The organism is Flavobacterium reichenbachii (assembly GCF_002217435.1).
GTDB classification, from domain to species: domain Bacteria; phylum Bacteroidota; class Bacteroidia; order Flavobacteriales; family Flavobacteriaceae; genus Flavobacterium; species Flavobacterium reichenbachii.
This window is the reverse complement of record NZ_MUHF01000006.1, coordinates 1-57,671: the sequence shown is the minus strand read 5'-3', so window position 1 is coordinate 57,671 and position 57,671 is coordinate 1. Positions and strand designations below refer to the sequence as shown.

The 57,671-nt window shown below is 33.6% G+C and carries 52 protein-coding genes (1 of these 52 running past the window's edge); 29 read left to right on the top strand and 23 right to left on the bottom strand.

Annotated features, from left to right (window positions below; translation table 11 throughout):
• The 5 genes from B0A68_RS06385 to B0A68_RS06365 all read right to left on the bottom strand — a co-directional run.
• Nucleotides 1–4, bottom strand: partial view of a glycoside hydrolase family 88/105 protein gene (locus B0A68_RS06385; RefSeq protein ID WP_035689472.1) — the beginning only. Its footprint begins 1,202 nt before the window's first position; the window shows 4 of its 1,206 coding nt (coding positions 1–4); its start codon is at nucleotides 2–4; its stop codon lies beyond the left edge, outside the window.
• Nucleotides 5–39: 35 nt separating this feature from the next.
• Nucleotides 40–975 (bottom strand): alpha/beta hydrolase, encoded by a 936-nt coding sequence (locus B0A68_RS06380; protein ID WP_035688944.1) that lies wholly within the window; start codon nucleotides 973–975, stop codon nucleotides 40–42.
• 99 nt (nucleotides 976–1,074) lie between these two features.
• Complete coding sequence (locus B0A68_RS06375; RefSeq protein WP_035688941.1) at nucleotides 1,075–2,748, bottom strand: RagB/SusD family nutrient uptake outer membrane protein; 1,674 nt, start codon at nucleotides 2,746–2,748, stop codon at nucleotides 1,075–1,077.
• Between the two features lie 12 nt (nucleotides 2,749–2,760).
• Nucleotides 2,761–5,892, bottom strand: coding sequence for a SusC/RagA family TonB-linked outer membrane protein (locus B0A68_RS06370; RefSeq protein WP_035688932.1), 3,132 nt, complete (start codon nucleotides 5,890–5,892; stop codon nucleotides 2,761–2,763).
• 34 nt (nucleotides 5,893–5,926) lie between these two features.
• On the bottom strand, nucleotides 5,927–7,366 hold the full coding sequence (locus B0A68_RS06365) for a glycoside hydrolase family 28 protein (protein ID WP_035688931.1): 1,440 nt from the start codon (nucleotides 7,364–7,366) through the stop codon (nucleotides 5,927–5,929).
• Nucleotides 7,367–7,654: 288 nt separating this feature from the next.
• On the opposite strand from B0A68_RS06365, the gene B0A68_RS06360 reads away from it, so the two are divergent.
• Nucleotides 7,655–8,683, top strand: coding sequence for a LacI family DNA-binding transcriptional regulator (locus B0A68_RS06360; protein WP_035688924.1), 1,029 nt, complete (start codon nucleotides 7,655–7,657; stop codon nucleotides 8,681–8,683).
• A gap of 91 nt (nucleotides 8,684–8,774) precedes the next feature.
• Here the strand turns inward: B0A68_RS06360 and B0A68_RS06355 are convergent, their stop codons facing one another.
• The 9 genes from B0A68_RS06355 to B0A68_RS06315 all read right to left on the bottom strand — a co-directional run bounded on the left by B0A68_RS06355 (nucleotide 8,775) and on the right by B0A68_RS06315 (nucleotide 19,928).
• On the bottom strand, nucleotides 8,775–10,397 hold the full coding sequence (locus B0A68_RS06355) for a UxaA family hydrolase (protein ID WP_035688915.1): 1,623 nt from the start codon (nucleotides 10,395–10,397) through the stop codon (nucleotides 8,775–8,777).
• 40 nt (nucleotides 10,398–10,437) lie between these two features.
• Entirely contained in the window at nucleotides 10,438–11,883 is a 1,446-nt protein-coding gene (locus B0A68_RS06350; protein WP_035688912.1) for a tagaturonate reductase, read from the bottom strand.
• A gap of 218 nt (nucleotides 11,884–12,101) precedes the next feature.
• Complete coding sequence (locus tag B0A68_RS06345) at nucleotides 12,102–12,770, bottom strand: bifunctional 4-hydroxy-2-oxoglutarate aldolase/2-dehydro-3-deoxy-phosphogluconate aldolase (protein WP_035688909.1); 669 nt, start codon at nucleotides 12,768–12,770, stop codon at nucleotides 12,102–12,104.
• Between the two features lie 11 nt (nucleotides 12,771–12,781).
• Nucleotides 12,782–13,804, bottom strand: a complete 1,023-nt coding sequence (locus B0A68_RS06340; protein ID WP_035688906.1) for a sugar kinase — start codon at nucleotides 13,802–13,804, stop codon at nucleotides 12,782–12,784.
• A 10-nt stretch (nucleotides 13,805–13,814) separates the two neighbouring features.
• The gene (gene uxaC, locus B0A68_RS06335; RefSeq protein WP_035688902.1) at nucleotides 13,815–15,221 is read right to left on the bottom strand and encodes a glucuronate isomerase; all 1,407 of its coding nucleotides are present in this window, start codon (nucleotides 15,219–15,221) and stop codon (nucleotides 13,815–13,817) included.
• Between the two features lie 25 nt (nucleotides 15,222–15,246).
• Nucleotides 15,247–16,038, bottom strand: a complete 792-nt coding sequence (locus B0A68_RS06330; RefSeq protein WP_035688899.1) for a gluconate 5-dehydrogenase — start codon at nucleotides 16,036–16,038, stop codon at nucleotides 15,247–15,249.
• A gap of 5 nt (nucleotides 16,039–16,043) precedes the next feature.
• A complete protein-coding gene (gene kduI, locus B0A68_RS06325; RefSeq protein WP_084679169.1) occupies nucleotides 16,044–16,883 on the bottom strand; it encodes a 5-dehydro-4-deoxy-D-glucuronate isomerase in 840 nt (279 codons plus the stop codon).
• A gap of 89 nt (nucleotides 16,884–16,972) precedes the next feature.
• Complete coding sequence (locus B0A68_RS06320; RefSeq protein ID WP_035688892.1) at nucleotides 16,973–18,289, bottom strand: MFS transporter; 1,317 nt, start codon at nucleotides 18,287–18,289, stop codon at nucleotides 16,973–16,975.
• A 46-nt stretch (nucleotides 18,290–18,335) separates the two neighbouring features.
• Nucleotides 18,336–19,928 (bottom strand): MFS transporter, encoded by a 1,593-nt coding sequence (locus B0A68_RS06315; protein ID WP_035689469.1) that lies wholly within the window; start codon nucleotides 19,926–19,928, stop codon nucleotides 18,336–18,338.
• Between the two features lie 459 nt (nucleotides 19,929–20,387).
• Here B0A68_RS06315 and B0A68_RS06310 point away from each other — a divergent pair, with 459 nt between their 5' ends.
• The 6 genes from B0A68_RS06310 to B0A68_RS06285 all read left to right on the top strand — a co-directional run bounded on the left by B0A68_RS06310 (nucleotide 20,388) and on the right by B0A68_RS06285 (nucleotide 25,986).
• On the top strand, nucleotides 20,388–21,293 hold the full coding sequence (locus tag B0A68_RS06310; RefSeq protein WP_035689466.1) for an alpha/beta hydrolase: 906 nt from the start codon (nucleotides 20,388–20,390) through the stop codon (nucleotides 21,291–21,293).
• 565 nt (nucleotides 21,294–21,858) lie between these two features.
• Nucleotides 21,859–22,173, top strand: a complete 315-nt coding sequence (locus tag B0A68_RS06305; protein ID WP_035688889.1) for a hypothetical protein — start codon at nucleotides 21,859–21,861, stop codon at nucleotides 22,171–22,173.
• 30 nt (nucleotides 22,174–22,203) lie between these two features.
• Nucleotides 22,204–22,767 carry a 2'-5' RNA ligase family protein gene (locus B0A68_RS06300; RefSeq protein WP_035688887.1) on the top strand — a complete coding sequence of 188 codons (564 nt, stop codon included), beginning with the start codon at nucleotides 22,204–22,206 and terminating at the stop codon, nucleotides 22,765–22,767.
• Between the two features lie 206 nt (nucleotides 22,768–22,973).
• Nucleotides 22,974–23,897 (top strand): helix-turn-helix domain-containing protein, encoded by a 924-nt coding sequence (locus B0A68_RS06295; protein WP_035688884.1) that lies wholly within the window; start codon nucleotides 22,974–22,976, stop codon nucleotides 23,895–23,897.
• A 253-nt stretch (nucleotides 23,898–24,150) separates the two neighbouring features.
• Nucleotides 24,151–24,876 carry an SDR family oxidoreductase gene (locus B0A68_RS06290; protein ID WP_035688881.1) on the top strand — a complete coding sequence of 242 codons (726 nt, stop codon included), beginning with the start codon at nucleotides 24,151–24,153 and terminating at the stop codon, nucleotides 24,874–24,876.
• A gap of 345 nt (nucleotides 24,877–25,221) precedes the next feature.
• Nucleotides 25,222–25,986, top strand: coding sequence for an SDR family oxidoreductase (locus B0A68_RS06285; RefSeq protein ID WP_035689465.1), 765 nt, complete (start codon nucleotides 25,222–25,224; stop codon nucleotides 25,984–25,986).
• Between the two features lie 69 nt (nucleotides 25,987–26,055).
• Here B0A68_RS06285 and B0A68_RS06280 read toward each other — a convergent pair whose 3' ends face one another.
• Together B0A68_RS06280 and B0A68_RS06275 are read right to left on the bottom strand one after the other, a co-directional pair.
• On the bottom strand, nucleotides 26,056–26,514 hold the full coding sequence (locus B0A68_RS06280; RefSeq protein WP_035688878.1) for a hypothetical protein: 459 nt from the start codon (nucleotides 26,512–26,514) through the stop codon (nucleotides 26,056–26,058).
• A 147-nt stretch (nucleotides 26,515–26,661) separates the two neighbouring features.
• Entirely contained in the window at nucleotides 26,662–27,135 is a 474-nt protein-coding gene (locus B0A68_RS06275) for a hypothetical protein (RefSeq protein ID WP_035688875.1), read from the bottom strand.
• Between the two features lie 149 nt (nucleotides 27,136–27,284).
• Between B0A68_RS06275 and B0A68_RS06270 the strand changes: the two genes are divergently transcribed.
• Nucleotides 27,285–28,001, top strand: coding sequence for a DUF4386 domain-containing protein (locus B0A68_RS06270; RefSeq protein WP_035688872.1), 717 nt, complete (start codon nucleotides 27,285–27,287; stop codon nucleotides 27,999–28,001).
• Nucleotides 28,002–28,092: 91 nt separating this feature from the next.
• Here B0A68_RS06270 and B0A68_RS06265 read toward each other — a convergent pair whose 3' ends face one another.
• Together B0A68_RS06265 and B0A68_RS06260 are read right to left on the bottom strand one after the other, a co-directional pair.
• A complete protein-coding gene (locus tag B0A68_RS06265) occupies nucleotides 28,093–28,791 on the bottom strand; it encodes a LytR/AlgR family response regulator transcription factor (protein ID WP_035688869.1) in 699 nt (232 codons plus the stop codon).
• Nucleotides 28,788–29,828, bottom strand: a complete 1,041-nt coding sequence (locus tag B0A68_RS06260) for a sensor histidine kinase (RefSeq protein ID WP_035688867.1) — start codon at nucleotides 29,826–29,828, stop codon at nucleotides 28,788–28,790. Before B0A68_RS06260 ends, B0A68_RS06265 begins: the two co-directional genes overlap by 4 nt.
• A 163-nt stretch (nucleotides 29,829–29,991) precedes the next feature.
• Between B0A68_RS06260 and B0A68_RS06255 the strand changes: the two genes are divergently transcribed.
• From B0A68_RS06255 to B0A68_RS06245, 3 genes are all read left to right on the top strand, one after another.
• Nucleotides 29,992–31,377 carry a TolC family protein gene (locus B0A68_RS06255; RefSeq protein ID WP_035688865.1) on the top strand — a complete coding sequence of 462 codons (1,386 nt, stop codon included), beginning with the start codon at nucleotides 29,992–29,994 and terminating at the stop codon, nucleotides 31,375–31,377.
• Between the two features lie 10 nt (nucleotides 31,378–31,387).
• Nucleotides 31,388–34,678 carry an efflux RND transporter permease subunit gene (locus B0A68_RS06250; RefSeq protein WP_035688862.1) on the top strand — a complete coding sequence of 1,097 codons (3,291 nt, stop codon included), beginning with the start codon at nucleotides 31,388–31,390 and terminating at the stop codon, nucleotides 34,676–34,678.
• Nucleotides 34,679–34,942: 264 nt separating this feature from the next.
• On the top strand, nucleotides 34,943–36,028 hold the full coding sequence (locus B0A68_RS06245; RefSeq protein WP_035688860.1) for an efflux RND transporter periplasmic adaptor subunit: 1,086 nt from the start codon (nucleotides 34,943–34,945) through the stop codon (nucleotides 36,026–36,028).
• A 286-nt stretch (nucleotides 36,029–36,314) separates the two neighbouring features.
• Here B0A68_RS06245 and B0A68_RS06240 read toward each other — a convergent pair whose 3' ends face one another.
• On the bottom strand, nucleotides 36,315–36,758 hold the full coding sequence (locus B0A68_RS06240; protein WP_035688857.1) for a hypothetical protein: 444 nt from the start codon (nucleotides 36,756–36,758) through the stop codon (nucleotides 36,315–36,317).
• A 385-nt stretch (nucleotides 36,759–37,143) separates the two neighbouring features.
• On the opposite strand from B0A68_RS06240, the gene B0A68_RS06235 reads away from it, so the two are divergent.
• Together B0A68_RS06235 and B0A68_RS06230 are read left to right on the top strand one after the other, a co-directional pair.
• The gene (locus B0A68_RS06235; RefSeq protein WP_035688854.1) at nucleotides 37,144–39,084 is read left to right on the top strand and encodes an AAA family ATPase; all 1,941 of its coding nucleotides are present in this window, start codon (nucleotides 37,144–37,146) and stop codon (nucleotides 39,082–39,084) included.
• Nucleotides 39,081–40,082, top strand: coding sequence for a hypothetical protein (locus B0A68_RS06230; RefSeq protein WP_035688852.1), 1,002 nt, complete (start codon nucleotides 39,081–39,083; stop codon nucleotides 40,080–40,082). Before B0A68_RS06235 ends, B0A68_RS06230 begins: the two co-directional genes overlap by 4 nt.
• A gap of 58 nt (nucleotides 40,083–40,140) precedes the next feature.
• On the opposite strand, the gene B0A68_RS06225 is transcribed toward B0A68_RS06230, so the two are convergent.
• Nucleotides 40,141–40,374, bottom strand: a complete 234-nt coding sequence (locus B0A68_RS06225) for a hypothetical protein (RefSeq protein WP_035688849.1) — start codon at nucleotides 40,372–40,374, stop codon at nucleotides 40,141–40,143.
• A gap of 464 nt (nucleotides 40,375–40,838) precedes the next feature.
• Nucleotides 40,839–41,387, bottom strand: a complete 549-nt coding sequence (locus tag B0A68_RS06215; protein ID WP_035688842.1) for a type 1 glutamine amidotransferase domain-containing protein — start codon at nucleotides 41,385–41,387, stop codon at nucleotides 40,839–40,841.
• Nucleotides 41,388–41,820: 433 nt separating this feature from the next.
• On the opposite strand from B0A68_RS06215, the gene B0A68_RS06210 reads away from it, so the two are divergent.
• The 3 genes from B0A68_RS06210 to B0A68_RS06200 all read left to right on the top strand — a co-directional run bounded on the left by B0A68_RS06210 (nucleotide 41,821) and on the right by B0A68_RS06200 (nucleotide 43,392).
• Nucleotides 41,821–42,240, top strand: a complete 420-nt coding sequence (locus tag B0A68_RS06210; protein WP_051892847.1) for a lysozyme inhibitor LprI family protein — start codon at nucleotides 41,821–41,823, stop codon at nucleotides 42,238–42,240.
• Nucleotides 42,241–42,406: 166 nt separating this feature from the next.
• Complete coding sequence (locus B0A68_RS06205) at nucleotides 42,407–42,640, top strand: hypothetical protein (protein ID WP_123947483.1); 234 nt, start codon at nucleotides 42,407–42,409, stop codon at nucleotides 42,638–42,640.
• 152 nt (nucleotides 42,641–42,792) lie between these two features.
• Nucleotides 42,793–43,392: a hypothetical protein gene (locus B0A68_RS06200; protein WP_035688837.1), complete on the top strand. Its 600-nt coding sequence runs from the start codon at nucleotides 42,793–42,795 to the stop codon at nucleotides 43,390–43,392.
• A 139-nt stretch (nucleotides 43,393–43,531) separates the two neighbouring features.
• Here B0A68_RS06200 and B0A68_RS06195 read toward each other — a convergent pair whose 3' ends face one another.
• Entirely contained in the window at nucleotides 43,532–44,494 is a 963-nt protein-coding gene (locus B0A68_RS06195; RefSeq protein ID WP_035688834.1) for a 3-keto-disaccharide hydrolase, read from the bottom strand.
• Nucleotides 44,495–44,663: 169 nt separating this feature from the next.
• On the opposite strand from B0A68_RS06195, the gene B0A68_RS06190 reads away from it, so the two are divergent.
• Nucleotides 44,664–45,089, top strand: coding sequence for a response regulator (locus B0A68_RS06190; protein ID WP_035688831.1), 426 nt, complete (start codon nucleotides 44,664–44,666; stop codon nucleotides 45,087–45,089).
• A gap of 10 nt (nucleotides 45,090–45,099) precedes the next feature.
• Here the strand turns inward: B0A68_RS06190 and B0A68_RS06185 are convergent, their stop codons facing one another.
• Nucleotides 45,100–45,543 (bottom strand): cupin domain-containing protein, encoded by a 444-nt coding sequence (locus B0A68_RS06185; protein ID WP_035688828.1) that lies wholly within the window; start codon nucleotides 45,541–45,543, stop codon nucleotides 45,100–45,102.
• Between the two features lie 126 nt (nucleotides 45,544–45,669).
• Between B0A68_RS06185 and B0A68_RS06180 the strand changes: the two genes are divergently transcribed.
• The 12 genes from B0A68_RS06180 to B0A68_RS06125 all read left to right on the top strand — a co-directional run bounded on the left by B0A68_RS06180 (nucleotide 45,670) and on the right by B0A68_RS06125 (nucleotide 57,643).
• A complete protein-coding gene (locus B0A68_RS06180; protein ID WP_035688825.1) occupies nucleotides 45,670–45,897 on the top strand; it encodes a DUF2683 family protein in 228 nt (75 codons plus the stop codon).
• Nucleotides 45,887–46,135: a plasmid stabilization protein gene (locus tag B0A68_RS06175; protein WP_035688822.1), complete on the top strand. Its 249-nt coding sequence runs from the start codon at nucleotides 45,887–45,889 to the stop codon at nucleotides 46,133–46,135. The genes B0A68_RS06180 and B0A68_RS06175 overlap by 11 nt, the downstream gene beginning before the upstream one ends.
• A 608-nt stretch (nucleotides 46,136–46,743) precedes the next feature.
• On the top strand, nucleotides 46,744–47,337 hold the full coding sequence (locus B0A68_RS06170) for a TetR/AcrR family transcriptional regulator (protein WP_035688819.1): 594 nt from the start codon (nucleotides 46,744–46,746) through the stop codon (nucleotides 47,335–47,337).
• Nucleotides 47,338–47,583: 246 nt separating this feature from the next.
• Nucleotides 47,584–48,798, top strand: coding sequence for an efflux RND transporter periplasmic adaptor subunit (locus B0A68_RS06165; RefSeq protein WP_035689462.1), 1,215 nt, complete (start codon nucleotides 47,584–47,586; stop codon nucleotides 48,796–48,798).
• 11 nt (nucleotides 48,799–48,809) lie between these two features.
• Entirely contained in the window at nucleotides 48,810–51,980 is a 3,171-nt protein-coding gene (locus B0A68_RS06160; RefSeq protein ID WP_035688816.1) for an efflux RND transporter permease subunit, read from the top strand.
• 327 nt (nucleotides 51,981–52,307) lie between these two features.
• Nucleotides 52,308–53,726 (top strand): TolC family protein, encoded by a 1,419-nt coding sequence (locus tag B0A68_RS06155; RefSeq protein WP_035688814.1) that lies wholly within the window; start codon nucleotides 52,308–52,310, stop codon nucleotides 53,724–53,726.
• Between the two features lie 286 nt (nucleotides 53,727–54,012).
• Nucleotides 54,013–54,831 (top strand): hypothetical protein, encoded by an 819-nt coding sequence (locus B0A68_RS24660; protein WP_240475313.1) that lies wholly within the window; start codon nucleotides 54,013–54,015, stop codon nucleotides 54,829–54,831.
• Between the two features lie 120 nt (nucleotides 54,832–54,951).
• Nucleotides 54,952–55,557 carry a Crp/Fnr family transcriptional regulator gene (locus B0A68_RS06145; protein ID WP_035688812.1) on the top strand — a complete coding sequence of 202 codons (606 nt, stop codon included), beginning with the start codon at nucleotides 54,952–54,954 and terminating at the stop codon, nucleotides 55,555–55,557.
• A gap of 73 nt (nucleotides 55,558–55,630) precedes the next feature.
• Complete coding sequence (locus B0A68_RS06140) at nucleotides 55,631–56,371, top strand: GNAT family N-acetyltransferase (protein WP_035688810.1); 741 nt, start codon at nucleotides 55,631–55,633, stop codon at nucleotides 56,369–56,371.
• A gap of 110 nt (nucleotides 56,372–56,481) precedes the next feature.
• Nucleotides 56,482–56,862 carry a DoxX family protein gene (locus B0A68_RS06135; protein ID WP_035688808.1) on the top strand — a complete coding sequence of 127 codons (381 nt, stop codon included), beginning with the start codon at nucleotides 56,482–56,484 and terminating at the stop codon, nucleotides 56,860–56,862.
• A 10-nt stretch (nucleotides 56,863–56,872) separates the two neighbouring features.
• Complete coding sequence (locus B0A68_RS06130; RefSeq protein ID WP_035688805.1) at nucleotides 56,873–57,082, top strand: hypothetical protein; 210 nt, start codon at nucleotides 56,873–56,875, stop codon at nucleotides 57,080–57,082.
• An 84-nt stretch (nucleotides 57,083–57,166) separates the two neighbouring features.
• Entirely contained in the window at nucleotides 57,167–57,643 is a 477-nt protein-coding gene (locus tag B0A68_RS06125; RefSeq protein WP_035688802.1) for a hypothetical protein, read from the top strand.
• The last annotated feature ends 28 nt before the right edge of the window (nucleotides 57,644–57,671 follow it).

Sequence of the window (57,671 nt, the reverse complement as noted above, 5' to 3'; positions counted from 1 at the left end):
TCATGGAAACAAAATTTTGCATATGCTTATTTATATTGATTATTTAAAAATTTTATCTAAAAATCGTGTGGTGTAAAGCGCTGTTTCGCTGAACCATGGTTCAAAAAACCAAAATGAATGCGGCGAATCTTTTATGGTCTGAACTTCGCTGTAAATTTTGTATTCATTTAAAATCGAAATCATATCATCTCTTCCTGCATGAAATCTGTCAATGCTGCTGCAGATGAATAATATTGGGGGCGTATTTTTATTAGTATGGCTTAAAGCCGATGCGTTTTTCCAGTTTTCTGGTTTTTCATCTGATTTTCCGCCCAGCCAAAAAGCCGCCATATCTCCTTCTGATGATTCCTTATGTTTAAAAGCTAAAACGCCGTCTATATCAATAATTGCCTGTACTTTTGAAGTAGATTTACTTTTATTTAATTGATCTTCAAAAGCTTTATCTTCATTTGTTGTACCAATCAAAGCTGCCATTTGACCTCCCGAAGAACATCCTAAAACCGCAATTTTGTCTGGATCTACATTGAATTTCTTAGCATTATCTTTTATAAATTTTATCGCATTTTTTACATCATAAATCCCTTCCGGATATTTTGCTTCGAGCGATAATCTGTATTCTATTGCAAAACAAGAATATCCTTTTGAAGCTATTTCCTGCCCTAAAGCCTGCATGCTGTTTTTATTTCCCGATCTCCAACCGCCGCCATGAATCATGATTACTGCGGGATTTCGTTTCTTATTTTTGTTGATGAAAGCATCTAAATGTAAAATTCTTCCTTTTTGCTGCTGATACACTATATCATTCTGCTGCTCGACAGCTGCAGTATTTTGTCTCTCGGCAACAGTTATAAAGGGATATTTTTTTACCAGTTTGGCATAAGTACTTTTAATTGTGTAGGATGTATCTACAGCATATTGGCTTTGAACCATTAGACTTTGAAAAAACAATACTAAAATTAACAGCCCTTTCTGCATTTTTTACTTTTTAATTTTTAGTTAAGAAAGGAGTCTGACAAATGCCCGACTCCTTTTTAACTTCTTCAAAAAACAATCTCTCAAAAAAATTGAAAATTACTAATAACCAGGATTTTGAGGAAAATCTTTATTTTGATTTAAATCTAAAGCTGTTTGTGGAATTGGTCTTAAAATTTTAAGCTTACCGTCTACTCCAACAAAATTAGCCTGTTTAATTTTATAGTTATATGCTGAAGCTCTTGCAACAAGTGTTCCAGTACGTTTCAAATCAAACCAACGGTGGTATTCTCCCAATAACTCTCTACCTCTTTCGTCTAGTATATAATCGATATTAAATTGGGCAAGAGTTGCATTTGCTACGCCTGCTCTTCTTCTTACTTCGTTTAAACGATCTAAACCAGTTGTTGGTACTCCTGCTTTTAAATACGCTTCTGCTGCTACAAGATAAGTTTCTCCAAGACGCGATAAAATAATATCTCTTGTGCTTACAGCTCCTGTGCTTGATGGCGTTGTTGGATCTGGATCATCAAATTTCTTTACCGGAATTGTATAACAGTCTAAGTTTTTGATAAGCGTATGTTCTGCAGAATATTCTCCCCATGGGTGATAAACAAATGTCGAAGATAATCTAGATGCATTTGCAGCCAGCCAAGTAGTTTTATCTGCTGGTGTAAACCATTTTGGCTCATAAAAATGTCTTACTTTTAAGGAACTTGGATTTGAACTTCTGTAATAAGGATAGTATAAAATTGTTTTAGTAACTCCGTTTGTGGTTTCAGGACCTTCCAGAATTTCTGTCATAAAAGTAGCTTCCCATCTTTTATCTCCTTTTTCATATAAACCTAAGGCATAACCTGTTGGACATAAATTATAACTTCTTAAAGGTGCTCCAGTTTCAGCTCCTCCTAAATAAGAACTAAAATAGTAAAACTGATTATTACCAAGTTTTGTAGGATCTGTACTTGTAGAGGCTTTATCGTACTGAACAGAAAAGATTGTTTCTACATTCAAATCGTTTCCTGGTTTGAATAACTGATCAAAAGCTACATTTAAAGCTTGTCCTGCGATAGCGGCATCTGCATAAGCTGCGGCTTTAGAAAAATCATCACTTTTACCAAAAGTTTCGTATCCTCTTGTTAAGTAAACTTTTGCCAATAAATCGTTTACGGCTCTTTTGTTTACTCTTCCTGCTGTTGCATAGGCAGTTGTACCAACACTTGCTAAAGCAGCATCAAGATCTGAAATGATTTGTGTATAAACTTCCTCAGCAGTATTTCTTGTAAATGATAAAGCAGGTGTGGTAATATTGTCTAAAACAATTGGAACTCCTCCATAAGTCTGCACTAATAAGAAATATGCATTTGCTCTTAAAAATTTTGACTCCCCTACTTGTGCATTTAAACTTGTAGTCTGTTCTGTAAGTCCTGCATAATATACTGCTTTATTTACAGATTGAATCTCCTGATAACATGAACTGTATAATTCTTCTACGTTTGATGAAGATGGAATTAATAAGGTGTATTGGCTTAAACCTGCAGGTTCCGGCGTTCTTCCTTCTGCATACATATCTGTACCGGAGCAGAACAACCACGGATTTCCTCCGTAGATTTTTTTAAGCCACGCATAGTTTGTATTTATTAATAACTGATATCCAGATGCTGTTTTGTATGTTGCGTCAGCAGGAACATTAGATAGACTTTCTTCTTCGATATAATTACTGCAAGAACTTAAAGCAGTAACAACGATTCCTAAAATTAATATTATTTTTTTCATTTGATATCTTTATTAAAATTTAACACTTAATCCCAATTGCGTTGTAACAGATGCCGGACGGTTAATACCAAACTTGGCATTTGCCCATTCAGGATCATATCCATCGAAATTTGTAAATACAAAAGGGTCTAACACATTTACAAAAATTCTGAAATTACTAATTTTTAGTTTTTTCAGTAAATCTGAATTTAAAGTATAACCTAAAGATATATTTTTGATTTTTACATAAGAAACATCTCTGTAATAAGCAAAATTAGAGGTCCAATAAGCACCGGCACCTGTAGCTACAGGACCTGGTCTCGGGTTGGTATTATTAGCATTTGCTTCGATACCAGTTCCGTTTGTTGGGATAAAGTAATCTATTGCCAATTTTTGACGGCCTCTGTCACTTACGTCTGCAAAGTTTTGGTGAAAAGTACTCAACACTGTTTGACCTTGGCTTGTAAGAACTGAAAAATTAAAATCAAACTGTCCTACATTCAATTTAGAATAAAAACTTCCCTGCCATTCCGGATTCGGATTACCAATTACTGTTCTGTCATCTGTATTAAATTTACCATCGCCGTTTAGATCTTTTGGTTTTGCCTGACCTGGCGCCATTCCATAAGAAGCCGCTTGTGCTGCCTGGCTTTCCTGCCAAACTCCATCATAAACATAATTATAATTTACATTTAAAGGAGATCCAAGAATTAATCCGTTTCCTATATCACTTACTTTATCCTGATTGTAAATTGACTCTAATTTGTTAACGTTTTTAGTAAATGTAAACGTCGTTTCCCACGTTATGTTTTTAGTTTTAATATTTTTAGTTGTCAATAAAACCTCAATACCTTTGTTACTAACAGATCCAACATTTGAGAATGTATTTTTCCAGCCTGTCTCAAGCGGTAATTGCTGTTTGTAAATTAACTTATCTGATAATCTGTCGTAAACGTCTACAGATCCTGTAATTCTGTTATTTAAAAAACCATAATCAAGACCTAAATTTATCTCTCTTGTTTTTTCCCAAGTTAAATCTTGATTGGCTAAATTTTCAGACTGCCATCCTGAAACTACATTTGCTCCATTTGCATAAAAAGTCTGCTGGTTTAATAAAGCCTGAGAAGTGTAAGGAGCCACGTTATCATTTCCTGTATATCCTAAACTCGCTCTTAATTTTAAGTCAGAAACTACAGAACTTCCTGCTAAGAAAGATTCTTTGCTGATTTTCCATCCTAAAGCAACAGAAGGGAAACTCTGCCATTTATTCTCTTTTGACAATACAGATGAACCATCCCATCTGTTAGAAGCAGTCAATAAATATTTATCTTTAAAGGTATAGTTTAAACGAACAGCATAAGAGCTCAACGAATTTTTTAGATACCCTGAATTAATATTATAACTTGTCTGAACTCCTGAACCCAAATTATTAGATCCTACATCAAAAGGCTGATTATTAGAATATAAATAAGACGTCTCATCTGTATTTGAATACAAACTTTGCAGCAATAAAAGACTAAAATCATGCACCTCGCTAAAAGTGTGTTTTAAATCTACCTGATTGTCCCACGTATAATTAAAATTATTATAATTTTTAATCGATGCAGAATTTTTTCCGTTTAAAGTAACACCCGCATTAGATTGTGCCCCATAAGCTGTACTTGTAACTGTATTTTCTATTCCGGCTGCAAATGTTGTTTTAAAAGTCATCCATTTAAGAGGCTGATATTGAAAATAAACATTTCCAACTGTCTGCCATGTTTTTTCTGTCTGAGAAGAATTTGCAATTTCCATTAACGGATTCACAGCACTTGTTTTATTAATTGCCCAAGAACCATCAGGATAAGTCAGTTTTCCAGGAAGGAAAAATAGCGTGCCAACTTTTTCGTTTCCAGCTGCATCAACAGCCCAAGGCGACATAAGCGGACTTAATCTAAAAGCATCCTGCATAGCTAAATCACTTCCTAATTCGGTGTCAATTCTTGCTACTGTGATGTTTACACCTGTAGAAAATTTATCATTAATTTTATGATTTAATCCTAGTTTAAAAGAGTATTTATCTGTTCCGTCTTTATCTATAAGTCCCTCGTCACTCTGCATTCCGATTCCTAAGTTATAGCTTAAACCAGAATCTGAACGTCCTGAAAGGTTTAAATAATTATTCTGAGTCATTCCCGGCTTAATAACAGCATCTGCCCAGTCAAAATTATAACCGCTGTTGGCTCTTGATACTAATAACGGACTTTGATTTCCTGCTAAAGCTGCAAGCTGTGCAGGAGTTTGTGTAGCTGGTGTAGCGCTCATATAAGCTACCTGATGAAATTTCCACCATTCTGCACCATTCATCATTTTAGGCATTCTTACTGCTTCTTTTGTTCCGTACGAAGAATCAAAAGTAACGTTGAATCCTGCTTTTGCACTTGTACCGCTTTTTGTTGTTACGATAATAACCCCGTTAGATCCTCTTGATCCATAAATAGCAGCAGAAGAGGCATCTTTTAAAACATCCATTCTTGCGATATCCTGCGGATTCAAAAAGTCAATACCGTCCATTGGCACACCGTCTACAACATATAATGGACTAGAACCTACTTTTGTTGCATCATTAGAATCTGCTACCAATGAGTTATTACCTCTAATAACCACTTTAAAACCGTCGCCTGCACGTCCTGAGCTAGATGAAATCTGAACCCCAGGAGTATTTCCCTGAATGGCTTCTAACGCACTGGTAGTATTTCTTTCTGTAATTGCAGCGGCACTAATAGTACTTACAGAACCCGTAAGGTCTGTCTTTTTTACAGAACCGTATCCTACAACTACAACTTCGTTTAAAGCATTAGACTGTTCTGCAAGACTTACATTTATTTTATTTTTTCCTGCAATACTAACTTCTTGTGTTTGAAAACCCAAATAGCTAATTATTAAAATAGCTTTATTATTGGTAACATTTATTTTAAAACTTCCTTCAAAATCTGTCGAAGTTCCGTTTTTAGTCCCTTTTTCCTGGATATTTACACCTGGCAGTGATAATCCGGAGGCGTCCGTGATTTTTCCTTCTATCGTATTAGACTGGGCGTTCATTGTGGTAATCGCCAGAAAATTTAGGAAAAATAAAAATACAAGATTGTATTTTATTTTTTTCGTAACTAATTGTTGAATAATCATAAGTGGTTTAATTGTTTGGTTAATTGATAGTTGTTTAATTTTTAATTGATTCTACTTTTTTGTCATTGATGTACGTATTTATAAAGTTTATGTTTTTTACGTTTTTTAATAAATAGATAGAATCTACTTTTTGAATTTTTACGTTTTTCAAAGTAATATTTTCAACTGGCGATTCTTTGTATCCCTCTGCCCAAACACTGTATTTACCACCGTTTTTGACAGTTACATTCTCTAAGCTTATATTTCTGATTGTAGGTATAAAATTTCCGGTCTGAGAGCCGTATACATTATAAAACATGTTGAGTTTCAAAACACATTCTTTTACTGTTCCAACTTCCAGGTTTCTAACGAATACATCTTCAATAATACCACCTCGTTTTGAATTCGTTTTAATACGAATGGCACGATCAAGATTCGGACTGTCCATTATGCAATTCTCTACATAAACATTGTTTACTCCCGCAGAAATTTCGCTTCCGATCACAACACCGCCGTGACCGTCGATCATTTTACAATTCTGCACAATAATATTTTTACTCGGGATTGCCACTCTTCTGCCGTCGGCATCACGTCCCGCTTTAATTGCAATACAATCGTCCCCAGTATTAAAAGTGCAGTTTCTGATTAGTATATTTTGAGAATATTCCGGATCGCAGCCGTCATTATTAGGACCGTGGCTGTTTACTGTAACTCCGTCAATAATCATATTATTTGTTTTTAATGGATGAAGAATCCAAAAAGGAGAATTTATGATTGTAACATCTTTTATTAAAACAGTATTACATTCAAAAAACTCAATAAAATTTGGACGTAAGTAACGGCCTTCTCCAAAAACTCTTTCAGATACAGGAGTTCCTTTTTCTGCCATTTCTACCAAAACTTCACGATTCTGCGGATCATTTTGAGATGGAATTCCTTTTTTCCAGCCATAGTCTTTACCTCCAGACCAAATCCACCAATTGGTTTTATCAGCCTGACCGTTAAGAATACCTTTTCCTGTTACAGCAACATTGGTTTTGTTTTTTGCATATATAAGAGGTGAGTAATTCATCACTTCTGTACCTTCCCATGAAGTATGCACTATTGGATAATCTTTTGGATTTAAACTAAAAAGAATTTCAGCGTTATCTTCAAGGTGTAGATTTACATTACTTTCTAAATGAATTGGTCCGGTCAGGTATTTCCCGTTTGGAACCAAAACTTTTCCGCCTCCATTTGCAGCACATTCCTTAATTGCTTTTTCAAAAGCATTTGTATTTAAAGTTTTGCCATCGGCAACAGCACCAAAATCATTGATATTATATGTTTTGTTTATAAAGTGCGTTTCAGGAATACTTTTTATAACTAATTCCATTCTTTTCCATGGATCTGTTTCAGAAACAACAGTCGTTTGTTTTGCACAGGACAAAATCATAAGGCTAATTGCAATAAAACAAACAGCCGATTTAAGCGATATAACTTTATCTATAATCATTTGTGCAGTATATTCAGATTTATAAACGAAAAAATCAATTAAGATGTAATCGATTACACGAAAATAGATAAATTGTTCTAATGCACCAAATTTATTTAGAAAAAAAATGTATATTTAATTTTTATTACAATTTATAATTACATTTAATGCAAAAAAAGACATAATTTATTATCATTGTAGAACTGAAAACGTTTTAGTTACAGTTATTGGTAATCGATAACATTTTATATTTGATATATAAAAAAAATGTATTTTTGTCTAGAATTAATCCGAAAACCTATTTTTTAAATGAGCGAAAAAATAACCATTTATGATATTGCCGAAAAACTAAATATCACCGCTGCAACTGTTTCTAGGGCGTTAAACAACAATCCTAAGATTAAAGAAAGTACACGCGAGCTGGTTATCAAAACTGCTGCCGCCATGAATTACAAGCAGAATAAATTGGCTTTAGCTCTTAAAAGCGGACGCAGTAATAATATCGGAGTAATTGTTCCTCGTATAGACAGCAACTTTTTTGCTTCTGTAATTAGAGGCATAGAAGAAGAACTTCATCCTCATGGTTATCAAGTAATTATCTGCCAGACACACGAGAGTCCTAAAAGAGAAAATGAAAATCTGCACACTTTAATAGACGCTCAGGTAGACGGTATTATGATGTCTGTAACCGATGTTACCGACGAAAATAATAGTGCTTTTCAATATGTGTTAAACAAAAATGTACCGCTTATATTTTTTGACAGAAGTAAACATATTGAAGGGGTCAGCTCCGTTACAATCAACGATTTTAAAGGCGGCTATATAGCAACAAAACATTTAATAGACGAAGGATGTAAATCTATTGCGCACTTTTCGGGAGATCAGTCCTTAGAAATTTTTAAAAATAGATTTTTAGGTTACAAGCAGGCTTTGCTGGATAACGGAATGACATTTAAAGAAGAATATGTTATTCGCACCAGAAGTAGTGTAGATGCAGGAAAAGAAGCAATAAATATTTTATTAAGACTTGAAACACCGCCGGATGCGATATTTTCATCTAGCGATTTTGCTGCCTTAGGAGCGATTCAGGAGTTGAAGGACAAAAACATAAACATCCCGAAAGAGTTTTGCGTAGCAGGTTTTAGTAACGAACCTTTTACTAAATTCATGGAATTATCGATTACTTCTGTAGATCAGTCTCCGCTTGAAATGGGAAAAATGTCTGCACGTGTGTTCTTAGAGCAAGTTGATAAAACTGAAACTATCAAAATCGAAAAAAAGGTAGTTCTCGCGCCAGAATTACACATTCGTAAATCATCTTCAAGAACTACCTTTTAATTTTTATAACCATATAAGTGATTTAAGTTCATCTTAGCTTTGTGCTTTATATCAAAACTTAGTATAACTTATATGGTAAAATCTTATTTTTTTATAGAGATACTCCTCTTTTCCAAGGAATAAAATCATTTTGATTTAAGATTGCTGCTTTGGTCTTAATAGTACCGCTGGCAACATCAATGATAAACTCTAACATTTCGTCTGCCATCTCGTTAATTGATTTTTCTCCAGTAATAATTCCACCAGTATCAATATCAATAATATCAGACATTTTATTTGCTAATTGAGTGTTTGATGAAATTTTTACAACTGGCGCAATAGGATTTCCTGTCGGAGTTCCCAAACCTGTTGTAAACAATACCATATTCGCTCCGGAACCCACCATTGCAGTAGTACATTCTACGTCATTTCCTGGCGTACATAACAATGTAAAGCCTGGTTCATTAATATATTCTCCATAATCGAAAACACCTGTAATTGGTGAAGTCCCTCCTTTTTTAGCAGCACCAGCCGATTTCATTGCATCTGTAATCAAACCGTCTTTAATGTTACCTGGAGAAGGATTCATATCAAATCCTGAACCTGCATCTACAACTGTTTTTTCGTACCATTGCATTAAGTCTAAGAAACGTTTTCCATCCTTATCATCTACACAACGATTTACTAATTCCTGTTCTACTCCGCATAATTCAGGAAATTCAGAAAGAATCGTAGTTCCTCCCAAAGCAACTAAATGATCAGATAACACTCCTAATGTTGGGTTTGCAGAAATTCCAGAGAAACCATCAGAACCACCGCATTCTAATCCAATTCTTAGTTTAGATAATGGCGCCGGAGTTCTTTTAATTTCGTTTGCTTTTTTGATAGCATCAAAAGTATCTTTTACAACACTGCTAAGCATTGTTTCTATTGTTCCAATAGCCTGCTGGTCGTAAATCAAAACAGGTTTTTTACTGTTTGGATTTATAGCGTCTAATGCATCTTTAAAGATCTGAATCTGCAGGTTCTGACATCCTAAACTCAAAACTGTAGCTCCAGCCACGTTTGGATTATTTACATAACCAGCCAATAACTTAGCCAAACTGTGAGAATCCTGACGAATTCCGCCGCAACCGCCTTGGTGTGTAATAAATTTAACTTCGATATTATTAAATAAATTAGCATCATTATGAGCTGCTTCATTACCAGTACCTCCAGTTTCAGTTTTCACCAAAGAACGCAGCAATAATTGATAATCGTTTTCTTTAGGTTTCATCAATTCTTTCTCAAAAATATCTTTTAAGATTTCGATGTTTCTGTTTTCACAAAAAACTAAAGGAAAAAACAACCAAACATTCTCTGTTCCTACTTGCCCGTCTTCTCTGTGATAGCCCTGCCACGTTCTGTCTTTCCATTTATCTACATTTGGGGCATTCCAGCCAATAGTTTCTGTTTTACCAGTAACTTTATCACTTTCGTGTTTTACGTTCAAAGTAGAAAGCAATCCTCCTTTTTCGATTCTTGCACTTGCTTTTCCCACCAAAACACCATACATAATGATTCTGTCTCCTACATTAAAAGGAACCATTGCAATCTTATGTTTCATTTTTACATCAGACTCAACGGTAATTGATTCTCCTTCAAAATCAATTACTTCGCCTGCTGTAAGATTTACCAAAGCTACCGCTACATTATCAGTAGGATGAACTTTTATTAATTTTTTCTGCGTTGCCATAATTAACCTTTGTTCTTTGTTCTTTTTATGTGTTTTTTTTTTATTTTATTCTTTCTTGAAACTTAGCAAAGCCAGCTTCAATACCATTTGCATCAATTTCTTCTAATGCAATTGTAATTGCTTTTGTCAATCCAGGGATTTCTGTTAAATCTTCATCCCAGAAACTTTTATTTTGCAATGTAAGTCTTGCTATTTTTTCATAATCATCTGATTTCCAAAGACCATCAAAAAATAAAACAATATCTTCACCATCTTTAACCGGTAAGCTTTGACCATTCCAAGTTCCTTTGTAGAAACGAATTAAACTCGCTAATGAAAAAGTCAAATTAACAGGCAATTTTTTGTTAGCATTATAATATCCTAATAAACTAGGCAAAACTCTTACTTTGAATTTCGATACAGAATTTAATGCAATATCAGCAAGTGCATGTTTGATAAATGGATTTTTAAATCGGTCCATTACTTCCTCAGAATAGGCCGTAATTTCATTTTTGTCCATATCAAGAGTTTCACTAATTTCACTAATAACGCTATTTACAAATTTTCCGGTAAAATCTCCGTTAACAGTTTCCATTACTAATTTATTACCGTGCAAAAGTGAAAAAGGAACCATTGCCGTATGCGCACCGTTTAAAATACGAACTTTAATCATTTTAAAAGGACGTATATCATCAACGATTTTTACATTCAAATCTGTTTTGTGAAAAGGCAATTTTGCTTTTAAATCATCCCCGCCTTCAATAGCCCAAAGGAAAAAAGGTTCAGCCGCAACAATTAAATTGTCCTCATAATCTAATTTATTATTGTATTCTTCAATTTCAGCTCTTGGATATCCAGGAACAATTCTGTCAACCAAAGTACTATGATAGGTACAAGCATCTGATACCCAAGTTTTAAATGCATCTTCTAATTTCCATAAATCAACATATTGTAAAATATATTTTTTAAGCGTCTCAGAGTTATAATCAATTAATTCACAAGGAATTATTGTAACTCCTTTAGAAGCATCTCCATTAAAAAGTTTAAATCTTTCATATAATAAAACCGTCAATTTTGCAGGAAATGACACTGGTGGCTGCATGTCTGGAGTATCACTTTCAATAAATTCAATTCCAGCTTCTGTAGTATTAGAAACAATAAACTGAAGTTCTTCTTCTTTGGCTAAAGCCAAATAATTTGCAAATTCAGTATATGGGTTTATAGTTTTTACAATATTAGTAATTAACTCAATATCCTGTATCTTTTCACCTTTTTTAATTCCGTTCATAAATAAGGTATAAAGACCGTCCTGATCGTTAATCATATTTACCATACCGTCTTTCAAAGGTTGAACTATTGCAATACCGGCATTAAAATCAACTTCTTTATTTAGTTTGTCAAAAGCATAATCAACAAAGGCTCTTAAAAAGTTACCTTCTCCAAACTGAACTACCTTAATTGGCTGTAACTTTTCTAATCCTGTATTTATTCTATTTAATTTTTTCATTTTAAATTTTCTTTAATGCGTTATAAATAACCATTTATAAACCTTATTTCTTTATTTCTGCCTTTTAAATTGCAAATGAAACATTACACCCGATTAACAAAATAAAACCTGCTGTGAGGAATGGCGGGCTAAATTTTTCAAGCGTAACGTTCAATTACAATCTCTAAAAATCTAAAAAAAACTTATAAAATAAGGAGTTGGCATGATTACCCCTTAATCTATTTTCTAATCTCTTTTATAATATCAAGAACCTGACTGACCTTTGTTGTCAATGCGTCAAAGTCTTTATTGTCTAGTATGTCTTTTGAAATCAATTGTGAACCTAAACCAACACAAGTTGCACCTGCATTTAACCAAGAACTTAAACTTTCTACCGTTGGATAAACACCGCCTGTAGGCATTATGCTTGTCCACGGACACGGTCCTTTTATGGCTTTTATAAATTCCGGACCGTAAATATCAGCTGGAAATAATTTTACAATTTCACACCCTAATTCTTCTGCTCTTGCAATTTCAGTAAGAGTTCCACAGCCTGGTGACCATAATACTTTACGTCGATTGCAGGCAATTGCAATATCTTCTCTAAAAACTGGTGTTACAATAAAATTAGCTCCTAAACTCATGTACAAAGAAGCCGAAGCTGCATCTGTAATAGAACCAACACCTAAAATCATTCCCGGCAGTTCTGCTAAAGCATATTTGTTTAAAGCTCCAAATACTTCATGAGCAAAATCACCTCTGCTTGTAAACTCCATCAATCTGGAACCACCATCATAACAAGCTTTCAGCACTTTTTTGCTTAATTCAATATCCGAATGAAAAAACAGCGGAACCATTCCGTTTTCTTTCATTTGTGAAGCCACTTCAATTCTTGAATATTTTGCCATTTCTTTATTAATTATCTTGACACTAATGCAGAACCATCACCATCAATCATATTCTCTACTTCTTTTAAAGTAACCAAGTTATAATCTCCTGCAATAGTATGTTTTAAACAACAAGCTGCCACTGCAAAATCTAACGCTCTTTGGTTATTACTTTGATATTCCAGCAAACCGTAAATCAATCCGCCCATAAATGCATCACCGCTTCCTACTCTATCCACGACCGGAGTTACTTCTTTTACTGCTGCGCTGTAAATTGCTTTTCCGTCGTATAAAATGCCGCCAATTCTTTGGTGAGAAGCACTAACAGAATAACGAAGTGTTGTTGCGGCGATTTTTAGGTTAGGAATTAATTCAAACAATTTGTCATATACAGCTGGAAGTGTTTTTTCATCCTGATAATTTGGATTTACTTTCGGGATTCCAAGCATAAAATATGCTGTATCAATATCTCCTAAAATAACATTGCTGTATTTTAGCATTTCCGGCATTACCTCACTTGGCGTTTTGCCATACTGCCAAAGTTTTGATCTATAGTTTAAGTCACATGAAATTTTAATTCCTTTTTTATGAGCCGTTTTAATTGCTTCCAGACATGCTTCAGCTGCACTTTGAGAGATTGCAGGAGTAATACCGCTCCAATGAAACCATTCTGCTCCATCTAAAACTTTTTCCCAATCAACCTGACCTTTTTCTATAGTCGACATCGCGCTGTGGGCACGATCATAAACTACATTACTTCCACGGGTTCCTGCTCCTGTTTCCAGAAAGTAGATTCCTAAGCGTTCTCCTCCATAAACAATGTTTTTAGAGTCAACATTCATTTTTCTAATTTCTTTTAATGCAGAAAAACCAATTTCATTTTCAGGTAATCGTGTAACAAATTCAGCATTTATACCGTAATTCGCTAAAGAAACACATACATTAAACTCCCCGCCTCCATACGTAGCACCAAATGCCGTAGATTGCGAAAAACGTAAATGTCTCTCTGTTGATAAACGCAGCATGATTTCTCCAAATGCAACTACTCTACTCATTCTGTCTTAATTAAAATTTAAAATACTCTTTTGCATTGTTGTATGAAATATCAGAAACTAATTTTCCGATCCACTCCATATCATTTGGAAGTTCACCTCTTTTGATTTCGTCTCCCAAAAGGTTACATAAAATACGTCTGAAATATTCGTGTCTTGGGAATGATAAGAAGCTTCTTGAATCTGTCAGCATTCCAACAAAACAGCTGATTAATCCCATATTTGAAAGTGCATTTAACTGCTTTGTCATTCCGTCTTTTTGGTCTAAAAACCACCATCCAGATCCAAACTGTACTTTTCCTCTAACGCTTCCGTCATTAAAATTTCCAATCATTGTTGCCATCACTTCGTTATCAGCAGGATTTAGATTGTAAATAATTGTTTTAGTCAATTTATCTTTACTGTCTAATGCATTTAAAAAGCTTGACAGCTTTTGCGCCTGTGGATAATCTCCAATAGAATCCCATCCTGTATCAGGTCCTAAAATTCTGTGCATACGAGCATTATTGTTACGCAATGCCCCTAAGTGAAACTGCTGTACCCATCCAAATTCATGATAGGTTTCACATAAGAATACCAAAACAGCACTTTGGAATTTTAAAGCTTCTTCTGAAGACAATACTCCATTTTCTCTTTTCTTTTTGAAAATGGCATTTATTTCATTTTCTGTAAAGTTTTCGAAGTAAATCTGATCTAAACCGTGATCACTTAATTTACATCCGTTTGCATTAAAGAATTCAATTCTTTTTCTTAATGCCGAAAGCAAATCAGCATAAGTATTAATTGCAACTCCGGACACATCCCCTAATGTGTCCAGATATGCATTATATCCATCATTAGAAATCAAGATGGCTTTGTCAGGTCTGAATGCTGTACTCATCTTTATGCCTGTTGCATTATTTGAGAATTTCTGGTGAAATTCTAAATTATCAATAGGATCTTCTGTAGTACAAACCAATTCAGCATTTACTTTTTTAAGAAGGTTTTGCGTGCTGTACGCTTGAGAATTTATTTTCTCTGAAGTTTCGATATAAATTTTCTCCGCTGATTTCTCATTCAATAAATCATAAATATCAAAATAACGAGCCAATTCTAAATGCGTCCAGTGGTACAAAGGATTACGCATGGTGTACGGAACTGTTTTAGCCCAGTTAACAAATTTATCTTTATCAGAACCATTTCCTGTTACAAACTGTTCATTGATTCCTAGAGTACGCATTGCACGCCATTTATAGTGATCTCCGTTAATCCAAACCTGAGTAATATTATCGAAGATTTTATCTTCTGCAATAAACTGTGGATTAAGGTGATTATGGTAATCAATAATAGGCTGATTTTTAGAGTAATTATGATATAACTCTTCAGCAAATTTATTTTCTAATAAAAAATTATCGTGTATGAATGTGGTATTCGCGCTCATGTCTTTTTAAATCTAATTTGAAAAATTATTCTTCGTTTGATGGTTTTCCAATAGTTGCCAGGATACCGCCATCAACATATAAAATGTGACCGTTTACAAAATCACTAGCTTTGGAAGATAAAAATATTGCTGCTCCGGCTAAATCACTTGGATCTCCCCATTTGGCTGCCGGTGTTCTGCTGATAATGAAATCGTTAAACGGATGTCCGTCTACGCGGATAGGTTTTGTCTGTTCAGTAGCAAAATAACCAGGACCAATTCCGTTGATTTGTACATTGTATTTTGCCCATTCTGTCGCCATATTTTTAGTCAGCATCTTTAGACCTCCTTTTGCGGCAGCATATGCAGAAACTGTATTACGTCCCAATTCGCTCATCATAGAACAGATATTGATGATTTTTCCTTGTCTTCTTTCTATCATTCCTCTAGCAACATGCTTAGAAACAATAAACGGACTTACTAAATCAATATCAATTACTTCTCTAAAATCTGCAACTTCCATTTCCAGAAGCGGAATTCGTTTGATGATTCCAGCATTGTTAATCAATATATCGATTGGTCCAACTTCACTTTCAATTTTCTGAACCGCTTCTATAACTTCTTTTTCTTCCGTTACATTAAATCTGTAACCCACTGCATTAATTCCTTCGCTTTTAAGCGCTGCCACAGCATCATCAATTTTTTGCTGAGAAGAATTTCCATTCACCACAATTGTTGCTCCAGCCTGACCTAATCCTTTTGCCATTGCCATTCCCAGTCCGTGTGTACTTCCTGTAATAAGAGCAACTTTTCCTTTTATATCAAATAAGTTTGTCATGATTCTTATCTTAAATCTGTGATTTTACAAACATCCATATCTCCGTAATCTAAATTTTCACCCGCCATTCCCCAGATAAAAGTATAATTACTAGTTCCTGAACCAGAGTGAATAGACCATGGCGGAGAAATCACTGCCTGATGATTGTTCATCCAGATGTGTCTTGTCTCTTGCGGTTGTCCCATAAAATGGCAAACTGCCTGATTTTCCGGAATGTCTAAATAGAAATAAACTTCCATTCTGCGATCGTGAACATGTGCCGGCATGGTATTCCAAACACTTCCCGGACGCAATTCTGTCATTCCCATCTGCAATTGGCAGGTTGTTACAACACTTCCAATAATCATTTGGTTTACCGTACGATGATTAGCCGTTTCCATTGTACCCAATTCTAATTTATTTGCTTCTGCCAAACTCACTTTTACCGTTGGATAAGTTGTATGAGCTGGTGCAGAATTAATATAAAACTTAGCTGGATTATTAGCATCAGTACTTTTAAAAATTACTTCTTTATTACCGCTTCCGATGTATAAAGCATCTTTAAATCCAAGCTCATAAGATTTTCCTTCAACTAAAACAGAACCGCTTCCTCCAACATTTATAATTCCAATTTCTCTTCGCTCTAAAAAATAAGGCGCTTTTAGCGGATCAATAGTTTCTAACGTTAAATCACCTTTTACAGGAACTGCAGATCCTGCAATATATCTGTCGTAATGAGAATAAACCAATACAATTTCGTCCTGCTGCATTAGATCATCAATTAAGAATTCATTTCTCAATTCTTGAGTATCATATTTTTTAACTGCTTCAGGGCTTGACGCGTATCTTGAACTATATTTTGTCATAATTTTTAATTTAATGTAATCGATTGCACAAAATTATATTTTTATATTTAAAAACCATAATTCAAACTAAAATTTATTTCAATTTTAAATTATAATTCTACCTTTTTCATTTTCGGAACTAATAAATGCATTATTAACCACGCAGCTAAATATGATGCACCGCAAATACAAAACATTATAAAATAACCCGTTTCTATTTTACCTAGTTTGGTATAATACACAAACATATTTTTCTGAACTACAAGTGTCAATAAAATACCGCCAAAAGCACCAAACATACCTCCGATTCCTGTTACAGAAGCTGTGGTCTTTTTTGGAAACATGTCTGACACCGTTGTAAAAATATTAGCGCTCCATGCCTGATGTGCCGAAACCGCTAATCCTATTACCAAAATCGCAAACCACATATTTATAGCGCCTAAATATTGCGAAAACAGAACTGGAAGAACCGCAAATGCATACAACAGCATACTTGTTTTTCTAGCTTTATAAGCCGGCCAGTTATTATTAATTAATTTTAACGGAAGCCATCCTCCGCCAATACTTCCCACACTTCCTATCATGTATACCAGAGCACAAGGCCAGATAATTTCTGTAGCTGAAAGCTTGTATTGTTTCATTAAAAAATCGGGCAGCCAGAATAAATAAAACCACCAAACTGGATCGGTCAATAATTTCCCGATTGCAAATGCCCAGGTTTGACGAAATGACAACAATTTTAACCACGAAACTTTTTCTGTATCTTCTGCTTCCTGTATTGTTATCGGATCTGATGTAATATATTCTAATTCTGCCTGAGAAAGACGTTTTTGTTTTTGAGGCACTTCATACAATAAAAACCAAAGCGCGAGCCAGAAAAAGCCAACTATTCCTGTTAAGATAAAAGCCCATTGCCAGCCATAATGTTCTGCAATAAAAGGAACGGTAAGCGGCACTATAATCGCCCCGATATTACTGCCCGAATTGAATATTCCTGTTGCTAAAGCTCTTTCTTTCTGCGGAAACCATTCTGCTGTGGCTTTAATCGCTGCCGGAAAGTTTCCTGCTTCAGTGATTCCTAAAAATACACGTGCAATTAAAAAACCTCCTGTTCCGGTTGCAAACGCATGCCCTATTGCTGCTAAACTCCACAATCCTGTTGCAATAGCATAACCTAATTTTGTTCCTAGTTTATCTATGAATCCACCGGCAAACAACATTCCGATTGCGTAGGCGATTTTAAATGCTAATTCTATATTTGAATAATCTATTACTTCCTGTTCTGGTGTCCAGTGAAAGGCTTCGGCTAAAAAAGGCCTAAGGTAACTTATTACATTTCTATCCAGATAATTGACAGTTGTAGCAAAAAAAACTAAACTGCAAATGGTCCAGCGGTATTTTCCAATTACTGCATTTGCTTGGTTCATAGCTTAAATTTGGTTGGTTTGTGGTTAGTTAGTTTATATAAATCTCTTAAAGATCTTTAATTGGGCTATATTTTGGAACCAATGATTTCATTACCAGCCAGCCTATTAAATAGCAAACTGCACAGATAGAAAAAATAATCATATATCCAGTGTTTATTCCATTTACAACATTTTGTCCTGCACTTGTAAGTGACTTTAAAAACTCTTCTAAATTCCCTACTCCCCTTTCAGCCAGAAAAGCCTTTTCTGTTACTGCATTTTGAAGTTGTGGATATTTTTCTAACAATGGCTGACCATTTATAGTACTCCAATTTCTTTGTGTAAAATCAAATAATACGCCAGAGCCTTTGTTTATAATTGTCGAACCAATTCCTCCTGCTAATCCTCCGATACCAGTAATCGTTGCGATTGCTTTCTTTGGAAACATATCTCCAACTGTAGTAAAAATATTTGCTGACCACGACTGATGTGCTGCACCTGCGATTCCGATAATGATAACCGGCACCCAATAACTAATATAACCTAAAGGCTGAGCAGCTAATGCTAATAAAGGAAAAAAGGCAAAAATCAGCATCGCTCTCATCCTTCCTTCATACGGATTCATACCTTTTTTTTCTACAAAATAAGTCGGCAGCCACCCTCCGATAATTGACAGCAGCGTAATAGCATAAAGAACAAACAATGGCCAAGCTGCCTGAGCAGAATCCATTCCGTAAACTGAACTTAAATAAGCCGGAGTCCAGAATAAAAAGAACCACCAAACGCCGTCAGTCATAAATTTACCAAATGCAAAAGCCCATGTCTGTTTATATTTAAAGCAGTCTTTAAAAGATACTTTTGTACTAGTTTCAGGAACGAAACCTACTAATTTACTGTCTGCAATATCATCTTGTTGAATATAAGCCAATTCTTCAGCAGATACATTTTTATGATTTTCTGGTTTATCATACATAAATATCCAGAAACCCATCCAAATAAATCCTAAAGCTCCAATGATAATAAAAGCCATTTCCCAGCCAAAAGCTTTAGCGATAAAAGGAATTGTAACTGGTGCCGCCAAAGCCCCGACAGTTGCACCAGCATTAAAAATACTAGTTGCAAAAGCTCTGTCTTTTTTTGGAAAATATTCTGCCGTAGTTTTAATAGCAGCAGGAAAGTTTCCTGCTTCTCCAACAGCCAGAACAAAACGTGCAAAAATGAATAAAGTAACACTCACATTAATCACCAAGGCAGTATCCTGAACGGTGCTTATAATTTCTTTTGCCCCATGAAAGCCTACAAACCAATCTCCTGTAATTATTCCAGAAGTAGCAATACCGCAAAAAGCATGAAGACAAGCTCCTATTGACCAAATTCCGATTGCCCAAAGAAATCCTTTTTTAGTATCTAACCAATCTACAAATCGACCAGCAAACAACAATGAAACAGCGTAAAATATCGAAAATAAAGCAGTTATATCTCCATAATCACTATTTGTCCAGTGAAATTCCGGAGCAATAGAATCTTTCCAAGTCAACGAAAGAACCTGACGATCTAAATAATTAATTGTGGTTGCAAAAAACAATAGTGCACATATACTCCAACGGTATTTTCCTGTAGATTTAGTGTTTTGGCTAGTAGCAGCATCGGTGTGGTTCATAGTAAGTTTGGTATTATAATTTTGTAATTTTTGCGGGGATTTCATTAATAATTTTAACCTGTTTAAAATATTAAAATCAATAGATTAACAGTTAAAAAACGAAATAATGTAATCGATTGCACAAATATAGTTTTTAATCTGTATATTCCAAATAAATTGTATTAAAAATTATTTTATCATGCAAAATAAACATATCATTTAAAAAATATAACACAAAATTACACATTAAATAATATATTTGTTAAAGTACAATTTCGTAAAGATCTAATTTTTTATATAGAAAAACTACACAAAGCCAGTAAAATAAAGGCTTCAATTGAACGTTTTATTCCCTAAAAAATACGAGATTTTAATTTGTTACATTATCAATAATACAACATAAAGTGTGTTTTTAACATTTATAATCATCTTAAATTCTAAAAATTGAAAAAAAATCATCAAAATCATTCTAAAACTTTTCTGATAAGTTTGGCTATAGTCTTATTTATAACAACTAAATTTCAAGCACAGAATCAAATAATACCTTTATGGAAAACGATTCCAGACGAAATTAAAGCCGTAGATTATAAAGAAAAAGAAAATAGTGCCGATGGAAAGGTGCAAAGCACAAGTCAGGTTTCGATTCCGACCTTAAGTATCTTTCTTCCAAAAGAAATAAAACCCAATCAAACTGCTGTAATTATTCTTCCGGGAGGAGGATATACTCATTTAGCAATTGATAAAGAAGGGACAAAAGTTGCTTTGTGGCTTAATAGTTTAGGAATTACTGCTTTTGTTTTAAAATATCGCCTGCCAAATGATTTGATAATGAAAAACAAAAATATTGGTCCGCTTCAAGACGCACAAGAAGCAGTTCGATATGTGAGAAGCAATGCTGCAAAATGGAATCTTGACGTTAGTAAAATTGGCATTATGGGATTTTCTGCCGGCGGACATTTAGCTTCTACCCTATCCACACATTACAATGATAAAATTTATAATTCAGATTCCAAAATAAGCGCTCGTCCCGATTTCTCTCTGCTTATTTATCCCGTAATCTCCATGCAAAACGACATTACTCATAAAGGATCGCAAATTAGTCTGCTGGGTAATAATCCGTCGCAAGAATTACTTGATTCTTTTTCAAACGAGAAAAAAGTTACAGCACAAACGCCGCCAGCATTTTTAGTTCACGCAACCGACGACAATGCCGTTTTACCAGAAAATAGTATAAATTATTACTTAGCACTGAAGAAAAACGGAATTGCCGCAGAATTACATTTATACGAAAATGGCGGACACGGTTTTGGTTTAGGAGTAAAAGACACTAGTAAATTCTGGACAAAACAATGTGAAGATTGGCTCAAAGCAAAAAATTTTCTCTAATAAAAATCTGTATAAACACTTATAATGTTTCTTCGGAGTTTTAATTCTGGAGGAACATTTTTTTTTAATAAAAAAAGGTTTTTAGACACCGGCTGAAAGCTGCATCTAAAAACCTATAGAAAAATCAAAACTTTTTGTATTGGTTGCAAATTATACAAAGTTTACCCACGATCAAATGAATATGTCAAATCTTTCTTTTTTAAACTTGTTTCTCCAAAAACAGTTACATAGAAACCAATTATTTAAAACTAAATAGGTAAAAAAAAAATCATAACTAGGTTTCTATAACCACAAATCTATAGCGTACATTTAGCAATACCTTACGGTTTTCCACATTCGGGTAAAATATTTTCAATTTCTTAACGCTAAAACAACATATACATCTGTTTTGCAGATATTTAAAAAGCAAAAGAAGTTGATATATTTTTTTAAAAACAGAAAATGAAGAATAAAATGTCGTTTTAATTCTTTAAAAAATTGCTGGTTCAAAAAAAATCTTTTTCTTGTCCTAGATTAAGTCTGAATTATTTTTAAAAAAATAAATTTGTATTCTAAAGTACTTATTATGAAAACATATGAATTTTTAATACTCGGGAAAAACGAACCAATATTAGCGGTCTTAACCAGACTTGTAAATGCTTACGACGATTGGAATGCTGTAAGCTTTAATGATGAAAAAACAGCTCAAGATTATTTTACAAAAAATAAAATAGACATCGTTTTATTAAGTTCTGCTATCGAAGATCATGTTGAAAAAGAGTTTACTTCTTTCTGCCTAAAACAACAGCCCGAAGTTGAAGTAATTGAGCATTTTGGCGGCGGAAGCGGTTTGTTAAGATCTGAAATCCTGCATCGCTTACATTTGAGAGGAAAGTTATAAAACCGTAAATCTGCTTAAATTAAATCATAAATGGAAAAGAAATTCTCTGTCGCTGTTTATCCTTCGCAAGAGGTTATGGACTCTGTCAAAACGATGAAAGATTACCTAAAAAGCAAAATAGACTGGTATAACAGCTGTAATTCTACAGCGCATATAACGATCTGCGAATTTACCATTGATGAATCCCAAATAAATCAATACAAAGAAAAATTATTTAAGACTGCAGATACTTTTACTCCATTTTCGGTTCATTTAGATCATTTTGGTTCTTATGAAAATGCCGGCGCTTTCTTTATTGCACCAAATGAAGAATCAAAAAACAAATTAAAACCGATTATGAAAAAAATTCAAGAGACTTTAAAATCCTTGAAGCTGAAAAAAAGTGACGATCCTCATATGTCTATTGGCAGAAAATTAATTCCAGAGAATCTAAAAATTGCAGCACAGCTTTTTACTACAATTGAGATTGATTTTTTGTGCAAAGAAATAGTTTTAAGAGAACTTGATCCCGTAAAAAAACAGTTTTTTGTTATTGATACCTTTTCTTTTAATGGAAATACACAGCCTGAATTTGTGCAGGGAAGCTTGTTTTAAGTTTAACCGCAATAAACGCAAACTTCTCAAACCTTTGTATTACACCAGCTTTGCGAACTTTGCGATTGCTAAGCGCAATTTAATACAAAACCTTGCGCCCTTTACGATTCAATCACCACAAAGTTCAGCAGCCTAAAACTTGAAACCTCAACTAAAAAAACCTTATTATATATTTTCGTATATTTGAATTTTACAATTCACTACATATGAAATCTCTAGATTCTTTTTATAAAGACATAACCGAAGGCTCAACAGTTGAACCAAATTCTTTATTACCAAATGATATTCAAAAAGAAATTGGCCATTTTAATGTATTTGATATTAAAGAACTTTTAGAGCGTCTTCAAGGAAAATCGATTATGCCGTATGATCGAAGAGCTTATTATAAAATAAGTTTAATTCGAGGGAAAAACAGAGCCGAGTATGCTGATAAAATAATCGAAATCGAAAAACAAGGACTTTTATTTGCAACGCCAAAAATTCCGTACAATTATGTACCGCAAGACACCAACCAGTCGGGACAATTTTGTGTTTTTACCAGCGAATTTTTATCCAAAAACAAAAGTGGAATCGATTTGGATGAACTTCCTATTTTCGCTTCAGACGGATATCCTATTTTTCAGCTTTCTGACGAGGAAGTTTTCGAAGTTGAATTGATTTTCAATAAAATACAAAAAGAAATTAATTCTGATTATATCTACAAATATGATTTAATTCGAAATTATGTTGCGGAGTTAATTCACTTCGGGCAAAAATTACAGCCTATTACCGCGCTTTATTCTAAACACAATTCGGCAGCGAGAGTTTCTTCTTTATTTGCAGAATTACTGGAAAGACAATTCCCAATAGAATCCCCAAATCAGCGTTTAGAATTAAGAACTGCCAAAGATTTTGCAACAAGATTATCAGTTCACGTAAATCATTTAAATAAAGTTTTAAAGGAAAATACAGGAAAAACCACAACAGAATTAATAAGCAGCCGCTTGACAAACGAAGCCAAAATTCTTTTGAAACAAACGGATTGGAATATTTCTGAAATCGCTTATTCTCTGGGTTTCGAAGAGTTGGCGCATTTTTCTAATTTCTTTAAAAAACAAACTTCAATAACGCCTTTGGCTTTTAGAACTTAATGCTTTTTGTTTCAGGTTTCAGGTTTCAGGTTTCAGGTTTCAGGTTTCAGGTTTCAGGTTTCAGGTTTCAGGTTTCAGGTTTCAGGTTTCAGGTTTCAGGTTTCAGGTTTCGAAAACTTTGTCAAAGTTTGAAACTTTGACAAAGTTCAAAACAGCATTCGATTTGAATTTCGCAAACATCGGTTTGAAATTTACAATTCTTCATCACTCCTTCACTCCTACCTTTGTCTTATCAATTTAAAAGATCGAAAAGATGAATTTATCAAACAACAAAATTTTAATAACAGGCGGTGCAAGCGGCATCGGATTTGGACTTACCGAAAGATTTATTGAGGAAAACAATACCGTAATTATTTGCGGCAGAAGAGAATCTGTTTTAGATGAAGTTAAAGCAAAGTTTCCTTCGGTAATTACTAAAGTGTGCGACTTATCTATAGAAGAAGAACGAATTGAGCTTTTCAAATGGATTTCTGAAAATCATCCTGATTTAAATGTTTTAATCAACAACGCCGGAATTCAAAAATGGGTTTCTGTAACGGACGCAGATTTTTATGAAAGTATGAAAACAGAGCTTTCTACAAATATTGAAGCACCGCTGCACTTAACTTCTTTATTTATTCAGTTAAAATCGCTTACTACAGTACTAAATGTAACTTCTGGACTAGCATTTTCACCTTTTGCAAAAGTTCCGGTTTATTCGGCTACAAAAGCTTTCTTCCGCTCGTTTACGCTTTCACTTCGTCATTTATTAAAGTCAAAAAATATCGAAGTGATCGAAATTATTCCGCCCGCGCTAAATACAGATCTTGGAGGAATTGGTCTTCACGATGCTCATCCGAGTGTAAGCAGTTTTATCGAATCTATTTTTGAGCAGTTAAAACAAGGAAAAGACGAGCTTACTTTTGGAACCAGCGAAACGAGATTAAACGCAAGCGTACCAGAATTAAAAGCATCCTTTAACGCTTTACATTCTAACTAATTTCATAATGATTTAACAGATAGAAGCATAGATATTATTAACGCTTAAAAAAGGCATTTCATTTGTTTGAACAAACATAGAAAGATGAACTTTAAAAAAATCATTTTTCGTAATTTTATTAAACATAATGATTTAACACATAGAAACATAGATTTGTAAACGCTCAAAAAAAGGCATTTCATTTGTTTAAATAAACATAGAAAATGGAATTTTAAAAAATCATTTTTCTGATACAGTTATTACTATGTTTTAGAAAGTAGTTTCTTTTTGAAGTCCTTTAAAATCAAAACAGAATCTATGTTTCTATGTGTTAAAAAAAAATCACAATTCACAATTAAAAAAAATATGGCAGTAAATACAAAAATAGCTCTGGTAACTGGAGGAAGCAGAGGCTTAGGAAAAAATATGGCAATCGCAATTGCAAAAAAAGGAATTGACGTAATTATCACTTACAACAGTAAAAAAGAAGAAGCTGATTTGGTCGTAAAAGAAATAGAAAACTTAGGTCAAAATGCAGCGGCACTTCAATTGAACGTCGCTGATTCAAGTACTTTTGATTCTTTTTTTACGAGCGTTTCAGAAACTTTGGCAAGCACTTTCAAAACTAATAAATTCGACTTTTTAGTGAATAATGCCGGAATCGGAATTCATAATTCATTTATCGGAACTACGGAAGCTGAGTTTGATCAACTGACGAATATTCAGTTTAAAGGTCCATTTTTCTTAACTCAAAAAGCATTAAATCTAATGAATAATGGCGGCGGTATTATCAATATCTCAACTGGTTTGGCACGTTTTTCTACACCCGGTTATGCAGCCTATGCTTCTATGAAAGGCGCAATCGAAACTTTAACCAAATATCAGGCAAAAGAATTAGGAGAAAGACAGATAAAAGCAAATGTCGTTGCTCCTGGTGCTATCGAAACAGATTTTGGAGGCGGCGTTGTACGTGATAACGAGCAGTTAAATAAAACTCTTGCCTCAATTACAGCTTTAGGAAGAGTTGGTCTTCCTGATGATATTGGGGGCGTTGTTGCTTTTTTATGTACCGAAGATGCCCACTGGGTAAATGCACAGCGTCTTGAAGTTTCTGGCGGAATGAATTTATAAGTAATAAAAAATAACAAAACCCGTCAGTTTTATAAAAGTACGGGTTTTGTTATTTTAAATATAATTTTATTAGATCAATCTTGTCCTGTCTTTATAATCTCCGTTTGCATCAAAAATGAGTCTGTACAATTTTGCATTTTTCCTTAATGATACGCTGTACGACGAAGCATTTTTATCATCCAGAACATTCAAAATTTCTTTGATAAACTTTAAAGTATAATTTTTCTTCAGATAGATTTGTACTTTTTTAGGTAGTTTATTTAACTGAATAGGAACTTTGTAGGCCTTAAAAGCACCGCTTTGATCATAAACTGCACAGGCTTTAATACCAGACGTTTCCGCAAATTGTGCTTCAAATTCAACTTCTTCTTTCTGGTTGTTACTGTACTCAATTGACCAAATCGGTATTTTTGAGGGATATTTATTTTTAAAAGCCATCTGAACATTTTCTGGAGGTAACAATAAGCTGTTCTGTGCAATAATAGAACTGCAAAATAAAAAAGTAATCAATAAAAAGTAGTTTTTCATTATTCTATTTAAATTTGAAACTACAAAATAAAGTAATAAAAGTATTACATAAAAATATATAGTGTTTTATTTTTTTAAAATGAAAAACCCGTCAGTCTTAAGAACTGCGGGGCTTTGTTTTAAATATAATTGAATTAGTAAGTTCCTTTAGTCTTTTTCTATGATCACATCAAAGCCACCATTTTTATCAAATACAACATCGTAAAATTTGGAATCTTTTTGTATCCCTACTTCATATGTTGTTTTGTTTCTGTCGTCTACTACAACTGCAATTTCTTTAATTGCGTTTGCGGCATAGTTTTTCTTTAAGTAAGCCTGAGCCTTTTGCGGAAGCTGACTTAACGGAATTTGCTGTTCATAGGCTTTCAAAACACCCAAATTATCATAAACGGCTAGCGCATTTGTATTTTTAGCCGCGTTAAATTTAGCTTCATAGCGAATTTCATCATCGTCATCACCTACATATTTCAATGTCCAGACCGGTATTTTACCAGGATACTCTTTTTGAAATGTAAACACAACTTTTTCTGGAGGAGTAATTATTTTATTTACAGAAACTCCATTTTGTGCTATTAAGAAACTAGTATATAAAAAGCTGATTATAAAGAAAAACTTTTTCATGATTTGTATTTAAAAAATTAATACTCTTAAATTACCGTACTAAAATTACTACTTTAAAATGAAGAAAAGATGAAGTCTTAAAAAAAAGTTAAAGAACTTAGTAACAATTTTAATTCACAATCGTCATACTTTAAAATAATTTTAGCCAAATGAAATTTAACCTACAGAATCTCGAAAATTCACCAAAAAATTATGCCCGCACAGCTGGTATATTGTATCTTATAATTATCGTAATGGGCTTTTGTGCCGAGACTTTTGTGCGAAATAAACTATTCGTTTCAGGAGATGCAAATGCTACGGCAAACAACATTATAAATTCTCCATTTTTATGGAAAATCGGAATTACAGCTGATCTGATTATGCAGATTTGCGATTTACCAGTTATGATTATTTTGTACTATCTCTTAAGACCAATAAGCAAAAAACTGGCTTTGCTTAATTTATCTTTTAATTTAATTCAAACTGCGGTCTTAGTAGCCAACAAATTAAATCTTCTGGCGGCATTATTTTTCCTTGGAGATGCCGAATATTTAAAAACATTTACTACAGATCAGCTGCATACTCTGGCTTATCTTTCGATCAAACTGCATGATTTTGGTTTTGGAATCGGGTTGATCTTTTTTGGATTTGTATGTCTTTTTGAAGGTTACTTAATTTTTAAATCGGGCTATTTCCCAAAAGTAATTGGAGTACTAATGTCGATTGCAGGAATATGTTATCTGTTTAATAGTTTTGCTTTAATCTTAGCACCGCAGCTTTCTAGTATTATGCTGTTAATGCCCTGCCTTATTGCCGAACTTTCTTTGAGTTTATGGCTTATTTTTAAAGGAGTAAACCTGACGATCTGGAAACAGAAATTTATATAATTATCAGAATCAAAAAAGCCTGCAGAAATAATTCTTGCAGGCCTTTTTTTTGAAAATTAATTGAATTAGTAAGCAATTTTCTTTTCGGTAATTATTTTTTTAATCGGTCTGATAATTCTCTTTTATAGGTAATTCCTACTGGTATTTTTTCATTTTTAATGATAACAAAATCTTTATCTGTGGTTTCAATTTTATCGAGTGCCACAATGTATGATTTATGAATGCGTATAAAACTCTTCTCTGGCAGACATTTTTCTAACTCACTTGTAGTTATAGACGCCAGATAGGTTCTTTTGGCAGTGTGAAGTTTTACATAATTACCAAAACTCTGTGCAAACAAAAGTGTGTCTAATTCGATATCCATAAAATAACCGTCGATTTTTACACTAATAGAATTTACGATAACTTCATCAGATTTTGCAATGGCATTTTCCATAGAAAAATAACGATCTATAGCTTTTAAAAATCTGGGGAAATAAATTGGTTTTAATAAATAATCAATAACTCCATAATCATAACTTTCAAGAGCAAATTCAGAATAAGCGGTCGTCAGAATGGTTTTAGGATGATTGGGAATAATCTTTAATAATTCCATTCCCGAAATTTCCGGCATATTGATGTCCAGAAACATTAAATCTACCGTATTTTCCCGAAGATAATTCATAGCTTCGATTCCGTTATAACCTTGAAAAACCAATTCTAACTGCGGATTCTGCTTGATATAATTCGCCAGCACATAATGCGCAGCCGGCTCATCATCTACAATTATACATTTTTTGGGATCTCTCATTCTACAAACCTTTTGAGCTGCAACTTCAAATCGACTATATAAGTATTTTTATTGTCCTGAATGTCGAGTTTATAGTTTTTTCCAAAAATCAAATTCAGTCTTTCAATCGTATTTTTTAAACCAATTTTAGTCGAAATCACCTCGTTCTTTTTCGTCGGAATTGAATTTACCACATGAAGATGCAATTGTCCGTCTTCGACTGTAATAAAAATTCTAACAAAACATTTTTCAATAGCGCAGGTACCATGTTTAAAAGCATTTTCGATAAAAGCGATTAAAAGCATCGGCGAAATTTTATAGGCATTTTCATTGTCAATTTTACAATCATAAGTAATATCGCATCGATACCCAACACGCTCTTTTTCAAGCTGTACATAACTGTTTATAAATTCCAGTTCATCTTCTAAAGATACACATTGTTTGCTGTTACTTTCTAACTGATAACGCATTAACTGCGAAACCTTCATGATTAAATCTGGCGTTCTGTCTGGAAATTCCAAACTGATTCCGTAAAGTGTATTAAAAGTATTGAATAAAAAATGCGGATTTAATTGTCCTTTTAGCGAATTGAGCTGCATTTGGTTGAACAACAATGCTTCTTCGGTTCTTTTTCTGTGAATTCTGTAGAATTTAAAAACAATAATCGGACTTAAAATGCAGACCAAAGTTCCTAAAACGCTTGCCAATTGGTATACATAACTTTTTTGATGTGAGTTCTGATACAAATGACAATTGCTAAACATATCGAGCATTGTCATTTCGTATAAAACAATAGAGAATAAAAGAACTCCAAAAAGTGTTAAGAATATATAAGTTACCGGACGGCGTGTTTTAAATAATATCGGAAGAAGAAAAAAACGATTGAACTGGGCATGCATGTAAAGAACGAAGTAGAAAAAGATGCCCATTAAAACGGATATTAGAGAACTAAACAACATCCAATCATTTTTGAGCGTGTATATAGTAAAGGAAAAACCGACGACGGCAATTTCCTGCCACCATTTGTTATCCAGTATATTATCAAATTTTTTATTCATTTTTAAAACTTAAATAGAGTGCAAAGTACGGACAAATAATTAATTATTTTTTCCAAAAAATGACCAATTGAATTTGTCATTTTTTATTGCAGTACATCACTTAAGATGACTTTTATCAAGATAAGTAAAATAAATTTGTCGCATAATTTCACACTTTGAGTTTATGTATTTCAAAAAAATTACTTTATTATTTTTCTTGATTTTTGCCTCAATCGGTTACACTCAAACCTTGTCTTTAAAAGAAGCGATAAAAACAGGGCTTGAAAACTACGGATCGATCAGAGCAAAAAACAATTACGCCAGCGCTTCAAAAGAGACTTTAAAACAGTCTCGACGTGATTATCTGCCCAATCTTAATTTATCGGCACAACAAGATTACGGAACTGTAAACGGACAAAACGGACCGCTTTATGGTTTTGGAGGTTTAGGCGTAGCTTCATCCGGACTGCCTTTGCCGGAACAAAACTGGAACTCGGCATTTGGAGCTCTGTATCTGGTTAACATGAACTGGGATTTTTTCACTTTCGGAAAAACGCAGGAAAAAATCAATTTGTCTAAAATTGATGTTCAGGCAAAAGAAAATGATTTAAAACAAGAAAAATTTCAGCAGGAAATCAGAATTTCTGCTGCTTATTTAAACTTATTGGCAAGCCAGAGATTGTTGATTTCGCAGCAAAAGAACCTGAGCCGCGCGGAAGTTTTTAAGAGAACCGCCGCAGCGAGAGTAAAAAATGGATTACTGGCAGGCGTTGATTCTACTTTGGCAACTGCCGAAGTTTCTAAAGCCAAAATTGCTTTAAATCTTGCTAAGAATTTCGTTAAAGAACAAAACAACAAATTAGTTGATTTGATGGGAGTTGCACCACAGGATTTTGTTACCGATACCCTTTTTGTAACTCAGATTCCAAAAGAACTTATAAAACAAAATGCTGCAACTGATAGTCTTCATCCGTTATTACAATTGTACAAAACGAGAATTGACTACAGCAATCAGCAGGTTAAATTATACAAACGTTTTTATTACCCAACAATGAGCGCTTTTGGTGTTTTGCAAACCAGAGCTTCGGGATTTGATAATAGTTATGCAACAGACCAAAATGCTTTTAGCAGAAATTATTGGGACGGCGTAAATCCGGATCGCAGTAATTATTTGATTGGAGTTGGAATTACATGGAATTTAACCACACCTTTTAGATCAAGTAAACAGATAAGCGCACAGAAGTTTGTTTCGCAAGCTTTGCAGGAAGAATACAATCAGGCAGATAGAGAATTGAAATCGCAGTTGACTTTTGCCGAAGATAAAATTAAATTTTCTTTGGATAATTATGCCGAAGCACCAATTCAGGTTGATGCAGCAAAAAGAGCTTACCTTCAGAAATCGACTTTATACAAAAACGGTTTAACCGATTTAACCGATTTAACACAAACGATTTACACGCTGAACCGTGCCGAAATCGATCGTGATATTGTCAACAATAATGTATGGCAGTCGTTTTTACTGAAAGTTGCTGCAACGGGCAATTTTGACTTATTTATAAATGAATTTTAATTAGATCCAAATGAATTTAATACGTTTTGCACTCCGCAAACCCATCTCCATATTAGTATTGGTTGCGGGTCTATTTTTCTTCGGAATTGGTGCCATCAAGGACATTAAGGTAGATATTTTGCCTAAAATGAACTTGCCGGTTATTTATATTGCGCATCCTTTTGGAGGTTACACACCAGACCAGATGGAGGCTTATTTTGCTAAGACCTATGTCAACATTCTTCCTTTTGCCAATGGTGTAAAATCGGTAGAAACCAAAAACATTCAAGGGTTAATGATCATGAAATTAACCTATTATGAAAACACAAATATGGCTCAGGCTGCAGCCGAGTTGAGTTCGCTTTCGAACAGGATTCAGGCAGCATTTCCTCCGGGAACACAACCGCCGTTTATCATTCGTTTTGATGCTTCTTCTCTCCCAATCGGACAATTGGTTTTGAGCAGTAAAATTCGTTCGAATAACGAATTACAGGATTTAGCCAACGTTTACGTTCGTGCATCCTTTACTTCTATTCCCGGTTTATTATCTCCGGCTCCCTTTGGCGGAAGCCCAAGAACAATTGAGGTTAACGTAGATCCGGATTTACTGCGTTCGCATAATATGACTCCGGATCAGGTTGTAGAAGCAATTCGTATCAACAATCAAACGGCTCCATCCGGAAACGTAAGAATGGGCAATATCAATTATATTACACCAACTAATAATACGATAAAAGAGGTTAAGGATTTTGAACAGATTCCGTTATTCAAAGGCGGTGTTCAGAATCTAAAATTGGGTGATGTCGCTTCGGTAAAAGATGGTGCAGATATTACGCAAGGTTACGCGTTGGTAAACGGAAAACGCTCGGTTTATATCAGTATTGCAAAAGCCGGAGACGCTTCGACCTGGGATGTGGTTCAGAAATTAAAAGCCGAACTTCCTAAAATTCAAAGCACACTTCCTGAAGATGTAAAATTATCATACGAATTTGACCAGTCGGTTTATGTAATCAACTCGGTTAAAAGTTTAATTACAGAAGGAATTATTGGTGCAGTTTTAACTGGATTAATGGTAATGCTTTTCCTTGGCGACCGCCGTGCAGCTTTGATTGTAATTATGACCATTCCGATTTCGATTATTTCTGGTGTTTTATTCCTGAAATTATTTGGACAGACCATCAATTTAATGTCTTTGAGCGGACTTGCGCTGGCAATTGGTATTTTGGTCGATGAAAGTACGGTAACTATTGAGAATATTCACCAGCATCTCGACATGGGAAAACCAAAAGCGCTCGCCATTTGGGACGCCTGTCAGGAAATTGCACTGCCTAAATTATTGATTTTACTTTGTATTCTTGCCGTATTTGCTCCGGCATTTACAATGGTTGGTATTCCGGGAGCTTTATTCCTGCCCTTGGCTTTGGCAATTGGATTTTCTATGGTTATTTCGTTTTTATTATCTCAGACTTTTGTGCCCGTAATGGCCAACTGGATGATGAAAGGACATGAAAAACATACACATACGCCTGAAATTACAGACGACGAAGCAGAATTTAATGCCTGCGGACTGACACCAGAATCTGAGCAGGATTTAATTGCTCAAAAGAAAGTATTGGTCGAAAGAGACGATTTTAATAATGACGGAAAACTGGGTGCATTTGAGCGTTTCAGAGTTCGTTTTATGAAAACTCTGGATCGTTTGTTTGTTCACAAAAAAACAACAAGTATTGTGTATCTGGTTAGTGCAACTGCTCTGGCTGTATTATTTATAAGTTTTATCGGAAAAGATGTTTTTCCCAGAACAAATTCAAGTCAGTTTCAGCTGAGAATGCGAGCTCCGGACGGAACACGTTTAGAAAGAACTGAAGAACAGGCTGTAATAGTTTTAAAAGAATTGGAGAAAAAAGTTGGAAAAGAACATATCGGAATCAGTTCTGTTTATGTTGGCCAGCATCCGTCGTTGTTCTCTATTAACCCGATTTACCTTTTTATGGCGGGTTCTCATGAAGCTGTTTTTCAGGTGAGTTTAAAAGATTACCACGCCGATATGGATGATTTTAAAGACGATTTTAGAGCAAGACTTAAAAAGCTGCTTCCGAATACAAAAGTTTCTTTTGAACCAATCGAATTGACTGATAAAGTTTTAAGCCAGGGTTCTCCTACTCCAATCGAGATTAGAATTGCCGGAAAAGACAAAAAACGAAATGAACTGTATGCCAATCAAATTGTAGATAAACTAAAAGCAATCTCGTATTTCAGAGACGTGCAGATTGGACAGCCTATTCATTATCCTGCAATGAATATTGATATTGACAGAACTCGTGCAGCCGAATTAGGAGTGGATATGAATGATATTTCGCGTTCGCTGGTAGCTTCGACTTCATCATCACGATATACAGAAAAAAATACCTGGGTAGATGAAAGAGCCGGATTATCTTATAATGTTCAGGTTCAGGTACCGCTGAACAAAATGAAAAGTAAAACCGATATTGGAGAAATTCCGGTATTAAAAAATTCGCTTCGTCCTGTTTTAAGTGACGTTGCAAAAATTACACCCGGATTTGTGAGTGGTGAAAATGACAATTTAGGGGCCATGCCATACATTACCGTTACCGCAAACATCTATCAAACCGATTTAGGGACGGCAGCGAAAGATGTGGGCACAACAATTAGTTCTTTAGGCGAATTACCACGTGGTTTGTTTATTACGCCAATTGGACTAAGTACTGTATTGACTGAAACATTAAGTAGTTTACAAACCGGATTATTGGTTGCCATTTTTGTAATCTTCTTAATGTTGGCCGCTAATTTTCAATCGTTCAAGGTTTCGCTGGTTATTTTAACTACGGTTCCGGCGGTGGTTTTAGGCGCATTATTAATGCTGACGCTTACAGGTTCAACACTAAACTTACAATCGTATATGGGAATCATCATGTCGGTTGGAGTTTCGATTGCCAATGCGGTTCTTTTAGTTACCAATGCAGAACAATTGCGAAAAATAAATGGGAACGCTTTAGAATCAGCGCGTGAAGCTGCAGCATTACGTCTTCGTCCGATTATCATGACTTCTGTGGCGATGATTGCAGGAATGCTGCCTATGGCTATTGGCCACGGCGAAGGAGGCGATCAGGTTTCTCCGTTAGGAAGAGCGGTAATTGGCGGACTTTTATTTTCTACTTTTGCCGTATTATTGATCCTGCCGCAAATATTTGCCTGGGCACAAGAAAAAACATCAACACAATCTGTTTCTTTAGATCCGGAAGACGAAGAAAGCATTCATTATATCTCATCAATAAGTAAGTCGAAAGATGGAAAGTCATAAAGTCATAAAGTCGAAAGTCGAAAGTCATAAAGCTGAAAGTTCAATCGTAGAGTAACTAAAAAATAAACACATAGAAACATAGTCCCGAAGCTTCGGGATTATGTCAAAAAAAAGAGAAGAAGAAACAAGTTTCTACACATAGCTAAACTATGTGCATTTAAATTAGTGAAACGCCTTTTTTTAAAGTTTCAAAAACTATGTTTCTATATGTTAAAACAATTACAATCAACGGGTTAAAACATATTTATTACATAAAACCAAAAAATGAAAAATAATATAAAATCAATCGCAATATTGTTCACCGCTTTAGTGGCACTAAGCAGCTGCGAAAAGAAAAAAGAAGAAACACTAAAGGCAGAAATCGAACCTAAAACTGAAACATTTCTTTTAGAAAAAGAAAAACTGACTACAGAATTGCGTTTACCAGCCGAACTAACTGGTTTTCAGCAAGTAGATTTATACGCAAAAGTGAGCAGTTTCGTAAAAGTATTAAAAGTTGATATTGGTTCTGAAGTAAAAAAAGGACAGCTTTTGATTGTTTTGGAAGCTCCCGAAATCAGCTCGCAATTGGCCGCTGCCGAATCGAGATTAAAATCGATGGAAGCAATTTACGCAACCAGCAAAAGCACTTACAACCGTTTGTACGAAACCAGCAAAGTCGAAGGAACGATTTCTAAAAACGATCTGGAAATGGCAAGCGGCAAAAAGAATTCTGATTATGCACAATATCAGGCTGCAGTTGCGGCTCACAAAGAGGTTGCGATTATGAGAGGTTATCTTGAAATACGCGCTCCTTTTAATGGTGTTGTTTCGGCTAGAAATGTAAATTTAGGAACGTATGTTGGTCCAGCCGGAAAAGGTTCTGATCTGCCTTTATTAACGATTCAGCAGCAGGATAAACTGCGTTTGGCGGTTTCTATTCCGGAATTATATACCGGATATTTACATCAAGGCGACGAAATGAGTTTTAACGTAAAATCACTTCCGGAAACTTTTAAAGCTAAAATTACCAGAATGTCTGGCGCTTTAGATTTGAAATTGCGTTCTGAAAGAGTTGAAATGGATGTTCACAACACAAAAGCAAATCTTTTACCAGGAATGGTTGCCGAAGTTTTATTACCGCTTAATGCGAAAGACAGCACTTTTGTAGTGCCAAAATCGGCGGTGGTGAGTTCTGCAGAGGGTTTGTTTGTGATTAAAGTTTTGAACCACAAAGCAACAAGAGTTGACATTAAAAAAGGAAGAGAAATCGATGATAAAATCGAAATATTCGGAGATTTAAATCTGAAAGATAAACTGGTAAAAATTGCCAGCGAAGAAACTAAGGAAGGCGATATCATAAACGAATAACCTGCGTTTAGTCTTCATTTTAGTGATTACCAAAAACTGTACGCATTCCTGAATGCGAGCATTTTAAAATTTAATTTTAGAATGCAGAATTACAATTTGCCTTAAAAGACAGTACTTGATATAGTACTGTCTTTTTTTTGTTTTTTAGTTTCGCAGAGATTCGCGGAGACTGCACAGAGATGCGCTAAGTTTTTTCATAAACCCAATTGTCATTCTGAGCAAAGTAGAAGGCTTTTGAAAATAAAAAAATACTTTCGCAAAGACGCTAAGAATCAATTTTTTGGAGCTATCCTATTCTAAAAATTAGCGCCATGTTTTCATTTACAGCCGTTTCGTACGCTTCTTTGATATTTTCAAAATATTTTAAAACAAAAGTTTTGTTTTGAGATTGTGTATGGGCAAAATTTTGTTGCTCACCAGTTTCCCAAAATTCAACAAATTTTTCGATTGTTATTTTGTCTAATATCGTTTCTTTATTTATTTTAACTTCTTCAGAACTTGAATAACCGATATAACCATCTTCCGGAGAAAATGAATTATCACCTTGAATTATCTTCCCCACTGTTTCGCTTCCAAGTCCTGAGAACTTATTTAATATTTCTAGTAAATCAATCGCGTAGTAGCTTAAATCTGCAGTTTCTTTTAAGGATTCTAATTCTGAAAATTTATTCTTTATTTGATTTTTTAATTCCTCGTTTGAAAGCTTGTATAGTGATCCTGTTAATGCCATAATTGTTTTCAGTTAATAGTTTTTGCTAAAGGTTAAAAATGTCTAAGAAGCAAATATAATATTTACCGTGGTGAGATTAACATTCTTAATTTCGAATTTACAAACTGATAGAAATTGCCAGCAAAGATACTTAAGGAAGGCGATATTATAAACGAATAACCTGCGTTCAGTCTTCATTTTAGTGATTACAATTAACTTTACTAATTCTTAGGAATGCAAATTTTAAATTTGCCTAAAAGAGCAGTTCTTCTTTAATTGGAGGGACTATCCTTTTTTTTTATACAGAAAATTAAAGTTTAATAATCATTTATGGCTTCACGTAATATTGAGTAAAGAATAATCTCTAATTTTAACTCCTAGTTAATCTCAAGAAAATAGTATTATAATGGAATTAAAATTTGTTTGGATACAGAAATATAAAAATATAAAAAATACAGGATTCAATTTTAACAATAGTGATGAAGAAGAATTTCAATTCATAAATAATGAATTAGTTATTTCAAAATCAATTAAACAATTGAACAATTTCTTTAAAGAAAATATTTCTGGAGTGACAGTTATAGTTGGCAAAAATGGTTCAGGCAAAACAAATTTAACTGAATTCATAAATTATAATTTAGCTCATGCAACAAATGGAAGTCTTGAAACACATATTAAAAGTGAAGGACTACTTATAATTGATCAATGCATATTTGTTCAAAATGAAATTGAAATTAAAAATGAGGAAACTATTATCGAGGCAGGATATAAAATACTCAGGTACGAATATGCTCCTTTAGATCAAGGGCAGTCGGGATTAAGATGGTATGAAATGGAAAGTAATAAATATATTTATTACAATCCAACTTTCGACCTTAGAGCTATTGCTGTACAAAATAACTTGGTAAACATCTCAACCACAATGCTTGTATATAACGATTTATACAATTCGAAATACATATACCCAATAAATAACATTTTAGATATTAACCAATTAGATGCGTTTCAAGATATGGAAGATTCACGAATTTGTGACTTTATTTTAAATTTTGATATGACAACAAAATACATCCAATTTTTACCAAAAAAGATAAAAATAAAGATCTTAAATAATGACTTTTTTAATAAACAAAATTTCTATGGTGAAGATTTAAATGATCCTAAAAAAAAATCACTAAATGAACTTCAACATCAATTAAATAATTTATTAAGAAACTTAATTATCTATGATTTTGAAGCTTACTTTACCACACAAAAAGAAAATTCATCCGTTAGATATTATAATCTTCCAATACAAGAACGAAAAGATTTTTTCTTTAGACTTTTCTTTATTAATGTATTCCAGTCTTTGCTTAATAAAGAAATTTTATTTCCTAAAAATTATTTTGCTGATATTTTATATGAAGAAGTACTAACAGATTCAATAGAAGATTTAGATATACACAAGAGTATTTTAACCTTAAGAAAAAATATATATGAAATAATAAATAATGCAAACTGGAATAATTTTGAACTCCCTTTACCAGATGAATATGATTCAAGGAGGATTAATATTTATGAATATTTAGGATCTATAGTTTTGTCAATAAAAGAAAATAACATTGTCTTGAATGAAACAATTCTTATCATGGATGAATTAATGGATAATAGAAGAATTTTCACCTACGAACCTTATGGTCAATTTAGTTCAGGAGAAAAGCATTTATTAACTCTGTATTCAAGATTTTTTTGGGCAAAAAAACAAATTAAAAATTCGGAAATAAGTGGAAATGGCATCACAGGAGAATCCGTAGTAATATTTATAGATGAAGGCGAAGTAGCTCTTCATCCAGAATGGCAGAGAGTTTTTTTTGATAAAATAATTGCTTACTTAAGTGAATTGTTTAATGATAAGAAAATTCAACTGATTTTAACAACTCATAGTCCATTTGTATTGTCCGATATTCCTCAAAAAAATGTTTTATTCTTAGATAAAGATGAAAACAACAATACTAAAATTTCAAATTTTGATAAAGAGGAAACATTTGGAGCTAATATTCATGAATTACTTGCTAACAGTTTTTTCTTAAATGAAGGATTTATGGGTGAGTTTGCAAAAAGTAAGATACTTGATTTAATAAATTATTTAACTTTTAACGATCAGATTGCTGAAAAGAAAAATAATATAAAACCAACAGAAAATTGGTCAGAAGAAAGTGCATTTGAAGTTATAAATATTATTGGCGAACAAGTTGTTAAAGATCGGATTTTAAACTTATTTGATAAAAAATTTAGACTCAAATCTAAAGCTTCAATACTAGCGAGAATGGATGAATTAAAAAAGGAACTTGAAAAATTTGACGAATGAGAAAAATTTTAATCGATAAGACACTAGAAAACAAGGCACAAGATTTTTGCAATAATCTATTTCTAAAAAGAAGTCCAAACTTCACTAAACCAAAAGATTCACTAAGAATTTTACATGATAAATTAGGCAAAATAAAACATAAGAAACATCGGGAATACATAACTAAAATAATTAACGAATACCCAGATATAATTACAGCAACTCCTACAAAAATTAAAACTCTAATAAAAGAATTTTATGCTATCGACAATGGAACTATACTTAGTCAATGTGTTCTAAACAAAAAAATAAAATTCTATGAAGAAATTATAAAAGCAATGAGATATGAAGATTTAAGAGAATCTGAATTTCATTCATATATTAAATCTTCAGGTATTAAAACATGTATATATTGTAATGCTCAATTAACAGTTGTTGTAAATTTTTCTTTTTATGATAAAAAGGAAAAAAAGAGAAAACCAAAAAACATGGCCAAGTTAGAATTGGATCATTTTTATTCAAAATCAAAATACCCTTTCTTAAGTACTTCTTTTTATAATCTGTACCCAGTTTGCGGAAATTGTAATCGCGCAAAACATGATAATGAAATAGATTTTGAATTATATACAGATGACATAAATGAGCTAGATAAGTTTAAATTTTGGATTGATGAAGAATCTATTTTATCTTATTGGCTATCTCTAAACAATGAGGATCTAAAAGTGCATTTTGACAGTATAGATGGTAATTTTGATTTTATTAATGAATATAATAAAATGTTCGGAATTCAAGGTATTTATGACACCCAAATAGATATAGCAGAAGAACTTGTGCACAAAGCTAAAGTTTATAATGATGTATATAAAAAAAGTCTTGTAGAAAGTTTTAAAATTTTATTTCCTGATAAATCAATATTAGACAGACTTATTGTTGGCAATTATGCTGATAACTCTGAAATACATAAAAGACCAATGGCAAAGTATTCACAAGATATAGCAAGACAATTAAAATTAATTTAGATATACATAAAAAAACCTCGATTTAAAAAAAAATCGAGGTTTTTTCATTTTAAAAATCTTACTCCTCACTAAAATAAGGATTCAAAATCTCCGCCAATTCATTGAGGAAATAATAATTCTCTTCAAAATTTGTTACTCCAATTTGGAGGGGTTCGTGTTTTCTCATTACGCCAAGAGCTAAAATGAAATTTACTTGTCTTAATATTTTAGCCATATCTTCTGGATCTATAATATTGTTGAAAAAATCATTCAGCCTTGTTTCTGCTTCTTGGGAAAGGGTGTTTGTTTTCATAAAGTGAAGAATTTAAGAAAAACCCTCATGCCTTAGTAGTCTTACGCTTCTTCACGGCGTCAAAGTCCTTTCGGAGCTTTACTACATAGCACGAGGGCAAATTTTATTTTGTCTTAATGTGAAGATTTAAGAACTTCAAATGTACGAAAACTTTTTAAAAAGAAAGATTTTTCTTTCATTTTATATATTCCTTTTATCAAATATAAGGAATCTATATTTCAGCAGGCATTTATCGCATTTTTGTCATTTCGAGGAACGAGAAATCTTTGCAAGAAACTCCACAATCTAAATCTCCAATCTTTGTCGAGCTTCTTGCGAAGATTTGCTTCGCCAGTTCGCTATCGCTCGGGTCTCCTTCCATCGAAATGACAAACAGAACGTAAAAAAACATCACAAAAAAAATGCAAGACCAAAATTGATCTTGCATTTTTTGTAACCTGATAAATCTAAATAAAAATATCTTCTTAAACTGTCTGACGCTCGTGTTTTCCTTCTTTAATCTCTTCCACCATTTTTTTATTAAAAGCGGGTAAATCATTCGGGTTTCGGCTGGTTACCAATCCGTTGTCTACGACTACTTCTGAGTCCTCCCATTGTGCTCCGGCATTTTTCAAATCGTTTTTAACCGAGAAGAACGAAGTTACTTTTCGACCTTGTAAAACATCGGCATCTACCAGAATTTGTGGACCATGACAAATAGCGGCTACTGGTTTTTTACTTTCAAAAAAGGAACGTACAAAATTTACTGCAGCTTCTTCTCTTCTCAATAAATCAGGATTTATAACTCCTCCCGGAAGAACCAAAGCATCATAATCTGCTTCATTTGCCTGATCCAAAACTACATCTACATTATATTCCTTACCCCAATTACCGTCTTTCCAAGATTTGATCGTTCCTGATTTTAAACTGACAATATCTGCATTCCAGCCTTGCTCTTCCAGATAGGCTTTAGGAGATGCTAATTCTGATTCTTCGAAACCGTTTGTTGCTAATATGGCTATATTCTTTTTCATAATTTTAATTTTTAAAACGTTATTAATTTTGATTTAGTTAAAATTAGTTATTTGAAACAGCCAGCGAAAACAGAGCGTGTTAAACCTTTCTTTAATAAAAGTTAATTAATTGAAAATCAAATTTTTATTAAAAAATAAACTGAAATTATATAAGATGCACGTCAATGCAGTTAACTATTTTATAGGATGAAAGCTAGGAAATAAGTGTATAAATTAGTGAGTACTAAATAAAAAGACATTTTAAAGGAGTAAAAAACCGTCGCGGTACAAAGTCTCATAATTTAGTACACTTACCTACGGCACATTCAAGCTTAAAATAACTTCGTAAATCATAAAAATATTTAATTATAAACTCAAAAAATGATTCTAAAATCCTATTTTTGAGAACAAACTTACAAGCAGATCCAAACTCTAAATCTTATTTTGCAAACGAATGAAAAAAACATTTTTTATAATTTTCTTTAGTCTTTGTCTGGCTGGATTTTCTCAGAAAAGCAAGAAGAAAGAAGATTTAATCGATATTCGAAAATCAAAATGTCTGGATAAAAATGATATTTCGACAGCTGAAATGTGCAATTGCGAAATAAAAGCTCGAGAAGATTGGGATAAACAATTAAACAGCAGCTACAATTTACTAAAAGCAAAACTTTCTAAAGATGCATTTGAAATTCTAAAGCAATCCCAAAAGCAATGGATCATTTATCGTGATAACGAATTTGAATTTATTTCTAAATATTATTACGAAGTAAAACAAGGAACCATGTGGTATCCTGTTGCAGAAGGTCGAAAAACTGAGATTGTAAAAGCCAGAACCATCGAATTAAAGAGATACTATGATAGTATTGAGTATTAATCATTTTAATATCATGATTAAAAAAATATTTTTGCTAAGCCTAATGATTCTTACACTTTCGTCATGCAAAAAAAGTGAATTTGAAAATTTACTCATAAATCCACATAAAAAATGGTCTTATATAAATAATAGTAAATATAATCGCAATTCCAGAGCCGTTTTTTATATGAAATTTTATGAAAATGGAGACTTTGAAAATCGGTACACCTCGAGTGATCGAAAACATATTTTACTTGATGGAGAACAAAGAGACTGCTATTGGAGCTTTTCAGAAAAAGACAGTATTCTAGAATTATGTGATTATACCTATAAAATTTTGGAATATCAAAAAGATACTATTCGATTAATAGAAGTAAAAAACAATTTTAAATGCTTGTTTGTCAATCATGCTTTAAAATAAAACAATGTACCAAGAGAAGATCTTTTGTATATCAAAATAAAATATTGTAAATCTACCATAACAATCAAAAAATGGAAGATGAAGGAAATAATATTATTGTAGTAGATTTTAATAAATTGAGCAAAAATTAAACTAAATTTCAATTATAATTTATGGCTGATCAGATTGATGACTGGGAAAAAAAGCAAAAAGATTATTTAGCTGCGGCTATAATTTGTTTTATTATTGGAACTTACTTCTTTATGAAAGTAATTAGTGGAAGTTACATCATAAAACCATCAGAGCTTCAAACTTATGAAAATCTAATAACAGAAAAAGCTCCCGAATTCAAAGAAACAAAAGGCAAAAACAGCAAAAGATGGATTGAATTTAAATGTGTAAATAACCAGAGTACATTTAAAATTGCAAGTTTTGATTATAGATGTGCTAATCGCAATGAAGTGCTAACTGAAATAAAAGTAGGAGATACGATTACAATTGCACTATTAAAAAGTGATATAGCAGATTTTGACAAGGAAACTTCTTGTGAAATTCATTCGCTTATAAAAAACAACAACGAATATCTAAATATTGCATGCAGAAATAGAGCGGATAATAAAGATGGAAAAAGGGGATTTATACTATTATTTGCAATCTCTATTATGACCGCAATATTATATTCTTTCTCCCAAAAGCCCAAATTTTTTGATCATGTTCATCAAGACTTCATAATGGTGATTATACTAATCATACTTTTCATTATCCTCTTGTAAGTTAGATATTTAAAAACCAATAAGATACCTCAATTTTATACCTATTGCAAATTGAATTTAAATTTATACGATGTGAGAAGCTCCTTATTATAAAATATATAAATCGGGAGACTTCACACAGCATAATCATCAAAGAAACTTATTTGGCCGGAGTTATAATAATATTTCGGTATTCTACAGGACCATGATCTCCCTGAATCAGCAAAGGTCCAGGCTCTCCTTCGTTGCTGTCGATTGCGCCGCCAGTAATTCCGGGAATATCCTGATTGCTGATTACCGTTTTACCATTTGCAACAATAGTTACCATTTTGCCAATCAGGGTAATATCAAACGTATTCCATTCACCAGCTTCTTTGGCGACCATTTCATTTGGAACCAAAAATCCATAAATCGCTCCCATTTGGTCCAAAGCCGGTTCCATACCTTTACTGTCCGTTACTTGTACTTCATAGCGCCCGCGCAGATAAATACCGCTATTACTGCCTTTTGGAATACGAAATTCTACATGGAGTTTAAAATCAGTAAATTTATTATTGGTCACCAGATTAACGCCAGATTTTGGACTGCGTAAAATGCCATTTTCTGAAATCCACTGATTATTGTTTCCTTCTGCATGCCAGCCATTCAGCGAATTGTTCTCTATAAGCCGAATAGATTTGCCCCAAACAGGTGGCGAAGTACGACGAAGTACAGGTGCGCGAACACCAGTCCAGCTTTGTTTTTTTTCGTCTACCGTTATTAGGGTTCCAAATATTTTTTCACCTTCAATTACGCCTTCTACTCGAAGATCGTTTGTTCCCTGTTCCCATTGGGCAGGTATTGCAAAACTAAATTTTCCGTCTTTAAAATGGATTTCAGACACCGGGCGACCACTGCCTACAACACAGACAAACTGGCCTACAAGTGTTTTATGACCCGAAAGTCTGACTTCTAGCCAGGCTGGAGCAGGTTTACCATCAATGTCAATCGTTATATCCCAGCGTCCTTCTAACGGAGAAGCGACGGCCATTCCGTACACGTTTATTTGACTCGTGAAAAATATTAATAACAGAAAACAGGAAGGTAAATGCTGCAATAATTTGGTTTTAAATTTATGGTTCATAAGGTTTTGGTAATTAAGTAAGTTAGTTTTTATGATAAAATTAATTATGTGTTTTAATCTTTGAAGAATTAGAACTGTAAAATAAGGAATTAATCACTTCAAATTCTAAAACTAAGGTTCCAAAAAATTGAATACCGACATAAATGACCTACCTTTATAAAAAACACATATGAACAAAGGCGGACCAATTATTATTATTGAAGACGATTTAGACGATCAGGATATTTTAACTGACGTATTCAAAGAACTTGATTATAAAAATAAAATCATCTTTTTTTCTGATGGCGAAAAAGCTTTAGAATACTTGACCTTTACAGATGTTGAGCCTTTTATTATTTTCTCCGATATCAACATGCCAAAACTCAGCGGTATTGATCTGCGGGCAAAAATTCATGAAAATGAAGATTTAAGACTTAAGTCAATTCCGTATTTGTTTTTTTCTACAAGTGCAGAGCAAAAACACGTTATAGACGCTTACTCAAAATCAATTCAGGGCTTTTTCGTGAAGCCTTCAGAATACGGCGAAATAAAAAGAATAATTAAAACGATTGTCAGTTATTGGGAAGCTTGCGTATCTCCAAATTATATAAGATAGAAATAGGCAATTATCTCAAATCTTTCTTCATTACCAAATATTTTAAATCTGTAGAGCCCACATTTTTAATTCCGTGTTCTGCATTTGGCGGACAATAGAAACTAGTATTTGGTCCGGCAGTCTTAGTTTTTCCGTCAAGATAGAATTCGGCAGTTCCTTCTAAGATATAAAAAAATTCTTCTTCGGGATGATGATGCGGCGCGTGAGTCGATTTTCCGGGTTCGACAATACTCATTTTCAGTGTATTTTCTTCAGTAAAATTTTTATCGGCAAACCAATATTGATAGCCTACTTTTGTTTTGGCTGCTTTGTCTATTTCAAAATGATTTACACAGTTTTCGATGGTGTATTTGTTTTCAGTTGAAATAGTTTCTTTTTTTACTTCCTGTGAAAAGGCGGTCTGCTGCAAAAATAAAACAGCAATTGTGGTTTTTAAGATGGTTAGCGCTTTCATTTTTTTATTGTAATGTTACGAAAAAATCGAATTAGTAGAATTGTGAATAGAAATAAATTAAGGAGATTAACCTGTAAATTATACTTTTGTCATAACTTTGGTAATAAACTTTAGTATATAAATATCATGCAAGCAATTAACATCACGGCATACACGGAAGATGCTTCTCAAATTGAAGCTGTAAAAGCTTTTATGAAAGCACTAAAGATCAAATTTGAAATATCAAATGTAAAACCTTACGAGTTATCTGAAGAACAGCAGCAAATATTAAATGATCAGGTTATTTCAGATAAAAACGTTTATACAGATGCTGCATCAGTTTATACTGACTTAAAAAAGAAGTATGAATTATAAGATTATCATTTCTCCTATTGCTTTAAAAAATATTGAGGACGCTGTTGAGTTTTATATTTTAAAAGTTAGTAAGAAAGTCGCCTTAGATTTTCTGAATGATTATCAAAAAGTTTACAAAGCTTTGCAAATAAATCCTTTTTACCAATTTCACGATAATAATTATCGCTGTCTTCCTTTTAAAAAATTTCCATTGCCGCATTTTTTATTATCGAAGAATTATCAAAAACGGTTTTTCTAAATGCTGTTTTTCATACTTCACAAAATCCAGAAAAATACCCCCTAAAATAAAGAGCCAAAGACTCGCCCAATATTGTAGAACCCTACCGAAACTTCGGAATCAATTAGGCTGAGTATGCAATTACACTATTTTATCCTATTTCTAAACTGGACTGAAGTCCAGCCCTACAATATGAATCATTCCTTCGGAATTTTTGTTTTCATTTATAAAAAATAAAAAAAAGAGCCAAAGGCTCTACCAATATTGCAGGATTGGATTTTAATCCGGTTGAGCTTGTAATACATTATTTATTTTTGATTAAATCGGTCATAAAAATCTAATGAAAATAAAAACTTCTCGGCCTAGCCCTGATCGAAACGGCATCCTTTTATGGCGGGTTTTGCCATAAAAGATATAGTGGAGAGCAGGACAAATGGTCTTAAAAACCAAAAATAACTGCTCCTTAAAAAAATTGCAGAATCAAAAAAATCAATAAAATAAAGCGTTTTCGGGCTTTTTTATATCCATCTATACAACGATAAGAAAATATTATGATTAAATTATTTCATAATCAGAAAAAGCGCCATACATTTGCCTAACGGTGTTAAACAATTTAATACTCAAATAAAATGGCTAGTAAAGATCGAATTTTAAGACAAAAAGAAGAGACAAGAAATAATATTCTTGGCGCTGCTTATGATATCGTGAAAGAAGAAGGCTGGAATGGTTTGAGTATGCGTAAAATTGCCGACAGAATCGAATATACTGCTCCTATTATTTATGAATATTTCTCAAATAAGGAAGCAATATTGGAGGAACTTACAGGTAAAGGTTTTATTAAGCTGACTAAGGAATTGCAAATTGCAATTGATAAGTTTGAAAAACCCGAAGACCAGTTAGAAGCCATGTGGATGACTTACTGGGATTTCGCTTTTACAAATACTGAAATGTATCAGTTAATGTTTGGTGTTCAAATGACCTGCTGTGCACAACGATGTTCGGCTCAAGAGGGACCTTACAAATTATTTACTCATGTAATTGCTGAAGTAATGAAAGACAGCAATCCGAGTCAAGATATCATCAAACAAAAATATTTTACTTTCTTTTCTGTTATTCATGGTTTAATCGCCATCAACATCATTAACAAAAGTGATATTTTAGAAACTATAAATGCTCAAATTTTGAAAGATGCCATTGGTGGTATCATCAAATCAATACAGTAGATTTTTTTTCAATTTTTACTTAACAGTGTAAAATAATTTAATCGGATAATATAAAATCCTTTTTTTTATAATCATTACTTAACACCGTTAGAAAATTTAATAAAGGTAATGTCGAGTTTTTTTACTCTTTTACTTAACACTGATAAATAATTTAATACCAATTTAAAATAGAATTGGAAAGGGTTAACTGTATAGAAATTTGCACGTTTTTACTTAACAATGTTAGATAATTTAATTCAATTAAATATGAATCCCGAGAATGCCAGAATAACACAAATTAAACGAGAAAATGTTCAACCAATTAAAACCAATAGTAAAATGAAAAATGTAATAATAACCAGTTTTATTCTGGCACTAGTATTTAGCAGCTGTGCCGATAAAAACCAGGCACCGGTTGCTCCTCCTCCACCGGTTCTTCCTGTTGCTTCAATTACAAGCGCCAATACTGTGACGGATGCTGAATATCCTGCTGCTTTGCAAGGAACTGTAGATGTTGAAATTCGCCCGCAAGTAAGCGGAAACCTTGACAGAATTTTTGTAGACGAAGGAGCTTACGTAAACAAAGGACAAACTTTATTCAAAATAAACGAACGTCCGTATCGTGAGCAGCTGAATAATGCTTTGGCAAGTCTTCACGCTGCAGAAGCGGCTTTGATTAATGCACAATTAGAAGTTGATAAATTAACACCGTTAGTACAAAACAAAGTAGTTTCTGATTATCAATTGAAAACGGCTAAAGCTTCTCAAAAAATTGCTGCTGCAAATATCGAACAAGCAAAAGCAATGGTGGGTTCTGCTAAAATTAATCTAGGATATACTAATGTGACAGCTCCAGTAAGTGGTTACATTGGAAGACTGCCAAAAAAACAAGGAAGTTTAGTTTCTGCCTCTGACGTAGAACCATTAACAACTTTGTCAGACGTTCATGAAATTTTTGCTTATTTCTCTTTGGGTGAAACTGATTTCATCAACTTTAAAGCACAATACGCCGGAAGTTCTCTTGGAGACAAAATCAAAAAATTACCTCCAGTTACTTTGATTTTGGCAGACAATAATGCGTATCCTCAAACCGGAAAGATTGATATGGTCGACGGTCAGTTTGATAAAACTACGGGAGCCATTACCATTAGAGCTACTTTCCCAAATGCAAACGGAACTTTACGTTCTGGAAATACAGGTAGAATTCGTTTAGGTTTAAAGCATGACGATGCGATTTTGGTTCCACAATCTGCTACTATAGAAATGCAAGACAAAGTATTTGTTTTCACTGTAGGTAAAGACAATAAAGTAACCAAAATGCCTATTACAGTTGAAGGTAAAAGCGGTACTAATTATTTAATTAAAGATGGTGTACAATCTGGTGACCAAATCGTATTAAGCGGTGTGGACAAACTTCAGGACGGACAGGCGATTCAGCCAGAGAAAGCCGCTAAAGTTGCCGAAATAACTAATAAAAAATAATTCCAAAAGAAATGTTCAAAATATTTATACAAAGACCTGTACTGGCAACCGTAATCTCCATTTTATTGGTGATTCTGGGTGTACTTGGCCTAACTAAACTGCCTTTACAACAGTTTCCTGATATTGCGCCTCCATCGGTTTTGGTTACAGCGGTTTATCCGGGAGCAAACGCAGAAACGGTTTTACGTTCTGTGGCACCTTCTATCGAAGAATCAATAAATGGTGTAGAAAACATGACATACATGAGTTCTACAGCCAGTAATGACGGTACTTTGGCAATTACAGTTTTCTTTAAACTGGGTACAGATGCAGATCAGGCTGCAGTAAACGTACAAAACAGGGTTGCTCAGGCAACCAGCCAGCTTCCTGCCGAAGTAGTACAGCAAGGTATTGTTACAGCAAAACAACAAAACAGTTTCATCATGGCCATTGGTATGTACACTGATGATGAAGCAAAATACGATCAGACTTTTGTTGCCAATTACGCACAGATTAATATTATTCCGGAACTAAAACGTATACCAGGTGTAGGTTCTGCAAGTATTTTTGGCGGAGTAAAAGATTACTCAATGCGTGTTTGGTTAAATCCGACACAAATGTCAACTTACAAAGTGACTCCAAATGAAGTTATGGCAGCCATTCAGGACAAAAGTTTGGAAGCTGCTCCGGGGAAATTTGGTGAAAGAAGTAAAGAAGTTTTTGAATACGTTATTAAATACAAAGGTAAACTTACTAAACCTGAGGATTATCAAAATATTGCGATTCGTTCTAATCCAGATGGTTCTGTTCTTCATCTAAAAGATGTGGCACGAGTTGAACTGGGTGCTTATTCTTATAACAGTTTAACACGTTTAAATGGTAAAAAGGGAATTGTAATTGGGGTGATTCAGTTAGCGGGATCAAACTCTAATGATATTCAGATTGCTATTAATAAAATGATGGAAAAGGCTTCTAAAGACTTTCCAAAAGGCATAAAACACAATATTTTCTATAGTACAAAAGTTTCTCTGGATCAATCTATTGAGCAGGTAGAACATACTTTACTTGAGGCTTTTATACTTGTATTTATTGTGGTATTTATCTTCTTGCAAGATTTTAGATCAACATTAATTCCGGCTATTGCTGTACCTGTAGCAATTTTAGGAACGTTCTTCTTCATGCAGTTATTCGGATTCTCGATTAACCTTTTAACACTTTTCGCATTAATTCTGGCGATTGGTATTGTGGTCGATGATGCCATTGTGGTGGTCGAAGCCGTGCATGCGAAAATGGAGCACAAACGTTTGTCTCCAAAGGTCGCAACTCATGAAGCAATGCACGAAATAACGGGTGCTATTATCTCGATTACGCTGGTAATGGCTGCTGTATTCCTGCCGGTTGGTTTTATGGAAGGCTCTACGGGAGTTTTCTATCGTCAGTTTGCCTTTACGATGGCGATTGCAATTGTAATTTCTGCCGTAAATGCCTTAACATTAAGTCCAGCACTTGCAGCATTATTTTTGAAAGATAATCATGCAGCTCACGATCATGATGCTAATACGCCTTATGAGAAAAAAGGATTTAAAGAAAAATTCTTTACCGCTTTTAACCGTAGTTTTGACTCTTTGACAAATCGTTATGTGGGCGGACTTAAATTCTTAATCAGAAAAAAATGGTTGAGTTTAGGAGGATTAGCTTTAATTACATTGGCAACTGTTTTATTAGTAAAAACTACTCCTGCAGGATTTATTCCGACAGAAGATCAAGGTTTTATTGCGATTGCAGTTAACACGCCATCTGGAACATCTTTAGACGGAACTCAAAAAGTAATGACTGATGCCGAAAATACCTTAAGAGGTTTAGACGCTTCAAGATTTGTGACCGCAATTTCTGGTTTCAACTTATTGACAAACTCTACAAGTCCATCTTCTGCAGTAGTTTTTGTATTGCTTAAACCAAATGAAGAACGCGGTGATGTAAAAAATATTGACGAAATCATGAATCAGGTTCGTGGTAAACTTGGAGCAATTTCCGGCGGAAGTTTCTTCGTATTCAGTTTCCCAACTGTTCCCGGATTTAGTAACGTTGAGGCATTAGACTTAGTATTGCAGGATAAAACAGGAGGAAAACTGGATAAATTCAGTGGAATTTCTCAAAACTTTATCGGCGAATTAATGAAACGTCCTGAGATTGCAGTTGCATTTACCAGTTTCAAAGCAGATTATCCTCAATTACAATTGGATATCAACGACGAAAAAGCAAATCAATTGGGTGTAAATGTTAAAGACATTTTACAAACCATGCAGGCTTATTTTGGTAGTGCGCAAGCATCAGATTTCAACAGATTTGGTAAATATTACCGTGTTGTTGTTCAGGCTGATATTGCAGACCGAGCAGATCCAACGGCAATTGACAGAGTTTTTGTAAAAAACAAAACTGGCGAAATGGTTCCGATAAATACTTTAGTAAAACTAACTCGTATTTACGGTTCAGAAACCGCTTCACGATACAATTTATTTAATTCAATTTCGATTAATGCGATTCCGAAACCTGGATTTAGTTCCGGAGATGCGATTAAAGCAATTGAAGAAGTTGCAGCACAACAATTACCTGCAGGTTACGGGTTCGAATTCTCGGGTCAGACTCGTGAGGAGATCTCTTCTGGAGGGCAGTCGGCTACTATTTTCTTACTGTGTTTGATATTCATCTATTTCTTACTTGCTGCACAGTATGAGAGTTACATTCTGCCTTTAGCAGTAATCTTCTCTATTCCTGCAGGTATTTTTGGAGTATTTATAGCAATTGGTTTGGCTGGAATAGAAAACAATATTTATGTACAGGTTGCGCTTGTCATGCTGATCGGACTTCTTGCCAAAAATGCCATTTTGATTGTGGAATTTGCGGTCCAAAAAAGAAAATCCGGAATGGCACTGGTAAGAGCTTCCATTGATGCAGCAAAATTACGTCTGCGACCAATTATCATGACCTCACTTGCTTTTATTGTTGGTTTAGTACCAATGATGAGTGCAAAAGGACCATCAGCTCAAGGAAATCATTCCATTAGTATTGGTGCTGCCGGAGGTATGATTTCTGGAGTAATTCTAGGTTTGTTTATCATTCCGGTTTTATTCATCGTATTCCAATATTTACAAGAAAAATTCAGCGGTAAACCAATCGCTGTTATTCATAACGAAGAAAAATAAAAAATGGAAAACTATATAACGACAGTTCTCGTAGCCATAATATTTGGTTTAGGCTACATATCGTACAGAATCTCAAAAGATCTTGAAACAAGAAAAGATACTTGTACAGAAATTTAACTCTTTGGGATGAAAAATTATTTTAACACATAGAGACATAGTTTTTTGTCTATTTCTAACTAAAAGTGAGTAAAAGAAACAAGTTTCCACACATATAAATCTATGTGCATTTAAACTAGTGAAACGCCTTTTTTTAATCCTCAGCAAACTATGTTTCTATGTGTTTAATAAACTAAACCCAACGGATAAAAAAATTTAATAAAAACACTAATGAAAAATCATATAACCAAAATCGTGACCTTCGCCATTCTGATCACGATCTTAATATCCTGTAAAGTCTCGAAGGATATTGAAACTCCAAAAGATGCATTTCCTGAGAATTTCAGGAATGCATCGGTTTCGAGTGACACAACAAGCATTGCAGATCTGGAGTGGAGAAATTTTTACACAGAAAAAGATATTATTCAGCTAATTGACAGTGCTGTTGCCAGAAACAATGATCTGCTTATTGCAGAGAAAAACATCGAAATTGCGCAATACAGATTTACGCAGTCTAAATGGGGAAATGTGCCGCAGGTTAATTTATTTGTAAATGCCAGCACCAGCAATCCTTCTGATAATAGTTTTACCGGAATGAACTTAAGCCAGGCTTTAGGTCAAAAACACATTGATGATTATTCTGCCGGAGCTTCTCTATCTTGGGAAGCAGATATCTGGGGAAAAATCAGAAATCAGAAAAAAGGGGCGTATGCAGGATATTTACAATCTGAAGAGGTAAAAAAAGCCTTGCAGACTACTATTGTAGCCAATGTTTCTAAAGGATATTACAATCTGTTGATGCTGGATGCACAATTGGAAATTGCCAGACAAAATCTAAAATTAAACGATAGTACAACCAACATTATCAAATTAAAATACGATGCAGGTCAGGTTACTACATTGGCGATTCAACAATCTGAGGCACAGAAATTAAACTCAGCACAATTGATTCCGTTATTAGAACAAAACATTGCAATTCAGGAAAATGCATTAAGTGTTTTAACAGGTTCTTTTCCGAATTCAAAAGAAAGATCAATCCGTTTAAATACGATTGAAGTAAAAAACAATACCTCAATCGGAATTCCTGCCTCTTTAGTAAGCAGAAGACCGGATGTAAAAAGTGCCGAACTGGCTCTTAAAGCCGCAAACGCAAACGTAGGAATTACAAAAGCAGATTTGTATCCCGCTTTAAGAATTACAGCACAAGGCGGTGTAAATTCTTTTGAAACAAGCAGCTGGTTTAATATTCCGGCTTCTTTATTCGGAACTGTGGCTGGAGGTTTAACACAGCCTTTATTAAATAATAAAAAAGTTAGAACGCAATATAATATCGCTGTCGCGGAAAGAGAAAAAGCAGTTTTGAGTTTTAGACAATCTGTTTTGGTTGCTGTAAGCGAAGTTTCTGATGCTTTGGTAAAAGTGGAGAAATTACAGCAGCAGGAAACTTTCTTAAAAGAAAAAGTAAAAACACTGCAGCTGGCAATTAAAAATGCCAATCTATTATTTAAAAATGGAATGGCAGAATATCTTGAAGTTTTGACTGCGCAGGCAAATCTGCTGCAAAGCGAACTTGAACTTGCTGATATAAAAAGACAACAACTCGCTGCCAATACCGATTTGTATCGTGCACTTGGCGGAGGATGGAAATAATACCTGTTACCCGTTAATTATTTATTTTTTGAGATGACGCTGTAAAACCGAAGTTTTACAGCGTTTTTTTTAAGGAACATTTTTCTAATTTGACCTCTGTTTTTTTGATGTTGAGACACTCTGCATCAACCGCAAAACGGTGCTTTTTTAATCGATTTTAGGGATAAAATTTAATAAGAAATTTATTTTCAATAATAGCTTCCCGACAAAATTTAATAATTATATTCGCTTCCGATTTGCTGACCTAATAATCATCTCAAAATATTATCCTGTCAATTTAATAAAAATGAAAAAAACTATAATAACAGCGCTTGTATTATTCTCTTTCCTAACAGGTTGTAAAAAAAATGAAACCAACAATGATGATGCTATTGATCATAAAGCAGAATTAAAAACGGAGGAAACAAAAACACCTGAAGCATTTGCTTCACTAAAGGGAGAATGGCAGTACGAATATAGTACAAACGATGACGAGCTTCCGGAAATGTTATTTACACTATCAATTTTAAATACAGAAAATGGTCAATTTGAAGCTCAATATTGTGCCGTTGCTCAAAAAGGCAAAAAAATTGACTGCTCCAGCAATAAAGAGATAAATGTACAAGGTGGTTATAAAGCAGATAAAGTTCTCGCTTCTTTCTACAGTTTTTCTGATTCTAAGAAGACAAAAGGAGAAGTAGAATTGGAAGTAATAAACAAAGACAGCATAAGATGGACCATAAAAAAGGGGGCTTCTTTTGAGTTTTATGCTCCCACTTCATGCATCTTGACAAGAGTAACAAAAACAGAAAGTGAAGATTGTAAAGATATCGAAGTAGAAATGGGATCTGGTAGAGAATGTATATTAAAAAACACAGATCTAGCAAAAGCTTACAGCGATATTATCAAAAACAAAGAAGTTGAAGAGTCTAATTATTTTTTAAGCGCCATTCCAAAGGAAAACAAATCGGTTTCTGTAAATAAAAATGGTTTAATTTCTATTGATTATACAATCACCAAAAACAAAGTAGCAATCAGCATGAATTACGAAGGCGGTGTTACTGAAGTTACTTTACAGAAAATAGATACTACTATTAAGAAAAGTATTTATCATTACGCTGACTAATTAATAAAGCAAAAATTAAAAAAATAATATTAACCGCATTAAGTTCTCTTGACTTAATGCGGTTTTTATGTTTTTAGTCATTAGAAATAAATACTTTTGACATACAAAATCATTACTAAAATGTCAGTAGATCAGGATAGATTTCTTCAGGATTTAAAATCAAAATTTAACAGCTACGCTCCTATTACCGAAAAATCCTGGAAACAGATCGAAAGCATTATTGAATTTCAGCTTTTAAAAAAGGGAGAAACTCTACTTCAAAATGGAGAAATAGCCAAATCTCTGCATTTTATTGCAGAGGGCATTTTGAGAACTTTTATCGCAGACGATTACGGTAATTTTTACAATAAAAACCTCTTCTTCGAGGGTTCTTTTGCAGGTTCAAAAATTTCATTATTACAGCAGTCACCTTCTAACTTTTCTATTGAAGCTCTGGAAGATTGTACTTTAATCAATATCAATTATAAAAAATATACCGTGTTGATTAGTGAAAATAATGATCTTAAAAACTTTTACATTTCTTATTTAGAAAAAAACTGGATCATCGAAAAAGAGCAAAGAGAAATTTCTCTGGTTATGGAAAACGCGGATCAAAGATATTTGAATTTACTGGCAAAACAGCCTGACATTTTAAACAGGATTCCGCTTGTTCATATCGCAGCTCATTTGGGAATTACGCCAACACAATTGAGTCGCATAAGAAAAAATTTAGCTCAAAAAAAGTAAATCAACATATGTAAAGGTTTTTGAAAAAATGTAAACTTACTTTTGATTCCTATTTATTAAAGACAGCTAAATAATGAAAACCGATATAAATCTAGTCAAAGAAAACATCTATAATCTTACCTCTTTATGGGAAACTGCAGGCGCGCCTTTTCTCTGCAATCATAAAACTGAATGGTTTCAATATTGTAATATCGAAAATTCTGACTGGCCAAATAAGCTTTGGTTTAGCGAAGATATCACAGAAAACAGCGTTGTAAAAGCTCTGGAAGTTTTTAAAACCAAAAAGAATCTTGTGATTCCTTATTGGGACATTTATCAAAATAATTCTTCTGAAATTCTCGAAAAACACAATTTTAAAATAAAAAGCGAGCAGACGGCGATGTTTTTAAAATTAGAAAAAACTTTTGATGAACTTTATAAATTAAACTACAAGCGCGTTCTAAATGAAAAAGATGCCGAAATCTGGACCAGCATTTACCCAACTGCTTTTCGCTATAGAATTGGCAAAGAAATTCTGCTGCAGCAATTTAGTAATTTACAGTTCCATTTAGTTTATTTAGAAGAAAAACCAATCGGGACTTTTATGCTTTTTCAAACTCAAAATAATATCGGAATTCACGGTTTAGGCATAATTCCAGAAATGAGAAAGAGAGGTTATGCCGAAGAAATCATGAAATTTATTCTTAATTATGCAATCGATTCAAAAATAGATTATGCGTTGCTGCAAGCGTCTGCAATGGGAAAAGACATTTATACAAGGTTAGGTTTTGAAGATTTGTTTGTGATAAAAAATTATACATTATCAGATTCTTAAATTTAAAAATGTCTCAAATGACCCTAAAATAGTCGCAAACATGTATTCTATAAAAGATTAACATTTGTAAGTTTGTATTTCATTAATTAACAACATTTTAAACAAACCAAATGAAAACAACCAAAATGATATTCTGGATCACTACTATTCTTATTTTTCTATTCGAAGGCGTTATGCCGGCACTAACTTCACAAAGCGAGCTTGCAAAAGAGGGCATTAAACATTTGGGATATCCTGAATATTTCGGAAATGCATTGGTGGTTTTCAAAATATTGGGAGTTCTGGCTTTAATCATTCCGCAAGTTCCCGGTCGTATAAAAGAATGGGCGTACGCAGGATTTGCATTCGATTTTATTTTTGCTTCAATAAGTCATTTTGCAGTAGACGGAATCGGTTTCCAAAGCTTTTTTCCTCTTATCGTCTTTGCCGTTTTAATTGCTTCTTATGTGTCGTATCATAAATTGGAAGGATTAAAAAAAACAGCACTGTAAATCATATGTTATGATTGAAGTTTTTAAAACAAATGTTCAGGAAGAAAGCCAGTCACAACAGATGATTATAAAACTTCTTGAACATTTTCCAGACAGCCATATTAACTTCGATCTGGAAGATTGTGATAAAATCCTGAGAATTCATTCTTCCTCCATTTCAATCAAAAGTGTTATTGAGATCTTAAAAATAAATGGATATTTGTGCGAAGTTCTCTTATAGACAAAAAAAACACAACCAATTGATTTATAAAGTTTTAATTTAAAATTGTAAATTTGTAACAACGTTTAATTATAAAACTTTATCATGAAATCTAAAGCCAAAACCATAATATCTGCAGGATTTACGGCAGGTGTGTTAGATCTTACTGCTGCAATTTTAGTTTATGCTGTATTTCTACAAAAGACAACGGCGATTAAAATTTTACAGTCTATTGCAAGCGGAATTTTAAAAAAAGATGCCTATTCAGGCGGAGCAGAAATGGCTCTTTATGGTGTACTGCTTCACTTTTTAATTGCGTTTATTTTTGCTTGGTTTTATTTTAAAATTTACTCTTACATTCCATTTTTTCATATCAGCGCTTTATTATCAGGGCTCACCTACGGCTTTTTTGTCTGGGCGGTTATGAATTTGATTGTACTGCCAATTGTATTTCCTGTTCTGCCAGAAAAGCATTTCGATTTTCCTTTACTGCTTTCCATCATAATTATTATCTGCTGTATCGGCTTACCAATAGCGTTTATTACCAGAAAATATTATACCACACATTATTATTCTTCGTAGCTGATTTATATAAAACAAAAAGCGCCGC

Coding starts and splice junctions, on each gene's coding strand:
- B0A68_RS06330 (WP_035688899.1), bottom strand. CDS start 16,038: ATGACAAACTTATTTGATATAAAAGGAAAAGTTGCTCTTATTACAGGA.
- B0A68_RS06195 (WP_035688834.1), bottom strand. CDS start 44,494: ATGAACCATAAATTTAAAACCAAATTATTGCAGCATTTACCTTCCTGT.
- B0A68_RS06240 (WP_035688857.1), bottom strand. CDS start 36,758: ATGGCATTAACAGGATCACTATACAAGCTTTCAAACGAGGAATTAAAA.
- B0A68_RS06365 (WP_035688931.1), bottom strand. CDS start 7,366: ATGATTATAGATAAAGTTATATCGCTTAAATCGGCTGTTTGTTTTATT.
- uxaC (WP_035688902.1), bottom strand. CDS start 15,221: ATGAGCGCGAATACCACATTCATACACGATAATTTTTTATTAGAAAAT.
- B0A68_RS06275 (WP_035688875.1), bottom strand. CDS start 27,135: ATGAAAAAGTTTTTCTTTATAATCAGCTTTTTATATACTAGTTTCTTA.
- B0A68_RS06360 (WP_035688924.1), top strand. CDS start 7,655: ATGAGCGAAAAAATAACCATTTATGATATTGCCGAAAAACTAAATATC.
- B0A68_RS06145 (WP_035688812.1), top strand. CDS start 54,952: ATGTCAGTAGATCAGGATAGATTTCTTCAGGATTTAAAATCAAAATTT.
- B0A68_RS06285 (WP_035689465.1), top strand. CDS start 25,222: ATGGCAGTAAATACAAAAATAGCTCTGGTAACTGGAGGAAGCAGAGGC.
- B0A68_RS06210 (WP_051892847.1), top strand. CDS start 41,821: ATGAAAAAAACATTTTTTATAATTTTCTTTAGTCTTTGTCTGGCTGGA.
- B0A68_RS06175 (WP_035688822.1), top strand. CDS start 45,887: ATGAATTATAAGATTATCATTTCTCCTATTGCTTTAAAAAATATTGAG.
- B0A68_RS06190 (WP_035688831.1), top strand. CDS start 44,664: ATGAACAAAGGCGGACCAATTATTATTATTGAAGACGATTTAGACGAT.
- B0A68_RS06225 (WP_035688849.1), bottom strand. CDS start 40,374: ATGAAAACAAACACCCTTTCCCAAGAAGCAGAAACAAGGCTGAATGAT.
- B0A68_RS06355 (WP_035688915.1), bottom strand. CDS start 10,397: ATGGCAACGCAGAAAAAATTAATAAAAGTTCATCCTACTGATAATGTA.
- kduI (WP_084679169.1), bottom strand. CDS start 16,883: ATGACAAAATATAGTTCAAGATACGCGTCAAGCCCTGAAGCAGTTAAA.
- B0A68_RS06155 (WP_035688814.1), top strand. CDS start 52,308: ATGAAAAATCATATAACCAAAATCGTGACCTTCGCCATTCTGATCACG.
- B0A68_RS06185 (WP_035688828.1), bottom strand. CDS start 45,543: ATGAAAGCGCTAACCATCTTAAAAACCACAATTGCTGTTTTATTTTTG.
- B0A68_RS06160 (WP_035688816.1), top strand. CDS start 48,810: ATGTTCAAAATATTTATACAAAGACCTGTACTGGCAACCGTAATCTCC.
- B0A68_RS06305 (WP_035688889.1), top strand. CDS start 21,859: ATGAAAACATATGAATTTTTAATACTCGGGAAAAACGAACCAATATTA.
- B0A68_RS06130 (WP_035688805.1), top strand. CDS start 56,873: ATGATTGAAGTTTTTAAAACAAATGTTCAGGAAGAAAGCCAGTCACAA.
- B0A68_RS06235 (WP_035688854.1), top strand. CDS start 37,144: ATGGAATTAAAATTTGTTTGGATACAGAAATATAAAAATATAAAAAAT.
- B0A68_RS06205 (WP_123947483.1), top strand. CDS start 42,407: ATGAAATTTTATGAAAATGGAGACTTTGAAAATCGGTACACCTCGAGT.
- B0A68_RS06280 (WP_035688878.1), bottom strand. CDS start 26,514: ATGAAAAACTACTTTTTATTGATTACTTTTTTATTTTGCAGTTCTATT.
- B0A68_RS06290 (WP_035688881.1), top strand. CDS start 24,151: ATGAATTTATCAAACAACAAAATTTTAATAACAGGCGGTGCAAGCGGC.
- B0A68_RS06135 (WP_035688808.1), top strand. CDS start 56,482: ATGAAAACAACCAAAATGATATTCTGGATCACTACTATTCTTATTTTT.
- B0A68_RS24660 (WP_240475313.1), top strand. CDS start 54,013: ATGAAAAAAACTATAATAACAGCGCTTGTATTATTCTCTTTCCTAACA.
- B0A68_RS06180 (WP_035688825.1), top strand. CDS start 45,670: ATGCAAGCAATTAACATCACGGCATACACGGAAGATGCTTCTCAAATT.
- B0A68_RS06250 (WP_035688862.1), top strand. CDS start 31,388: ATGAATTTAATACGTTTTGCACTCCGCAAACCCATCTCCATATTAGTA.
- B0A68_RS06245 (WP_035688860.1), top strand. CDS start 34,943: ATGAAAAATAATATAAAATCAATCGCAATATTGTTCACCGCTTTAGTG.
- B0A68_RS06200 (WP_035688837.1), top strand. CDS start 42,793: ATGGCTGATCAGATTGATGACTGGGAAAAAAAGCAAAAAGATTATTTA.
- B0A68_RS06295 (WP_035688884.1), top strand. CDS start 22,974: ATGAAATCTCTAGATTCTTTTTATAAAGACATAACCGAAGGCTCAACA.
- B0A68_RS06350 (WP_035688912.1), bottom strand. CDS start 11,883: ATGAAAAAATTAAATAGAATAAATACAGGATTAGAAAAGTTACAGCCA.
- B0A68_RS06140 (WP_035688810.1), top strand. CDS start 55,631: ATGAAAACCGATATAAATCTAGTCAAAGAAAACATCTATAATCTTACC.
- B0A68_RS06345 (WP_035688909.1), bottom strand. CDS start 12,770: ATGGCAAAATATTCAAGAATTGAAGTGGCTTCACAAATGAAAGAAAAC.
- B0A68_RS06125 (WP_035688802.1), top strand. CDS start 57,167: ATGAAATCTAAAGCCAAAACCATAATATCTGCAGGATTTACGGCAGGT.
- B0A68_RS06370 (WP_035688932.1), bottom strand. CDS start 5,892: ATGATTATTCAACAATTAGTTACGAAAAAAATAAAATACAATCTTGTA.
- B0A68_RS06315 (WP_035689469.1), bottom strand. CDS start 19,928: ATGAACCACACCGATGCTGCTACTAGCCAAAACACTAAATCTACAGGA.
- B0A68_RS06170 (WP_035688819.1), top strand. CDS start 46,744: ATGGCTAGTAAAGATCGAATTTTAAGACAAAAAGAAGAGACAAGAAAT.
- B0A68_RS06165 (WP_035689462.1), top strand. CDS start 47,584: ATGAATCCCGAGAATGCCAGAATAACACAAATTAAACGAGAAAATGTT.
- B0A68_RS06300 (WP_035688887.1), top strand. CDS start 22,204: ATGGAAAAGAAATTCTCTGTCGCTGTTTATCCTTCGCAAGAGGTTATG.
- B0A68_RS06380 (WP_035688944.1), bottom strand. CDS start 975: ATGCAGAAAGGGCTGTTAATTTTAGTATTGTTTTTTCAAAGTCTAATG.
- B0A68_RS06230 (WP_035688852.1), top strand. CDS start 39,081: ATGAGAAAAATTTTAATCGATAAGACACTAGAAAACAAGGCACAAGAT.
- B0A68_RS06255 (WP_035688865.1), top strand. CDS start 29,992: ATGTATTTCAAAAAAATTACTTTATTATTTTTCTTGATTTTTGCCTCA.
- B0A68_RS06265 (WP_035688869.1), bottom strand. CDS start 28,791: ATGAGAGATCCCAAAAAATGTATAATTGTAGATGATGAGCCGGCTGCG.
- B0A68_RS06340 (WP_035688906.1), bottom strand. CDS start 13,804: ATGAGTAGAGTAGTTGCATTTGGAGAAATCATGCTGCGTTTATCAACA.
- B0A68_RS06270 (WP_035688872.1), top strand. CDS start 27,285: ATGAAATTTAACCTACAGAATCTCGAAAATTCACCAAAAAATTATGCC.
- B0A68_RS06375 (WP_035688941.1), bottom strand. CDS start 2,748: ATGAAAAAAATAATATTAATTTTAGGAATCGTTGTTACTGCTTTAAGT.
- B0A68_RS06215 (WP_035688842.1), bottom strand. CDS start 41,387: ATGAAAAAGAATATAGCCATATTAGCAACAAACGGTTTCGAAGAATCA.
- B0A68_RS06260 (WP_035688867.1), bottom strand. CDS start 29,828: ATGAATAAAAAATTTGATAATATACTGGATAACAAATGGTGGCAGGAA.
- B0A68_RS06320 (WP_035688892.1), bottom strand. CDS start 18,289: ATGAACCAAGCAAATGCAGTAATTGGAAAATACCGCTGGACCATTTGC.